The organism is Microbulbifer sp. (assembly GCF_036563125.1).
In the GTDB taxonomy this organism is placed as follows: domain Bacteria; phylum Pseudomonadota; class Gammaproteobacteria; order Pseudomonadales; family Cellvibrionaceae; genus Microbulbifer.
On the sequence record NZ_DATCMV010000091.1, the window covers coordinates 1 to 57671 of the forward strand.

Genomic DNA, 57671 nt, shown 5'->3' on the forward strand with positions numbered 1-57671 from the left:
GGTTTTGCAGCGGACATCCATTGCACAGTACCAAAGCCCATTGCCAGTACCAGTACAGGTGCTGCGGCTTTCAGGAATTTATTGTTCATGTGTCTTATTTTGCCTGTTTGCGAGTTCGCCAATGGGGACTGCCGGTTTGGAGTTTCCATGGGATCACGAAGTCCATTTGTTAGCTATCGGTCGGAAGCCGGGACGAGCGGATTTGGCGGCGAACGTCCGGGCTGTATGGTGGATGGACTGGGTGGGGAGGCTTTCTGGATGCAGCAGATCAAAAAAAATTTTGCGAAGGGAAAAATGGCGACGCACCAAACGGTTTAGCGGGGTTGACCTTCCCCTTGCGGTAACCCGGAGGCTCTACCACCATGTCCGACACGGGAGAAAAGGGAGGCGAGTTATGAATATTTCACAGGCGGCGCAGCAATCGGGGCTTTCCACCAAGGCATTGCGCTACTACGAATCCATTGACCTGCTGCAGCCCGCGCGCGGCCCCAATGGCTACCGGGAGTATTCCCGTGCTGACGTGGAAACCCTGCAGTTTATTCAGCGGGCGCGGGCCTGCGGATTTTCGGTGGACGAAGTGCGTCAGCTGCTGGCGCTGCACCGGGACCCGGCGCGGCAAAGTCACGACGCGAAACAATTGGTGGAAGAAAAGCTGCAGCAGGTAGAGCTGCAGCTCAAGGCGCTGAAAGCCATGAAAGTGACACTGCGGGAGCTGGCAGACAGCTGCGCGGGCGATGACTCACCGCAGTGCGCCATTCTCTCGCAGTTGGCCAGTAGAGGTTAGGGTACTCAGAAGCGCGGCTCCCAACCGGCGAGAATCCGCTCGCGGGTGTAGGCCGCTGCCTGTGCTTCGGTCAGCTGGCGGCGTTTGTCGTTGACCGCGGCACCTGGGCCGTGGCTTTCGAATTCAAAAAAACGCGCGCCTTCCGGTGCGAACACCGTGGACTTGGTACCGTCGCGACTGGTGCCGCGCATGGAATCCCAGCCGTCGCTGGTGATGTGGTCGTCCATAAATGCGTTGATATACACCGTAGCGCCAATCGCATTCGGGTCCGCATAGCGGCCGTCGGGGAAGTTGGTGGTGGGGTGCCAGGGGCGGCCCAGCGGCGTTGAATTGGCCGGTACGCCCTCCGCCTTCAGCAGGCGGCAGTTGAGAAATACCAGCCCGAACTCGTTGTCGATATCCGTGCTGGGTGCGGTGACATAGCCCACCGTCTCGCGCTCGGCGCCGCGGGGGCGGGTGACGATATCGGAGTTTTCAAACAGCGCCTGACCGGCGCCGAAAATAAAGTCCACGTTGCCCTCGATCACGCTGTCCACAAAATAGCTTCGGCCGGCCTGTACGAACAGGGTGTCCTGGTAACCCAGAAGACGAACATTGCGAAATGCGGCGCGGTCGCTGCTAAGCCCTGTTTCCAGTGCCACCGCCTGGGTGCCGTTGATTTTGTCGGTGTGGTCGCTGGGCAGGGCATCGGTGGCGAGGAAATCAAAACTGTTTTCGATGGTGAGGTTCTCCGCGCGGAAGTCATTCGCCTCAACCGTCAGGGTCGCGGTATCGAAGGTGCCCATTTTGGCCCCGGAGCCTGGCTCCGCGCCCACCGCGGGCATCCCTGCATAATCCCCATAGCTGATGATGGACTTGTCACGCCCGGCGCCGATCAGGTGGATATTGGGTTTACTGACCAGCAGCTTCTCACGGTAGGTACCTTCCGGCAGGTAGATCACGAAGGGCGTTGCACTGTTCTCCGGCGCAGCCGCCAGTGCTTCGGCAATGGTGGGAAAGGCCGGGGCATTGCCGAACCCGGCGGAAGCGGTGCCGACTAAGGCGTCATATTTGCGCTGATCGCCGGTCTGGGCGCAGGAAGTGACCGCAAGCAGGGTCAGCAGCCACAGGCCAGTCTTTATTGAGCGCGCAGTGCGCAGCCCCGCTCCCTTTGCGCGCATCGCCGTGAATATCGCCATGTGTACAGCTCCGTCTAGATATTGGTCAGATCGTGATTTTTATTGGTCAGGCCATTCTAGCGCCCGCTCCACAAGGGGCTCAACCCGCTGCACGCGTGTCTTCACTCCTGAAAAGGTGCCCAAATCCGCCCGCGGGGATCCCCGAGGCCCTTATTTTGCTGGGCTTCCTGAGGTAGAATGCGCGCCCGCTTTAACCGACCAAAGCCGACAGCTCTATGGAAATCAACCCGCTTCTCAACCAGATGAAAGACCTCGCAGAGCGCACCGACGTTCTCAGGGGGTATCTTTGACTACGCTGGCAAGAAAGAACGCCTGACCGAAGTCGAACTCGAACTGGCCGAACCCAGCGTCTGGGATGACCCCGACCGCGCCCAGGAACTGGGCCGCGAGCGTTCTTCCCTGGAAGCCGTAGTAAAAACCATCGAAGACCTCGACAGCGGACTGAGTGACTGCCGCGAACTGCTGGATATGGCAGTGGAAGAGGGCGATGAAGACTCCGTAGCCGAAGTGGCCAGCGAACTCGGAAACCTCGAGCAACAGCTCGAGACCCTCGAATTCCGCCGCATGTTCTCCGGCGAAACCGACCCCAATAACGCCTATCTGGACATCCAGGCCGGCTCCGGCGGTACCGAAGCCCAGGACTGGGCCGAAATCCTGCTGCGCATGTACCTGCGCTGGGGCGAAGCCCACGGCTTCAAAACCACCCTGGAAGAAGCTTCCGCGGGAGACGTCGCCGGGATCAAAAGTGCCACCATCCATTTCCAGGGCGAATACGCCTACGGTTGGCTGCGCACCGAAACCGGCGTGCACCGCCTGGTTCGGAAATCCCCGTTCGACTCCGGCAACCGCCGCCACACATCCTTCTCCTCCGTCTTCGTCTCCCCTGAGATCGATGACAACATCGAGATCGAAGTGGACAAGTCCCAGGTGCGTGAAGACACCTACCGCGCCTCCGGCGCCGGTGGTCAGCACGTGAACAAGACAGACTCCGCGGTGCGCTTGACCCACATTGCCACCGGCATCGTGGTGGCGTGCCAGAGCGAGCGCTCCCAGCACCAGAACCGCGACAAGGCCTGGAAAATGCTCCGGGCGCGACTCTACGAGCAGGAAATGCAGAAGCGCAATGCGGAAAAGCAGGCGCTGGAAGAAAGCAAATCCGACATCGGCTGGGGCAGCCAGATCCGCTCCTACGTACTGGACGACCAGCGCATCAAAGACCTGCGCACCGGCGTACAGACCAGCAACTGCCAGTCAGTGCTGGATGGAGACCTGGATCAGTTTATTGAGGCGAGCCTGAAGGCCGGCCTGTAAATCGGGTTGGCCATACCGAAACTGGTTTTGCCCGCGCTTACGAAGTGAATGACTTCAAATTGAAGGTGGAGTGCTGAGGATTCGGTTTCGAAAGCGTCGGCAACAGGGATGTTGCCGACGCAGCGTACAGGGACGTATTCACAGCGGTTTCGAAACCGAATACTCAGTGCTCCTCCGCCACGGAATTCAGATCAGAGCTTTACAGAAAGGCTACGAAGTCCGAAACACACCCTTAATGACACGTGATAGATCATGAGCAATACACCAACTCAGCAAGACGAAAACAAACTGATCGCCGAGCGCCGCGCCAAACTCAGCGCTATGCGCGAGAAGGGCAATGCGTTCCCGAACAGCTTTCGCCGCGAACATCTCGCCGCCGACCTGCAAAAAGAGTTTGGTGAAAAGAGCAAGGAAGAACTGGAAGCCGAAGGCAACAGCGCCTGCGTAGCCGGCCGTGTAGTCGCCAAGCGCGGCCCGTTCCTCGTGATCCAGGACGCTTCCGACCGCATCCAACTGTACGCCGACAAAGAAGCCCAGGCCGACATCAAAGAGCGCTGGGGTACTTGGGACATCGGCGACATCGTCGGCGTCAAAGGCGCACTGCACAAATCCGGTAAAGGCGACCTCTACGTCAACTGCGAAGAGTACAGCCTGCTTACCAAAGCCCTGCGCCCGCTGCCGGAAAAATTCCACGGCATCGCCGACCAGGAAATGCGCTATCGCCAGCGCTATGTCGACCTGATCGCCACCCCGGAATCCCGCAAGGTATTCCAGCTGCGCGTCCAGATCATTAATTACATCCGCCAGTACCTGAACAACAACCACTTCATGGAAGTGGAAACCCCCATGCTGCAGGTCATCCCCGGCGGTGCCGCCGCGCGCCCGTTCGTTACCCACCACAATGCACTCGACATCGATATGTACCTGCGTATCGCGCCGGAACTCTACCTCAAGCGTCTTGTGGTAGGTGGCTTTGAGCGCGTGTACGAAATCAACCGCAACTTCCGCAACGAAGGTCTGTCCACCCGCCACAACCCCGAGTTCACCATGCTCGAGTTCTACCAGGCGTATGCGGACTACCGCGACATGATGGATCACACCGAAGCCATGCTGCGCGGAATCTGCACCGACGTACTCGGCAGCACCACCGTCGAGTACCAGGGCAAGAGCTACGACTTCGCCCAGCCATTTGCGCGCATCAGCGTGTTCGACTCCATCCTGAAGTACAACCCGGAACTGAGCGCGTCCGACATCGACAACATGGAAGGTGCGCGCAAGGTTGCGGAAAAACTGAATATTCAGGTCAAGGAAACCTGGGGCCTCGGCAAGGTACAGATCGAAATCTTCGAGGCCACCGTCGAGCACCTGCTCGATCAGCCGACCTTCATCACCGAGTACCCGACCGAAGTGTCACCGCTGGCGCGCCGCAACGACGACAACCCGTTCGTAACCGACCGCTTCGAGTTTTTCATCGGTGGCCGCGAGATTGCCAACGGCTTCTCCGAGCTAAACGATGCCGAAGACCAGGCCGAGCGCTTCATGGCGCAGGTTGCCGAGAAAGACGCCGGTGACGATGAGGCCATGCACTACGACGCCGACTACGTGCGCGCGCTGGAATACGGCCTGCCGCCCACCGCTGGTGAAGGTATCGGTATCGACCGTCTGGTAATGCTGTTTACCAACTCGCCGTCTATCCGCGACGTACTGCTGTTCCCGCATATGCGTCCGGAAGCATCCGTCGAGTAATTCTCAGCGGATAAGAAAGGGCGATGGCTTTGCGGCTATCGCCCTTTTTTTTGGCTTGCTAGTAGTTGGCGTTGCTGCCGGGTGTCAGTGACGAATTCCCAAGGGACCCGCCGGCAAATAAATGGTTTCCGTGGATGAGCTGCCCTGGCGTTGTATTTCAACCGGCACCGAGGTGCCCGGTGGCACCTGGTAGACCTGGGTGCGTAGGTCGCCCATATGGAATACCCGCTGGTTGTTGTAGCGGATGATCTTGTCTCCGCTGCGCAGGCCGGCTTCATATGCCGGCGCGGATTCCAGCAGGCCGCCTATCTGGAATTCGGTGCGACCGCCGGTGGCGTCGAGGTACTGTTCGTATTCATCGCGGTTCAGTTCCTGCTCGAATACCCGGTGTGGATTGCTGTAGGTCTGCAGCTTCTCCTGCAATTCCTTGGCGCGCTTGGAACGTTTGTCTTGCAGATGCTGGTATTCGTAGCTGAACTGCATCTGCTCATACGGAATCCGCTCCTGCCTGTCGACGATATACGCTGCCCGCTCGTAGCTGAGGCCCGAATCGGTGAAGCGCCTGATCTGGTTTTCCCGTATGCGTTCAAAACGGTTGCCATTTTCGTGGTCGCGCGAACGTCGGCGGCGGGTGGTTTGCTCCTGCTCTACCGGGGATTCCAGCGAGGCCTGGCGGACATCGCCGAACGTGGATGCCGGGTCGAGGCGCTCGCTGAGATCGTTTACCAGTTCCAGCAACTGGCCCTGGATTTTAAGGGTCTGTTCCAGGGTGTCTTCCAGCTGTTGCACCCTTGTGGCGAGATCACCAGTGGGGGCTGCAGAAGTGGCGTTACCGGAAACCAGGGAATGGCGATTGCCAGATGGGATAGAATTCTCTGCGCTGGTCCAGTAGGCGACAGCGGCGCTTACCAGAAGCAGGGAAACCGCCAGTGGAATGGCGCGTCTGTGCAGTTTCATGGAGTCACCAGTTCACTTCAATAGGCGGCATCCGCCAATTATAGAAGTATCAGGTGATTGGGTAGTTCGTTCTTGACCACGCTGGCAGGTGCCGCTTCTTCCAGCAATTCGCCACATTTTTCCACGCAGTGCACAAAGGCCGCGCCGGTTCTCCCTTTCTTCACCTCGCGGATAAAATTCTCCACGATTTCCTGCCAGCGCTCGTTGGTAATGTGTTCCGCGAGACCGCGGTCGGCAAGTATTTCCACATAGTGCTCCGCCTGGGAGACAAAGATCAGCAGACCCAGACGGTCCTTGGTGTGGTGCAGTTCCTGCTCCAGAAACTGGCGGCGGGCGAGATTGGATGCACGCCAGTATTTTACCGACTTGGGGATCAGCAACATGGTCAGTGGACGCCAGCGGAACAGTACCGCGAGGACGATAAACAGGATCCACTGCAGGGTGAATGCCTGCTGGTATTCAATCCACCAGGGCAGGAATTGCATCAGCGGGGCCAACAGCAGGGCGAGAAACGCTGCCCACAGGGTGGAGATGTAAAGGTAGTTGTCAGAGCGGTGTGCCAGTACGGTCACCAGTTCGGCGTCGGTACGGGATTCCACCGCCTTGATGGTTTCGGCGACCTTGCGTCTTTCGCTCGCGTTCAGCATGTTGTTTTCCATAATTGCCGCCTGACTACCTGTCGCCCCTTTACCAGCCACCAGAGGCGCCACCACCCCCGAAGCCGCCGCCCCCACCACCGAAGCCACCGCCAAAGCCGCCGCCGCCGAATCCGCCACCACCGAAGCCTCCGCCGCCGTAGTAGCCGCCGTAGCGACCGCGGCGATAGTTGCCGTTGTTGGCAGGCGAGCCGAACACCGAGGAGCCGAAGATCTGCAGCATGATAAACAGCAGGAAAATACCTACCAGCAGCGCCAGCTGGCGGTCACCCTTGGACTCCGTCGGCTCGGGCACATACTCGTTTTTGATCACGGCAATGATGGACTCCACGCCGGACATGACGCCGGCATCGAAGTTGCCCGCGCGAAAGTACGGCAGGATTTTGGTGTGGATGATGTTGGAGGAGAGCGCATCGGTCATGGCGCCTTCGAGGCCGTAACCCACCTCGATACGCACTTCGCGTTCATTGGGGGCGACAATCAGCAATATGCCGTTGTCCTTGCCTTTCTGGCCGATTTTCCAATGTCTGCCCAGCTGGTAGCCGTATTCCTCGATGGTAAGCCCCTGCAGGTCCGGCAGAGTGACCACCACGATCTGGTTGCTGCTTTCCTTCTCGTGGCGTTGCAAAATTTCCGTGAGCTGATAGCGGGTGGCCTGGTTCAACAGGTTGGCGTTATCCACCACCCGGCCACTGAGGGTCGGGAATTTCACCTCAGCGGCGGCGAGCCCGGCCCACAACAGGGCTGGGCACAGGAGAAGCAGTAGCGCGACCCTCCGGATCGTCATTCAGGGCTCCGCTGACACATGTAGTGAGAGTTGCCGCTACTGGAAGTCGACTTCAGGTGCCTTGTCGGCATTTTCCGAGGTGGCCTCAAAGGTGTCGCGAATGGGCATGTCGCTGTACATGATGGTGTGCCAGATACGACCGGGGAAGGTGCGAATCTCGCGGTTGTAGCGTTCGACCGCAGCGATATAATCCCGCCGGGCCACGCTGATGCGGTTTTCGGTGCCCTCGAGCTGGGATTGCAGGGCGAGGAAATTCTGGTTGGCCTTCAGATCCGGGTAGCGCTCTACCACCACCATCAGGCGGGAGAGGGCGCTGCTGAGCTGGGCCTGGGCCGCTTCGAACTGCTTCAGCTTTTCGGGATCGTTGATGATGCCGGAGTCCACTTGCATGGAATTGACCTTGGCGCGCGCCTCGGTAACAGCCTGCAGGGTTTCCTGCTCGTGGGCGGCGTAGGCCTTGACGGTTTTTACCAGATTGGGGATCAGATCCGCGCGGCGCTGGTACTGGTTCTGTACCTGGGCCCAGGTGGCCTTCACATTCTCGTCGTAGGAGGGGATGTTGTTGATGCCGCAGCCAGTCAGGCCAAACGCCAGCAGTGAAAGCAACAGGGTTTGCCAGAAACGGCGTTGCGGGAAATTCAGTTCGCCTGTGAGTGCTGTGTTCATTCCGTTCATCCATGTTGGTTCCGAACAAGACAATAATAGACTCCCAAAGGCCTATATCCGGCAAGTTCCGGTAGGCTACCGTTTCAGAGAGCAGTAATGGCATTAAAAGCGACGATATTCAAAGCCCGCGTACAGATCGCGGATATGGACCGGGATTATTACGCGGAGCATCTGCTGACGCTGGCGCGCCATCCGTCGGAGACCGATGAGCGCATGATGATCCGGTTGTTGGCGTTTGCCCACAATGCCAGTGAGCAGCTGGAGTTTACCCGCGGCCTCTCCAGTGACGAGGAGGCCGATCTTTGGCAGCACAGCCTTAGCGGCGAGATTGAAACCTGGATCGAAGTGGGCTTGCCCGCAGAAGACCGTATCCGCAAGGCCTGCGGACGCGCGCGCAAGGTGCTGGTATATGCCTACGGTCAGCGCTCCGCTTCCGTGTGGTGGCAGAAAATGGAATCCGCCAGTGCGCGATTCGACAACCTGGAAATTTTTTATCTGCCCGCCGACAGTTGCGTGCAACTGGCAGCGATGGCGGAGCGCACCATGGATCTGTCCGTCACCATCCAGGATGGGCACCTGTGGTTCGCAAGTAGCGATAACAACATTGAAGTCCTGCCAGAGCGCTGGAAATAAAATTTTCACGGCCCGCCGTAGGCGCGGGCGAGATTAAAGGAGTCTTACTATGCCGTCGTTTGATATTGTTTCCGAAGTGGATAAGCACCAGCTGACCAACGCGGTGGATCAGGTCAATCGCACCATCACTACCCGCTACGACTTCAAGGGTGTGGATGCGGAAGTGGAGCGCAGCGAGTTTGTGCTGACGCTGCGCGCCGATTCCGATATGCAGATCAGCCAGATGGAAGATCTGGTGCGCCAGGCCCTGATCAAGTGCAGCATCGACCCGCTGGTGATGGATGTGGGCGAAGCGGTACAGTCCGGCAAGCAGGTAAAGCAGGAGATCAAACTGAAAAATGGCCTCGACAAAGAGCTGTCAAAAAAGATCGTTAAGATCATCAAGGATGAAAAACTCAAGGTGCAGGCGGCGATTCAGGGCGATGCCGTGCGCGTTACCGGTAAGAAACGCGACGACCTGCAGCAGGTGATCGCCATGTTGCGGAGCAAGGAGCTGGAGCAGCCGCTGCAGTTCGAGAACTTCCGCGATTGAGGTGATCCCTTTATTACGGGACAGACCTTTGAAGCATTTACCCAAGCCGATATTGCGCATTGCCGCGGCGGTGCTGTTGAGCCTTTCTGGGTTGGCCGCACCGGTCGCGGGCGCGCCGGCGCCGGTGCTGCCCGCAAAACTGATTGATGCCTGGTGGATTGACGGCAGCGAGGGGCTGGATATTTCCGGCCTGAGTTTTTGCGCTGGAGAGTTACTGGCGGTGGCCGACAAGGTTTCGGAGCATATATACCGCTTGTCTCCCGAGCCCGGCCGCGATTCCGTCGCGCTTGCCGCCAAGGCGGATTTTGCCCGCCCGCCGTTGCCGGACGATCAGCCGGTGCTGTTGAAGGCCCGTGCGCTGCACTACGCCAGCGTGCCACTCAGCATGGATTTTGAGGGCATTACCTGTGATGAAAGCGGAATTTATTTGCTGAGCGAGCGACACAATCGCATTGCCAGACTCAACGCGCAGCACCAACGGGCCGAGTGGTTACCGGTACGCTGGTCGGAAGCGGCCAAAGCGCGCGGCTTTCTGCGGCGTTTCAATGGGGAAAGCGAGGGTGTGGTTCGGGTCGGTGACGATTTCTGGGTGGCGCTGGAGCGGGACCCAAGGGGGCTGCTTAAACTGAGCGCCGGCGATCAGGTCGGGCGGGATTTTCGAATGTTGCCGGCAGTCAGCGGTCTCGATTTTCACGGTCGCTCGGAAGATCTGGCGGGGCTCGCGGTATACGGCGGTGCGCTGTTTACCCTGGAGCGCAATGCCTTTGCGGTTTGTCGCCGCAATTTCGACAACCTGCAGGCCGAGTGGTGTATTCACTACCGGGATATCGAAGAGGGGCCCAGTTATGTCTACCGGGAGACCCGATTTGGCAAGGGCGAGGGGCTCGCGGTGAGTGAGCAGGGAATATTTGTGGTGCTGGACAACAACGGTGTCGGGCGCGCCGCGGTCCCCGGTGATTCGCGCGGGCTGCTGTTGCACCTGGCATTTCCCGAAGTGCCCCGGGAAAAGCGGTAAGCGGTTTTGGCTGCGACCAAGCTGGATTTACTGCTAAAAGAAGTGCGAGCCTGCCGCTTGTGCGAGCCCCATCTGCCGCTGGGGCCGCATCCGGTTCTGAGCGCGGCGCGCACCGCGCGATTGTTGATCGTCGGTCAGGCGCCCGGTACCAAGGTGCATGCAACCGGAATCCCCTGGAATGACCCCTCCGGCGATCGCCTGCGCGAATGGCTGCAGGTTGATCGCGACACCTTCTACGATACGTCCCGAATTGCCATTGTGCCGATGGGCTTCTGTTACCCGGGACGCGGCAAGGGGGGCGACCTGCCGCCCAGGCCGGAATGCGCACCGACCTGGCATGCGCGCCTGCTGACGGAACTGCCGAATATCCAGCTCACGCTGCTGATTGGCCAGTACGCCCAGCGCTACTATCTGCCCCACTGGTATGGCAGCATTAGCAAAAATGTTCACCACTACATCGATGCGCTTCCCCATGGGTTTTTCCCGTTGCCGCACCCCAGCCCCAGAAACACGTTGTGGCTGAAACGTCGTCCCTGGTTTGACGAGGAAGTGGTGCCGGCGCTCAGGGCGCAGGTGAGAAAAATTCTATAGATTCCGACAAGAAAGAGACGATGCAGGTTTCCGACAAGGTAAAAATCCATCCCAGTTGGCTCTCGGTACTCGAACCCGAATTCAGCAAACACTACATGGGCGAGTTGCGGCAGTTTCTGCAGCAGGAAAAGCAGGCCGGGAAAAAAATCTTTCCCCCCGGTGGCCAGATTTTCAACGCGTTCAATTCCACCCCGTTTGACCAGGTCAAGGTGGTTATCCTTGGGCAGGATCCCTATCACGGTGCAGGGCAGGCCCACGGTTTGTGTTTTTCTGTGATGCCGGGTGTGCGGATTCCCCCATCACTGCAGAATATTTACAAGGAGCTGCAATCCGACCTCGGCATTACACCACCCAATCACGGCTGCCTGCAGCCCTGGGCGGAGCAGGGAGTATTACTGCTGAATGCGACGCTCACGGTTGAGGAAAGCAAGGCCGGGGCCCATCAGGGGCGCGGCTGGGAGCAATTCACCGACGCTGCAGTGCATGCGCTGGCAGAGCAGCGGGAAGGGCTGGTGTTTGTGCTGTGGGGCAGCTACGCGCAGAAGAAAGGAAATTTTATCGACCGCCGCAAGCACCTGGTGCTGGCCGGTCCACACCCGTCGCCGCTTTCGGCACACCGGGGATTTTTCGGCACCCGGCCGTTTTCACAGGCGAATGCCTATCTGCAGCAGCGCGGCGAGACGCCCATCAACTGGGCGCTGCCCGCCGCGGATGCCTTGCGCAGGGTCGCGGTAGAAATCTGAGCGGTTGAAATCTGCAGCGCAGAAATGCCAATCAGGCGAGCGGGTCGGCGTCGGCGTCGTAGGGGAGTTCCAGCAATTCCAGCACGCGACCGTCGGCTAGCTGCAGGCTCTCGCCATCGGCCACCTTGCTCTTGGTGAGTACTGCCAGCAACTCGATTTCATCGCCCACGGGGCAAGCCTGCACGGTATTGCCGACGCTAGAACCACCATTCGGGGTAAATATTTCTGCGCCGGCTTGCGGCAGCTCGCCGCCGTCGATGCGCGCGCGGTACATGCGGCGCTTGGCGGCACCCAGGTACTGCATACGCGCGACGACTTCCTGGCCCGTGTAGCAGCCTTTCTTGAAGCTCACACCGCCCAACAGGTGCAGGTTCACCATCTGCGGGATAAACATTTCGCTGCTGCTCTGGTGAACCTGCGGCAATCCCGCTTCGATAAGCTGCCGTTGCCACTGGCAGTAGCCACTGGCAACAGTGCCACTGCCGGCGAGCTTCTGCCACAGGTCCGCGGCCTGCTCCAGTGGCAACTGAATCACCACATTGCGCTCGCTCAGGCATGCGGCCAGCGCGCGGTGACCGTTATGGTCGAAACTGCGGAGCTGGCCTGCCACCAGATCGGAACTGCTGCCGTGGGACAGGCTCAGGAGATGGCTGGCGGCAGCGCCGGCATCGCGCCCGCAGAGGCCGAACCAATGTTGGCTGTCGCTGGCATCTTCCAACTGGGTTTTGAAAAACACCGCATACTTCTTCAATGCGGCGAGTGCGGTGGCCACCAGATCCCGCGGCAGCAGCAGGATGAATTCCGTCTGCGCGATTTTGAGCGCAAAAAATGCGCTGATCATGCGGCCCTTCGGGTTGCAGTGGCTGCCAAGGGTGAGGTGTTCATCCGGCAGCTTCACCAGATCGCAGGTGAGCTGGCCCTGCAGGAATTTCTGGCTGTCGGGTCCGCTAATGGAAATGGCGCCCATGGGGCTCAGGTCGATCAGCTGCAGTTCAGCGCCTGGGTCGCTGTTCTTCCCCGCGGGAAAGTCCGCTGAGCCTTCATTCCATCGGGCGCCCTGGCTACAGAGAAATTCCTGCCACTGCTGTTGATCCATGCTGAATTCGCCTTCTTCGACCGCTAATTGAAGTGGTGCAGTATCTGGGGTTTTGCGGCGGGATTTCAACTACCGCTATACTGCGCGCACTTTGCAACCCGGCTATTGAGAAAAGAAGTATGGATCGCAACCGCCTGTTTTGGGCCAGCCGTCGCGGCATGTTGGAGCTGGACCTGGTGCTGCTGCCGTTTCTGGACAATGTCTACGAAACACTTTCCGAGGAAGACAAGCAGCGCTATATCCGCCTGCTGGATGAGCAGGATCAGGATCTGTTCGCGTGGTTCCTGCGCCGCGAAGACCCGGAAGATCCGGAGCTGCTGAAAATTGTGCAGGTCATCCGTGAAAACACCGGCCTGCAGGACTGACACTCCCGCTCGCGAAGCTCACGCCCGGCCGGGCAGGGCCTTCGCCGGCCACACGGGCACTAGTACCGAGCGCAGTGCCCGGCTCGCCTGTGAGTTCTCCCCCTCTCGCCGGCTACAGTGCCTGCTGTGGCTGCTGGCTGCCCAATCCCTTTTGCTGTTCGCTTTTTCCCGCCTGCCATGGATAGCGGTGGGGGTAGCTTCGTTCCTTGTCTTTGCCATTGTGTGGCTGGAGTGGCGCCGCCTTGAGCAGTCGGTGGGGCGCCTGTCGACGGCGGAGAAACGCTGGTACTGGCAGGTGCAGGGTGGCGCGAAGCGGGAGTTTCGCTTTTGCGGTGAACTTACGCTGTGGCGCTGGCTGATTGTGATCAACGGTCGCGACCTGGAAGGGCGCAGGCTGCGGCTGGTGCTCAGCAGCGACGCCACCGCCGCCGACGACTGGCGCCGGTTGCTGGTGGCATTGCGTTTTTCTCGATAAGACAGCGCTAAAATCCGACAGAGGATCGGTGATTTCACGCTGCACTGATTGGCTCGCGGATTTCGCCTGATTCAGCTCGCGCTGATAAAGTGCTGCTGATTGGCGTAGTTTTCCGGCACCAGAATGGTATCCATCGCCAGCTCCCGCAGCCCCGGGTAGTCGAGGGAGTAATGCAGGCCGCGGCTCTCACGGCGGTCCAGTGCGGAGCGGATAATCAGTTCCGAAACCACCGCCAGGTTGCGCAGCTCAATCAGGTCGCTGGTGATCTTGTAGTTGGCGTAGAACTCCAGAATCTCCTGCTGCAGCAGCCCCACCCGGTGTTCCGCCCGCAGCAGGCGCTTGCGGGTGCGCACGATGCCCACATAGTCCCACATAAAGCGGCGCAGCTCGTCCCAGTTGTGCGAGATCACCACATCTTCATCGGAATCCGTCACCCTTGATGCGTCCCATGCCAGTGCCGGGCGCGGCGGCGCGATCTTTTCCAGGGTACTGTCGATATGCTTGGCGGCGGAGCGGGCGTAAACCACGCACTCCAGCAGGGAGTTGCTGGCCAGGCGGTTGGCACCGTGCAGGCCGGTGAACGTGGTTTCGCCAATGGCGTACAGCTGGTCCAGGTCGGTGCAGCCGTTCTGGTCCACCATCACGCCGCCACAGGTGTAGTGGGCGGCGGGAACCACAGGGATGGGCTCCTTGGTGATGTCGATACCGTATTGCAAGCAGTTCTTGTACACGGTGGGGAAGTGTTCGCGCACAAACTGCGGGTCTTTGTGGGAGATGTCCAGGTAGACACAGTCCGCACCCAGGCGCTTCATTTCGTGGTCGATGGCGCGGGCGACAATGTCCCGCGGCGCCAGCTCGCCGCGCTTGTCGAAACGCTGCATAAAGCGCTCGCCGTTCGGCAGTTTGAGCTGTGCGCCTTCGCCGCGCAGTGCCTCGGTGATCAGCATGGACTTGGCTTTGGGGTGGTAGAGGCAGGTGGGGTGGAACTGGTTGAATTCCATGTTGGCCACCCGGCAGCCGGCGCGCCACGCCATGGCGATGCCGTCGCCGCTGGCGCCGTCCGGATTACTGGTATAGAGGTAAGCCTTGGCGGCACCGCCGGTGGCCAATACCACCGCGCGCCCCTGGAAGACCTCCACCTCTTCGGTGTCCTTGTTGTAGACGTAACAGCCGGCGCAGCGGAAACGGCCAGTGGCGGCATCTGGCTGGCGGATCAGGTCGAGGGCGATATGCTGCTCAAAGCAGTCGATATTCGGGGTGTTTCTAACCCGCTCGATCAGGGTGCTGTGCACCGCCCGGCCGGTGGCATCGGCGCTGTGAATGATGCGGCGATGACTGTGTCCGCCCTCTTTGGTGAGGTGGTAGTCACCGTCCTGTTCGCGGGTGAAGTCCACCCCCTGATTGATCAGCCACTGAATGGCATCGCGGCTGTTCTCCACAGTGAAACGCACGGCGTCGGGGTGGCAGAGTCCGGCCCCGGCATCTAAGGTATCGGCTATGTGCGCCTCCACCGAGTCGGTCTCGTCCAGTACGCCGGCAATGCCGCCCTGGGCAAACCAGGTGGAGCCATCCTGCAGGCGCTGCTTGGACAGCAGCGCCACGCGGTGGCGGGCGGCAAGGTGCAGGGCCAGGGTGAGACCTGCGGCGCCACTGCCGATAACGAGAACGTCGTAGTTGTTCAAGGGTAGCTTTGCCTCTTTACTGGTAGAGTTTTATTCGTGTCGGAGGGCGCGTAGTATACGCCATCTTCAAAAATTACCGATTTGTCAGGAACTTATGACCGAATCCGGTTGTCTTCGACACAACAGAATAATCCTGTGCTCCGGGCAGTCGTGCGCCGGGGCCGCGGTTGGGAGTAGGGGATGACAGGTCATCAGGCTTCGCCGAGTGATCAACAGCTGGTGGAGCGGGTTCAGAAAGGCGACAAGCGCGCCTTCGATCTGCTCGTGCTCAAATACCAGCACAAGATCGCAGCGGTAGTCAGCCGCTATATCAATGACCACGCCGAAGTGAATGACGTGGTACAGGAGGCCTTTATCAAGGCCTACCGGGCACTGGCCAATTTCCGCGGCGAGAGTGCCTTCTACACTTGGATGTACCGCATCGCCATCAATACCGCGAAGAACTATCTGGTTTCCCGCAGCCGCCGTCCGCCATCCTACGATGTGGATCTCGAAGACGCCGAATTCTACTCCGGCGCAGAGATGCTGCGGGATATCGACACCCCGGAAAATCAGCTGTTCCGCGACCAGCTTGAGGCCACCGTGCACCGCGCCATCCGCGAGCTGCCGGAAGATTTGCGCTCTGCGGTTACCCTGCGCGAGCTGGAGGGGCTGAGTTACGAAGAGATTGCCGAGGTGATGGGCTGTCCGGTGGGTACTGTGCGTTCGCGCATCTTTCGCGCGCGCGAGTCCATCGACCGTGCGGTTCAGGCGGCCATGGCGGGCGAGCCGGAACCTGTGGGTGGTCGTGGGTAAGTCCGCACCGGCTTCTTGATTAGTATTTGGCCGGGCAATTAGTCAGATTTGTTTTATCCGGGGCTCGGACCGGAGGTTCTCGGTCTAAACGACAGCGATGACCGGAACGACAGGCAAATTTTTTGATGAATTCACACAAAATTTGCCTGCGAGTAAAACTTTTCCGGTAGACGCCGGTCTCAGATACCAACAGACAGGGTGCGGTTACAGCACCTATTGAAATTGGATTGCACTGAAAGAGGGTTGCCCCGTATGTCTCACGGGAATCATCAGCAGCGTTTGAATGAATCGCTATCCGCGTTGATGGACGGTGAAGCCAGTGAACTGGAAATTCAGCGTCTGCTCAAGGAGAGCGATATCGCCGGCGGCGATCTCAGCCAGCGCTGGTCCCGTTACCAGCTGGCCGCTAGTGTGATACGTGGTGAAAAGGTCGCGCCGGTTGATCTTGGCCTGGCGGCCAGTATCTCCGCGGCCATTGCCGATGAGCCTTCGCTGGTTGCCAGCGCGGAGCCACAGGCTGCCAATGATTCCGCCGGGACGCGCAGTCGCTGGTGGCGCCCGCTGTCGCGTGGCGCGGTGGCGGCCACGGTAGCGTTTGCCGCGGTGCTGGGTGTGCAGCAGATGCAGGCGCCGCAGACCGGTGGTGAGCTGGTGGCCGAGGTAGAGCGCCCGGCACAACAGCCGGTGCAGTCCGTACCCCAGCCCAGTGGTTTCCTGGTGCCGACGTTGAATACCCGTTCGGTGAGCACTAATCCGCAACTGGTTCCCGAGCAGCGGATTGGCATGGGTTCCTCCCCGCAAGTGCAGGTGGTTCCGTCTCCCGAGCTGATGCGTCACCTCAACCGGGTGATGATGGAGCACTCCGAGCAGGCGGCCCGTATGAGCAGTCAGGGAATGGTTCCCTTCGCTCGTGCTACTTACGGCGAGCGCCCGCCGGAATAGCGGTGATGTGATAACGGTGGATGCGGGCGGTTGCCGCCCGCCCCGTGGGCCGGTTGTGTTGCCAGCGTACGTCTACTTTGAATAAAGAATGATCATGGCAAAAATTTTTCCTTTCCCTGCCCTGAAAGCCAACAGCCCACTGTTGGCTTTTTTGCTGTTTGCAGGTCCCGTGTTGCCTGTGGCGAATGCCCAGGAAGTGGATGCTCCACGCCCCGAAATTCCGGCCCCGCCGGTTACTGACAGTGAGCCCGATTCGCAAAATTCCGCGCAAACGCTTCCGACAGAACCGGCTATCACTCCGCAGGCCGACGATGTCGAAATCCAGAAACTGCTGAGCAAGCTCGCGAATGCGGTGACCAGTTTGGAATACCGCGGGTTCGCCACCTTCGAGCATGCGGGTGTTATGGAGAGCGTCGAAGTGGTGCACGGCATTCGCAGTGGCGAGCCGGTGGAGCGTATCCGCTTTCTGACCGGCGCGCCCCGGGAGATGGTGAGCCGTGGGCAGGACGCCCAGTGCCGCCGCGACGGCAGTCCGCTGTCCCGCGCCGGCCTGTGGAGCAGTGTGGGGCTGCAGAACGTGCAGGGGAATTATCAATTCGTGCTGCGCGGCGAAGAGCGTATCGCCGATCGCGATGCGGTCGTGCTGGAAGCGCGTCCACGGGATGTGCACCGCTTCGGTATGGTGGTCAGCGTCGATCGCGAGACCGGCCTGCCGCTGAAGTCCCTGCTGGTGGCCCCCTCGGGTAGGCTGCTGGAGCGTTTCCAATTCGTTGAGCTGGATCTGGCCCCCATTGCCGATAGCGATCTGCAACCGCATTCGGACTCCGCGCGCGAAAGTGAGGGCGTCGGGCACTGCGGGAGCCTGGTGAGTCGCTGGCAGCTGAACTGGGTGCCGAACGGATTCAAGGCGGTAGCGGCGCGGGAGCTGGTGGACGGGGAAATGCAGGTTTTCAGCGATGGTTTGAGCGCGTTTACCGTGTTCGTGCAGAAGCTTGGGCCGAATATGAATTACCGGGGGCGTGCGGTGCGTGGTGCCACCGTGGCCTACATGGACCAGTTCGAAATCAACAACGAGCATTACACGGTGACCGTGGTGGGGGAGATCCCCGACAACACGGCGCTGTTGGTAGCCAAGTCGGTTAAGACTCGGCAGTGAGTGGCTGCCAGTGAAGGTTTTCGGACGATGATTGAAGAGCGCGGCAGGGTAGTAGCCCTGGACGATTCCGGTATCTGGGTGGAAACGGTACAGCGCAGCAGTTGCAACGGCTGTGCTGCCAAATCCGGCTGTGGCACCGGTTTGCTCGGTGATTTCTGGAGCCGCGCGTCCCAAGTGCGAGTGGCTGTTGCTCCACCGGCGCTCGACACTATTCGTTTACACGATACGGTCGTGATCGGGATTGCCGAAAACACGCTGGCCAGCAGCGCGCTTGTCGTCTATTTACTGCCGTTACTAACCCTGGTACTGGGGGCTCTTGTCGGGCAGTCCGCAGGCGCTGAAGTCTGGGCCATTCTTGGTGCTGTGGGTGGGTTTGTGCTGGGTGCTCTGGCGATCCGCCTCTACAGCCATCTCAATCGCGCGAATCCCGCGCTCACGCCACAGTTTTTGCGCCTGGAGCGCGAATACGCCTGTACCACCATCCCCGCTACCGAAACCCGCTGAACACTTCTCCTTTTCTTCCGTTTGCCACGGAATATCTTCCTACACTAAATGCTGGGTTGTGCTGCCGTTCACCTGTGCTGTAGGCAGATTTCAAATTTTGGAGAGCTCGAATGTCCGAAGCGCGTCCCAGTTTCGAGGCGCATGCCAATTTCGAAGCGCGCTGCTATGCGGAGAGCTGGCCACTGCGGACTGCCTTTGTGATTTCCCGTGGGGCGCGCACCGAGGCCCGCGTGGTCGTAGTGGAGGCCGCCGCAGCGGGATTCACCGGCATCGGTGAGTGCACCCCTTACCCGCGCTATGGAGAAAGTGTGGAGTCGGTACTCGCGCAGATCTCATCGGTTTTGCCGGCGCTACGCCAGGGACTGACACGCGCACAACTGCAGCAGGCTCTTCCCGCCGGTGCCGCCCGCAATGCGGTGGACTGCGCCCTGGCGGACTGGGAACGGCGCAAGTCCGGCATTGCCGATTCCGGGCCGAAATGGCTGCCGACGGTGCAGACCCTGGTGATTGCCGACCCCGATGCCATGGGGGAGGCGGCGCGCGCTGCCGCTGACCGCGGGGTAACGGTGCTCAAACTGAAACTGGATCGCCAGCAGGTGCTGGAGCGTGTGATGGCGGTGCGCGCCGCAGCACCCGAGTGCCAGTTGGTGATCGACGCCAACGAGGCGTGGGCATGGGAGGGGCTTCCGGCCCTGTGTGAAGCGCTGGCAGAGCAGGGGGTGGCCATGCTGGAGCAGCCGCTACCTGCCGGCGAGGATGCGCCGCTGGCGAGTTTCTCCCACCCGCTGCCGATATGTGCGGATGAGAGCTGCCATACCCGCGCCGACCTGCCGCGTCTTGCCGGGCGGTACGAGATGCTGAATATCAAGTTGGATAAGACCGGCGGCATTCTGGAGGCGCTGGCGCTGGCGGAAACCGCAAGGGCGCAGGGGTTTGAGCTGATGCTGGGCTGCATGCTGTGCACCTCGCGCGCGATTCGGGCGGCCTGGCCGCTGGGGCAATTCGCGCGTTTTGTGGACCTGGATGGGCCGACATGGCTGGCAAAAGATGCCAATCCATTGCGCTTTGAAGGTGGCCGTGTCTACTGGACCTGAGACGGATCTGGAGTGGCAGCCTGCTGGCCGCGGCTTGTGGGCACTTCAGGGCGTATAGCAGAGAAGCTCGATCATCGCCTCCAGATATTCCTCGCTCGCCACATCGGCGGAGATGGGCGGGTACTCAAGAGTGATGCAGGGGTATCCCTGCTCTGCACACCAGGTGCCGAAAGAGCCCGGTGTGGTGTAACCGGGGTCGGCGACCAGTGGCAGTTCGATGCGCTCCGCCAGCCAGTGACCCAGCGGGCTCTGTAGTGGGTCGTCGACACAGGCCAGAGGCTCGTGAATGGAGACCAGCCACGCAGGGCGTAATTCGCCGATCAAATGGCACAGGGCCGCGGATTCCGGCTCCGAGCCCGCGGAGTCACCGGTAGACAGGTAGACATCGCGCTCTTCGGCGGCGCTGTTCCAGCGGTAGACAGTGCCATCGGCCTTCCAGTTACTGGTGGCGAAGTTCCGGTTCAGGTCCACCCCGCGCGCGTTGGAGCGGGTGCCGAGCTGGCAGCCATCGGGATTCACCGCCAGAACTACGTGGTGGCGAAGCTGTCCGGCTTCCAGCGAGCGCAGCGCACAGGAGAGGGTAACCACCGCAGCCACTTCGTCGCCATGGGTACCGGCTAGAACCATACCGGTGTGCTCGTCGCGGACCTCCGCCGGAAAATAGAGCAGCGGTGCCCCCAGCGCAGACTGACCATATTGCCGCCGCTGATGCTGAAACAGGCCCCGTGCGGCGCGAGGGCGCAGTTGTGTGGTGGGCTTACTGTTGGGGGTGGGTTGCTGGGGCTGGCTCATGGAGTCCTTAACACTGTTTTACATTGGGTTTTGAGAACTTTTCGGCAAATTTTTCGACTAACCCTGTGTCGCTGACCGACCGGGACTGCCCGGCAAGCTGGCTCAGCGCAGAAAATTTTTGGTCGGGAGGGCGCCCGCCAACAATGACAATACTCATTGATAATTGCGCCAATCCGATTTCCGAACATACTTTTTTGCATATTAGTAGAAAGGCTTATCAGGGGTAGCAAACATGTTTGCACGTAGTACGCAGTTTTTGCTGGCACTTTGTCTTCTTTTCTCCGCCGCAGTCAGTGCGCGCGGACTTCCGGAGCTGACTGACCTTATCGAACAGAATTCTCCGGCCGTGGTGAAAATCAACACGATGGAAAATACGCGGGTGACGCGTAATTCCGTGCCTCCGCAGTATCAGCAGGAGATCCCGGATATTTTTCGCCACCTGCTCGAACCGCGTGAGCGCCAGCAGCGCCCGGTGGCCAGCATGGGTTCCGGGTTCATCATTACCAATGATGGCTACATAGTCACCAATAATCACGTGGTTGACGGCGCCGACGAGGTCCGGGTTACCCTGACCGACCGCCGGGAATATGAGGCCAAGGTAATTGGCACTGACCCGCGCTCGGACCTGGCTCTGCTCAAGGTAGAGGCCAATGACCTGCCCACGGTTCGCTGGGGCGATTCCGACAAGATGAAAGTAGGTGAGTGGGTGGTGGCCATCGGCTCCCCGTTCGGTCTCGACTACTCAGCCAGCGCCGGTATCGTGAGTGCCATGGGGCGCAGTATTCCCAATGAGAGCCGCGAGAACTATGTGCCGTTTATCCAGACCGACGTGGCCATTAATCCCGGTAACTCTGGTGGCCCGCTGTTCAACCTGAACGGTGAGGTGGTGGGTATCAACTCCCAGATTTATACCCGCAGTGGTGGCTCCATCGGTCTTTCCTTCGCCATTCCCGCGAGCCTTGCGCAGGATGTCGTGGCGCAGCTGCGAGAGAAAGGGCGCGTAGATCGCGGCTGGCTCGGTGTGGGTATCCAGGACGTTGACCGCAAACTGGCGATTGCCATGGGCCTCAACAAGCCTGCCGGCGCGCTGGTTGGCCAGCTCGAAGCGGACTCTCCGGCGGCCCAGGCTGGCATCCAGGTTGGTGACATCATCATGCACTTCGATGGCCAGAAGATCCTGATGCCCGGCGATCTGCCCCATGTGGTTGGTCAGACACGCCCGGGCGCCGAGGTGCCGGTGGTGCTCATGCGTGAAGGCAAGGAGCGCAAGCTCAAGGTGCGCGTTGGCGCGCTGCCGGGGGATGACGATGCAGAAGTGCAGGCCGGCAATGTTCCCGCTACCACCGATGTGGGCGGACGCCTGGGGCTGGCAGTGGACGATATCCCCGACAGCCTCAAGCAGCGCCTGGGTGTGGAATCCGGCGTACTGGTGAAGCAGGTAGTGCCCGGCAAGCCGGGTGCCAATGCGGGCCTGCGCAGTGGCGATATCATTGCCCAGCTCGGATTCGATCAGGTTGAGTCGCTGGTTGACTACCAGAAAATCGTCAAAAAACTGCCGAAGGGCGAGCTATTGCCGATCCGCTTCTTCCGCGGCGGCCAGCCCACCTTCCGCACCATCCAGATCGACGAGGATTGAGAGTGAGTTGAATCCCGGTAGAGTCCGGCGGTCGCCACGCCGCCGGGGCCTGCCGGCGGCCCGGAGCCCCGAGAGCCGGTGGCTCCGCGCTGACTGGATGCACTTTTCCTGCAACCTGTTAGACTTGCGCCCACAGCGCGGCCTGGTCCGCCCATTAACTCACTGATTTTTAAAAGGTTTTGTCCTCGCAGTGGCCACTGATCTCTCCCATATCCGCAATTTCTCCATCATCGCTCACATCGACCACGGGAAATCCACCCTGGCAGACCGTTTTATCCAGGTATGTGGTGGCCTGAGCGACCGCGAGATGGCCGCCCAGGTACTCGACAGCATGGATATCGAGCGCGAGCGCGGTATTACCATCAAGGCCCAGAGCGTGACTCTGGACTACACCGCCCGCGACGGCAAAACCTACCAGCTTAACTTCATCGATACTCCCGGGCACGTGGACTTCTCGTATGAAGTGTCCCGCTCACTGGCGGCCTGTGAAGGTGCGCTGCTGGTGGTGGATGCGGCACAGGGCGTAGAGGCCCAGTCCGTGGCCAACTGCTACACCGCTATCGAACAGGGCCTGGAAGTGATCCCGGTACTGAACAAGATGGACCTGCCGCAGGCAGAGCCCGAGCGTGTAGCTACCGAGATCGAAGACATCATCGGCATCGACGCTACCAATGCGACCCGCTGCAGTGCCAAATCCGGCCTCGGCATCGAGGATGTGCTGGAAGACCTGGTGCGCCTGGTGCCACCGCCGGAGGGCGATGTGGATGCGCCGCTGCAGGCGCTGATCATCGACTCCTGGTTTGACTCCTACCTCGGCGTGGTGTCTTTGGTGCGGGTCAAGCAGGGCACTCTCAAGGCCAAAGACAAGATCGTGGCGAAATCCATCGGTCGCCAGCACGTGGTGGACAACGTCGGTGTGTTCACACCCAAGCGCAAGGAAACCGGTGTGCTTCGCGCCGGCGAGGTGGGCTTTGTGGTGGCCGGTATCAAGGACATTCACGGCGCGCCCGTGGGCGATACCCTGACCCATGCCAAGGGTATGGAAGATGTGGCGATGCTGCCGGGGTTCAAAAAGGTAAAACCGCAGGTTTACGCCGGCCTGTTCCCGGTCAGCTCCGACGACTACGAGGGCTTCCGCGATGCACTGGACAAACTGTCCCTGAACGACGCCTCCCTGTTCTATGAGCCCGAGTCCTCCGATGCCCTCGGTTTTGGTTTCCGCTGCGGTTTCCTCGGTATGCTGCACATGGAGATCATTCAGGAACGCCTGGAGCGGGAATACGATCTCGACCTGATCACCACCGCGCCCACCGTAGTCTACGAAGTGTTGATGAACGATGGCTCCACAGTCTATGTGGACAACCCCTCGCGCCTGCCGGATCTGGGCTCCATCGAGGAAATGCGTGAACCCATCGCCGAAGCGAATATCCTGGTGCCGCAGGATTACCTGGGCAACGTCATTACCCTGTGTATCGAAAAGCGCGGCATCCAAAAAGATATGCAATATGTGGGTGGCCAGGTATCCCTGCGCTACGAGCTGCCGATGAGCGAAGTGGTGATGGACTTCTTCGACCGCCTCAAATCCGTGAGCCGCGGCTTCGCGTCGCTGGACTACAGCTTTGTGCGCTTCGACGCGGCAAAACTCGTGCGCCTTGATATCCTCATCAACGGCGATCGGGTGGACGCACTGGCGGTCATTCTGCATCGCGACAATGCGCAGAGCCGCGGTCGCGCCATTGCGGAAAAGATGAAAGACCTGATTCCGCGGCAGATGTTCGACGTAGCCATTCAGGCGGCCATCGGCGGTTCTGTTGTCGCCCGTACCACGGTGAAGGCGCTGCGCAAGAATGTAACCGCCAAGTGCTATGGTGGTGACGTGACCCGTAAGAAGAAACTGCTCGAGAAGCAGAAGGCCGGTAAACGCCGCATGAAGCAGCTCGGTCGGGTAGAAGTGCCCCAGGACGCGTTCCTCGCGGTACTGAAGGTCGACAGCTGACGTGAGCCCGGCGGTGGCCGGGCATCACTAAAAACAAAAACCAGTCAGAAAGAGACGTTTGAATGGATATCAATTTCCCCCTTATTTTGCTGTTGCTTGTGGTAGCGACAGGGGCAATCTGGCTGTTTGATGCACTGTTTCTGGCGCGCGGGCGCAAGGCGCTGGCGGCCAAAGGCCAGAGCCAGCCCGAGCCGGTACTGGTGGAGTACTCCAAGTCGTTCTTCCCGGTGCTGGCCATCGTGTTTGTGCTGCGCTCTTTCCTGGTGGAGCCGTTCCAGATCCCGTCCGCGTCCATGGACCCCACCCTGGAAGTGGGTGACTTCATTCTGGTGAACAAGTTTTCCTACGGCCTGCGCCTGCCGGTATCCCGCACCAAGGTGGTGGACATCGGTGAGCCCAAGCGCGGCGATGTAATGGTATTTTTCCCCCCGCACATGAACGATACCTACTACATCAAGCGGGTGATCGGTCTGCCGGGTGATGAAATTCGGGTGGTGAATAACCAGCTGTATATCAACGGCGAGCCGGTACCGCAGGAGTTTATCCGTTCCGACGTACGAATTCCGGGACGGGAACTGTTGTGGGAAACCCTGGACGGCCAGCGCCACCTGATGGCGAAGCATTCCGCCCCCACCCGCTACAGTAATACCCGTGCCATCACCGTGCCGGAAGGGCACTATTTCATGATGGGCGACAACCGTGACAACAGTCTCGACAGCCGTGAGTGGGGCTTCGTGCCGGAGAAAGACATTGTCGGCAAGGCCTTTGCAATCTGGATGCATTGGGACAAACTATTGAGCCTGCCCAGTTTTAACCGGGTAGGCGGCATCGAATAGGACTCGATGCGCACAGCCAAGCGCTGAAACCAGGGATGACCGCCAAATTAGAACGATAAAACGGTAACAGAAGATGGCATTACGACACCTTTCGGGGGCGCGTCTGTTGCGGGCGCAACGGGGTATGAGTTACTGGGGTTGGCTGTTTGTGATCGCGGTGTTCGGCTTTGGCCTCACCGTCGTGTCCAAACTGGGGCCTGGCTATATCGATGCGCATTTCGTGGAAGAGGGGCTGCAGTCCCTGTCGGAGAACGGCAACATTCGCGAAATGAGCAATAGCGAAATCAAGCGCGAGTTGGACAGGTACTTCACCATCAACAATGTGCGCGGTGAGCCCACCAAGGCGGTGAAAATTATTCGCGGTGCCGACAGTACCCTGGTCAGCATCAACTACGAACTGCGTCAGCCACTGTTCCACAATGTGGATGTGGTGATGAAGTTCGACAAGCAGCTCAATACCGCAAAGCCGGAACTGTGCTGTGAACCATTGGTAGATATCGAGCAGTTCCGCCGCCGCGAAGACTGAGCGCCCCAGGCGCTCTCAGCGAACGGCGGGCGCTCACAGCGAAAGACGACAGACTTACGGTGACAGACCTTTTACTTCAACGACTCTGCAGCCGCCTGGGCCATCAATTTGCCCGGGCGGAGCTGCTCTCCCTCGCACTTACCCATCGCTCCCACGGCAGCCACAATAACGAGCGGCTGGAATTCCTCGGCGACTCCATTCTGGGATTCACCATCAGTGCGGCGCTATTTGAAAAGTTCCCCGACGGCCGCGAAGGGCAGATGAGCCGTCTGCGCGCGCAGCTGGTCAGCGGGGAAACCCTGGCCAAGCTGGCCCAGGAACTGGAACTCGGCCAGTGCCTGCGCCTGGGAGAGGGGGAGATGAAGAGTGGCGGTCACCGCCGCGCCTCGATTCTCGCCGATGCCGTGGAAGCCATTATCGGTGCGATTTACCTGGACGCCGGGCTCGAGGCGGCGCGTGCGCGCGTACTGGCCTGGTTTGCCCCACGGCTGCAGAACCTGTCCCTGGAAACCGTCAAGGACCCGAAGACCCGCCTGCAGGAGTGGCTGCAGGCGCGCCAGAAGCCGCTGCCGGAATACACGGTGGTGGAAGTCGGGGGTGAAGAGCACTCGCAGGAATTTGTGGTGGAATGCCGGGTGGCCGGGCTCAACGCGCCGGTGCGCGGCACTGCCAGCAACCGGCGCGCGGCAGAAAAGGTCGCCGCCACCGAAGCCTACGCTCGACTGACCGGGCAGGACTGACTCTATAATCTGCCCCAATCGCCAACGCCAAATTTTATTGCCTTGCCGGCGCCATGGTATGTGCGCCTGCAGCCCCGGAGACCATCCTTGAGCGAAACAACCATCCCGCCAACTAATTCGCCTGCGACCCGCTGTGGTTACGTGGCTATCGTGGGTCGCCCCAACGTGGGCAAGTCCACCCTGCTGAACCATATTCTGGGGCAGAAGATCTGCATTACTTCTCGCAAGCCGCAGACTACCCGCCACAATATGCTCGGAATCAAGACCGAGGGTCCGAACCAGATCATCTTCGTGGATACCCCCGGTCTGCATGCGGGGGAGGATAAGGCCATCAACCGCTATATGAACCGCGCGGCCATCAGCTCCACCCGCGATGTGGATGTGGTGGTGTTCGTGGTGGAGCGGGCGCGCTGGACCGAGGGCGATGAACTGGTGGCGCAGAAGCTGCAGGGGCTCAAATGCCCGCTGATTATTGCAGTCAACAAAGTGGATCAGCTGGAAGACAAGGGCGACCTGCTACCCCAGTTGCAGGCGTTGTCGGACCGTTTCCCCCACGCGGAGATTGTGCCGCTGTCGGCGCTGCGCTCAACCAACCTGGAATCTCTGGAGAAGGTCATCGTCGAGCGTCTGCCCGAGGGAATGCACTTCTTCGAGGAGGATCAGATCACCGACCGCAGTTCGCGTTTCCTAGCCGCGGAAATCGTGCGCGAAAAAGTGATGCGTCAATTGGGCGCGGAGATTCCCTACGCAGTGACCGTGGAAGTGGAAGAGTTCGATCAGCAGGACAAAGTTCTGCATATCAGCGCCGCCATCCTGGTGGAGCGCGACGGCCAGAAGCGCATCCTCATCGGCACCAAGGGCGAGCGCATCAAGCAGATCGGACAGGCCGCGCGGCTGGATATGGAAAAGCTGTTCGACAGCAAGGTGATGCTGAATCTGTGGGTGAAGGTGAAGTCCGGCTGGTCCGATGACGAGCGCGCGCTGCGCAGTCTCGGCTATATCGACAAACAGTAATTCCCCTTTTCACCGTGCAGCAGCTGCCCCCGCAACCGGCCTATATCCTGCACTCGCGGCCATTCCGGGATACCAGCCTGATCCTGGAGCTGCTGACACCGGACTACGGGCGCATCGCCTGTATCGCCAAGGGCGCGCGCCGCGACAAGCAGCGGCGCCAGCGCGCGCTGCAGCCTTTTGCCCCATTACTGGTGACCCTGATGGGGCGCCACGACCTGAAAACCCTAGGTCCTGTTGAAAGTGCCGGGCAGTCGCTGTGGCTCAAGGGGCGTGCAGTGTATGCGGGCCTCTATGCCAACGAGCTGCTGGTTCGCTTGTTGCCGGAAGGGGAGGCGCAACTGTCGGTGTTTGCGGCCTACCAGCAGCTGCTGGCGCAGCTGGCGGCACTGACCGGGGAAGAGCAGGGTATCGAGGGCGCGGTACTGGAACTGCCCCTGCGCCGTTTCGAGTTGCAGCTGTTGCAGGCGCTGGGCTGTTGCCCCGAGCTGGATTTCAGTCCGCTAGGCAACGAACCGATTCGCGCGGAAGCGTTTTATCGCCTGACCGCGGAAGAGGGGTTTATGCCGGTACATCTGCCAGCAGGCGCAGCGCTGCGCGCCGGCGACTTTTCCGGTGCGCATTTGCTGGCGGTAAGGTCGTTGACCCTGGCTGGTGAGGAAGGTTTTGTCGAGGATGCCAGTCCGGAGGGCTGTAGAGCCGAAGTGCTCGCGGCGGCCAAGCGCCTGTGCCGTCAGATTCTGTCCCCATTGCTGGGCAACCGCCCGCTCAAGAGTCGCGAGCTGTTCCGTCAGGTGTACGGCACCCAATAGCCCTTTTCCCCCGCATATTAGTGGCTGCCTTCCTCTTCGCTAATGTCTATGCCGCTGGCGCCCACTTTCCCGATCTGTTCCAGTCCGAACAATGCATCCAGGTCCTGTTCCACGGACCAGTCCCACAGTGTGCGGATTTCCTTGCGCACTTGCTCATAGGCCTCTGCATACTTACCCGGGTCCACCTGCGCCTGGTCCTGTAGCGGGCGCAGCAGTTCCTGTAGTTGCCCAGTGGCCGAGCGCAGTCGCAACACGCCGCAATAGCAGCAACCCCCGTGAAGACGGTGTACCCGCTCAAACAGGCCCTTGTGGTCTTTGTCTGCAAACAGGCGGGCCAGTACCTGCTCGTCTTCATGCAGCCCCTTCAGCAGCATTCGCAGCAGGTCGCGGGCGAGCCCCGCATCCTGATTGGCCAGATTCAGGCTCTCGCTAATGTCTACCAGACGCGGCGCGACCACCGCGGATAAAGTGGTTTCCTCTTCGGTCCCGTTCACATTCATCCAGCGCTTCACCGTGTGGGTCAGCTGGATTTCGCTCACCGGTTTGCTGAGATAGTCGTCGAGGCCCGCGCTCAGCAGTCGCGACTTTTCCTCGGTGCCTACATGGGCGGTTAGGGCAATGACCGGTGTGCGGCGACCGGATTCCTCCTCGCGAATCTTGCGTGTGGTGGCAATGCCGTCCATATCCGGCATCTGGATATCCATAAAAATCATGTCGAAGTATTGATCCCGCCATAGATCCAGCGCCTCGGCGCCGCTGGCCGCCACCACCGCCTCGATATTCTGTGCGCGCAGCAGCTCGTTCATCAGCAGGCGATTGGCTTCGTGGTCGTCCACTACCAGTACCCGTGGCTTTGCCGGCCACGGCAGTACCGGGAAGGTCCCCGTCTGGGGGCGCGACTGGGCCTGTTGCGGTACCACCCGCTTGAGAGCCCGCAGAAGGCCCTCACGGCTGACAGGTTTGCCGAGGAACGCGAGAACCCGGGTGCGCAGTGCGTCGTAACAGCGGCGCAGGTCCACCGGCGAGCCCTGAACCACCACACGGCACTGGTAGGTATCCACCAGTTGTTGCACGGTAGCGACGAAGGTATCGAAGTTGCCGTCGGCGATGGCGGTGTCGATGATCAGGGCATCGGGCATGGCGTCGTGCCGCCACATCTGTTCGATCGCGGGCACCAGGTTCTTGCTGTCACAGTGCTCCAGCGCTTCCACCTGCCAGTGACTGAGCTGTTGGAATATCTGCTGGCGGGTCATGGGATTTGGGTCCACCAGCAGCACCCTGCATCCGGGGAACTGCTCGCGGGTGATCGCTGTGCGATTGCGATCAATGGTCAGTGGCAGCTGTATCCAGTAGCTGGAGCCGCCCTGCTCGTTGCTCTCCATTCCCAGCTCGCCGCCCATGGATTGCACCAGGCTGCGGGCGATGCTGAGCCCCATACCGTTGCTGTTCGATTGCTGTTGCTGTGGGCTTCTGTTGAGCAGTTGTCGCAGCTCGCGGCGCCCCTGTTCATCGCAGCGGGCCCCGTTGTCGACGATGCTGATATGCACCATCAGCTCGGATTCCTTGCCGCTCTGCACGGCAATACGCACGGGAATACTGCCATTTTCCGAGCAGCGAATGGCGGTGCTGACCAGGTTGGTGAGAATCTGCTTGATGCGCAGCGGGTCGCCAATCTGTGACGGTGGCAGCTGCGGGTCAACAAATGGCACCAGTTCCAGATTGTGCTCGTATCCGTAGGGGGCAAGGATCTGCAGGGTCTCCTCCAAAACCTGTCCCAGATTCATGGGGCTGTGATCCAGCACCAGGTTGCCGGATTCGATGCGGGAGAAATCCAGTATGTCGTTGATGGTGGTCAGCAGGCTCTCGGAGGAGCGCAGAATCGTCTGTAAATAGTCCTGCTGAAGCTGGTCGACTTCTGTTTTCAGCAACAGGTTGGTAAAACCGATGATGCCGTTCAGCGGGGTGCGGATTTCGTGACTGGTATTTGCCAGGAAGTTGGATTTCCCCCGGCTGTTTTCCACGGCTTTCTTGCGCGCGAGTTCGAGCTCGATGTTCTGTTCTTCCATGGCGTCCAGCGACTGGCGCAGGTCTTCCATGGACTGATGCAGCCCCTCCTGGTAATCCCGCTGGTATTCCGCCAGGTTGCCCGCCATCAGGTTGATCTCTTCTGCCAGCTGCGCCAGTTCCAGATTGCGCGAGCTGACCGCGCGGGCGGCGAACTTGCCCTGACCAACAGCGCGCAGCGCCTCCTTGATGCGCTCGAGGCTTCTGGCCGCGCGCTCCGACAGCACTACAGCCCACACCAGGGCAATCAGGGTGCATACGATCAATCCGATAAGGCCAACCAGCGCCACCTGATAAGTGCCGACCAGAAAGTAGGGGCGGTGCAGCTCAATGGTCAGCCAGCAGTTGGTGCCCCCACCGATCAGCGGGTGCAGCACCTGCAGGCTGTCCAGATCCTCGTATACATGGGCCGGCTTGCCGCGCAGATCTTCTGCGCTAAAGGTGGTGCGGGGGCGTGGGCCCACACTTGAAATCAGTTTGAACTCTTCCTCACCCGCCTCGTTGCGATCGGCGCGGTAAAGCTGCACCGAGCGGATCATGTCGCGCTCCAGCATCAGAGCCATCAGGCTTTTGTCGAGCCAGTGGATGCGTTCCTCAAAAGAATGGCCCTCGCTCAGGTGAATCAGTTCCACCAGCTGTTCGGCACTGGCGCGACCGTGGCTCAACAGCAGGTCACGGCGGTCGTGCATCTGCTGCAGAGTAAACAGCAGGGCCAGTAGCAGCGACAGGATCAGCGCCGGTGCCATGGTGTAACGGAACAGGATGGCGCGCAGGGAGTAACGCCGGCCGTAGGTGCGATAGGGGCGGGTGCGGTTGTGCTTGCGCCTGGAGTGCGGGCTCTGTTCCTGCGTCTTTTCGGAACCGGAGGCTGGCGCTGGCATAGGCTGTGGCTGGGTGGCTTGGGCCATGGCAAGAAACTGCTGTGTTATTTTTGTCCGATTCTACCCCTGCTGGCCGCAGAAGCCACCCCAATTTCACCGGCTCGCGTGGCGATTGTGCTGGTGCCCGGCAAGGCGCATTCGCAGCGGCGCCGGCTCGGGGGTAGAATGTGCGCCCGCACATGCCGATGGATCAGGAGTTGACTATGGAATATCCGACGATTGCCGATTGCGTAGGCAATACGCCCCTGGTGCGGTTGCAGCGACTGCAGGGAGATACCTCGAACACCATTCTGCTGAAGCTGGAGGGCAACAATCCGGCGGGTTCGGTAAAGGACCGCCCCGCACTGTCGATGATCAGTCGCGCGGAGGCCCGCGGTCAGATCCGCCCGGGAGACACCCTGATTGAAGCCACCAGCGGCAACACCGGCATTGCGCTGGCCATGGCGGCGGCGATCAAGGGGTACCGCCTGATCCTGATCATGCCCGCGAGTGCCACCGAGGAGCGCAAGGCCTCGATGACTGCCTACGGCGCCGAGCTGATTCTGGTCACCGCGGAGCAGGGGATGGAGGGTGCGCGGGATTTGGCATTGCAAATGCAGGCAGAAGGCAAGGGCCTGGTGCTGGACCAGTTTTCCAATATCGACAACCCCACCGCCCACATAGAAACGACGGGGCCGGAAATCTGGCGGCAGACCGGAGGGGAGATCACCCATTTCGTCTCGTCCATGGGCACCACCGGCACCATCATGGGCTGCGGCCGCTACCTGAAACAGCAGAAGCCGGAAATCCAGATTATCGGCCTGCAGCCCACCGAGGGTTCGGCCATCCCCGGCATCCGCCGCTGGCCACAGGCCTACCTGCCGAAAATCTTCGTGCCGGAAGAAGTGGACCGGGTGATGGATATCAGTCAGCAGGAGGCCGAGAACATGACCCGGCGGCTGGCGCGGGAGGAAGGAATATTCTGCGGTGTTTCATCCGGCGGCGCCGTTGCCGGTGCACTGAGGGTTTCCGCCGAGGTGGAAAATGCCATCATTGTCGCCATCATCTGCGATCGCGGCGACCGCTACCTGTCCTCGGGGTTGTTCAGTGCGGATAACTGCTGACGTACCCCGACAAGATAACAACAAAATTTTTCTTTTATTCTGACCGCGAGTTAAGACATTGGTACAAGTCAGAAAAAATTATCCCCGATTGGCCGATGGCACCCTGGATCGGGAGACATGGCTGCGTCATATTCAGGCCATGGCAAAACTGGACGGCGGCAGCCTGGTCACACTCCGCAAAGCGCTGGAAATGAGTGAGCAGGCGGAGCAGAGAGCCATTGAGGCGGAAAATATCTGGACCGAAGGCGCCAGCAGTTTTCTCACCGGCCTGGAAATGGTGGAAATCCTCGCGGACCTGCAGATTGATGGCGAAGCGCTGTGCGCCGCCATGCTGTACCGCGCGGTGCGCGAAAAGCGCCTGCCGCTCAAGTCCGTTGAAGAGGAGATGGGGGAGACCATCGCCAAACTGATTCGCGGCGTGTTGCAGATGGCGGTGATCCGCAATCGCAGCGCTGACACCGGCGTGGAAAATCAGAGTGGTGCGGTAGAGGAGCACTCGGAAAATATCCGCCGCATGCTGGTGGCGCTGGTGGACGATGTGCGCGTGGCCCTGATCAAGCTGGCGGAACGCACCTGCGCCATTCGCGCTTCCAAAAATGCGCCCGAAGCCAAGCGCCGCCGGGTGGCCAGGGAGGTGGCCGACGTCTACGCGCCGCTGGCGCACCGCCTGGGTATCGGACATATCAAATGGGAACTCGAGGACCTTTCCTTTCGCTACCTTGAACCCGATGACTATATGCAGATCGCCCGCCTGCTGGACGAAAAACGTCTGGCGCGGCAGGACTATATCGACAACGTGCTGCAGCTGTTGCGCAGCGAACTTGCGAAAGCGGATATCGAAGGGGAAGTGTTCGGCCGGGCCAAACACATCTACAGCATCTGGCGAAAGATGCGGCGCAAGAATATCGGCTTCTCGCAGGTGTATGACATCCGCGCGGTGCGTATTCTGGTACCGACGGTGCGGGATTGTTATGCGGTACTGGGTATCGTACACAACCTGTGGCGCAACATTCCGAACGAGTTCGACGATTACATCGCCTCACCCAAGGACAACGGCTACCGTTCGCTACACACGGCGGTGATCGGCCCCGACCGCAAAGTGCTCGAAGTGCAGATCCGCACCTTCGCCATGCACGAAGAGGCCGAATACGGTGTGTGCGCCCACTGGCGCTACAAGGGCACCGACAAAAAATCCGGCCAGCTCGAAGGGCAGGACGGTTACGAACAGAAAATTGCCTGGCTGCGCCAGGTGCTCGACTGGCACGAAGAGGTGGGCGGCAACCCGCTGCAGGAAGACCTGCAGGCCAGCGATGTGGATACCCGTATCTACGTATTCACGCCCGATGGCCATGTGGTGGACCTGCCAAAGGGCGCGACGCCGCTGGACTTCGCCTACAAGATCCACACGGAAATCGGCCACCGCTGCCGTGGCGCCAAGGTGGACGGCCGCATCGTGCCGTTAAACCATGAGCTGCAGACCGCGAACCAGGTGGAAATCCTCACCGGAAAACGGGAAGCACCGAGCCGCGACTGGATTTCCCGCAGCATGGGATACATCAATACCTCGCGCGCGCGCGCCAAAGTCATCCACTGGTTTAAGATGCAGGCGCGCGACCAGAATGTGGCCGAGGGTCGCACCATTCTCGACAGCGAATTCAAACAGCTGGCGCTGGCGGATTTTGATTTCGAAAAACTGGCGAAAAAACTCAATATGCATTCGCTGGACGACCTCTATGCGGCGGTCGGTGCTGGCGATATCGGTGTTGGGCAGGTACTGAATACGGCCCAGCGTATGGTGAAAGTAGGGCCGACCGAGCCGGTACTGTCCCTCACTGCGCCGGTGGCCCGGGAAGGACAGACGGATGTGTACATCGATGGGGTGGGTAACCTGCTGACCCATATCGCCCGCTGCTGCAACCCGGTACCGGGTGACGATATCATGGGCTACATAACCCTCGGGCGCGGGGTATCGATCCACCGCAAGGACTGCGCGAATATGCTGCGGATGCAGTCGGAAGAGCCCGAGCGTATCCTCCAGGTCGGCTGGTCGGAAAAACCCACCGAAGTCTACTCGGTGGAAATCATGGTGGAGGCCTACGATCGTCACGGCCTGTTGCGGGATATCACCACCATGCTGGACAGCCAGCGCATCAATATCACCGCCATGCAGACCCATTCGAACAAGCACAAGCACACGGTGGATATGGTGATCACCGCGGAAATCCATAATTTCGAGGAGCTGAGCCAGGTACTGCATCGCATCAATCAGTTGCCTAACGTGGCCTCCGCGAAACGCCGGATTCTGCATTGATCCCGGAAATGCAGGGGAAGCTGGTGAAAGCAAAGCGCCCAGTGACAGTGAATAGGTGAGATCGATGAAACAGCACTTCAACGTAGAAGACCTGCAATACTTGATGTCGCGGCTGCGCGATCCCGATAGCGGTTGTCCCTGGGACCTGAAGCAGACCTTCGCGACTATCGTGCCTTCTACCATTGAAGAGGCCTACGAGGTGGCGGAAGCGATCGAGCGGGAAGATTTTGTCCACCTGCGGGAGGAGCTCGGGGACCTGCTGTTCCAGGTCATCTTTTATGCGCAGCTGGGGCGCGAGCAGCAGCATTTCGACTTTTCCGGTATCGTCGATACGCTGGTGCGGAAACTGGTGCGCCGCCATCCCCATGTATTTCCCTCCGGTGAGCTATACGGCGATAACCAGAGCGTCGATATCGACGAAGAACAGATCAAAGCCAACTGGGAAGCGACCAAAGCGGCTGAGCGTGAATCCAAGGGAGAGCTTGGTACCTTGGGCGGGGTGGCCGCGGGCCTGCCGGCATTGACCCGCGCGGCCAAACTGCAAAAGCGTGCGGCCCAGGTGGGGTTTGACTGGCCGGCTATCGACGGTGTGCTGGAAAAGGTGGAAGAGGAGTTGCGGGAGCTTCGTGAAGCCATTGCCTCCGGGGATAGCGCACACGCCCGTGAGGAGCTGGGTGATCTGCTGTTTTCCTGCGTCAACGTGGGGCGGCACTTGAAAGTTGATCCGGAAACCGCATTGCGCCAGTGCAACCGCAAGTTCGAACAGCGGTTTGGTGCGGTAGAGGCCGCGCTCGGCGCGCGCAATTTGCAGCCCTCTGACGTCTCCCTGGAAGAGCTGGACCGGCTCTGGGAAGCGGCTAAAAGCTCCACCGTTTCCTGATGTCAACTGCGATATGTGCATTTCGGGTGGGCGAGGCCCAGCAAGGATTGGCTAAAAATAACTGGGTTTTTGTAGAAAAATTACCGAATTCGGCCTGACCACTTACGGACTTGTTCTGCCTTGGGGCAAAGTGTAAGGTAGCGCTCTTTTTATCGCTGGGGCAAAGTCGCCCCGGGTATGATCTGGAGATTATCTGATTATGCGAATCATACTTCTGGGCGCGCCGGGCGCCGGAAAGGGTACACAGGCCCAGTTCATTACCGAGAAGTTTGGTATTCCTCAGATTTCTACCGGAGACATGCTGCGCGCTGCGGTCAAGGCGGGTACCCCGCTGGGCCTGCAGGCCAAGGATGTGATGGCCGCTGGCAAGCTGGTGAGTGACGATCTGATCATCGCCCTGGTAAAAGAGCGCATCGCCCAGGCAGACTGCGCCAATGGCTTCCTGTTTGACGGTTTCCCCCGCACCATTCCCCAGGCGCAGGCTTTGCTGGATGCGGATGTAGCCATCGATCACGTGCTGGAAATTGCTGTGGATGACGAGGAAATCGTCAAGCGCCTTTCCGGTCGTCGGGTGCACGAGGGCTCCGGCCGTGTCTATCACCTGGTGTACAACCCGCCGAAAACCGAAGGCGTGGATGATGTAACGGGTGAAGCGCTGGTGCAGCGCACCGATGATAGTGAAGACACCGTACGCAACCGTCTGTCGGTTTACCACGAGCAAACCGAGCCGCTGGTGGGCTTCTACCGCGAGCTGGCCCAGCGCGCACCGGAAACGGCCCCCAAATACAGCAAGGTTGAGGGTGTTGGCTCCATGGATCAGATCCGTGAAAAAGTGATCTCTTCGCTGAGCTGACATCGTCGCCTGTAAAATAAAAAAGGCTCCCGCGGGAGCCTTTTTTAGTTGCCCTGTATGTCCCGTCACTGCCTCTGTCTATTCTTATTGGCCTCGCCTATGAGGCCGTTTGCAATGCCACTAAATACTTTTGCGCCGGACTCTGGAATACTGCCGCCCCATATCGACGCAGATTCCCGATCAGGGGGCAGCTTGTCGCCCTGACAGTGCTGGAATCGTCTCCTGAACCCAATGGAGTGCAAACGACCATGGCTCACGCGATTATTCTGATGAACCTCGGCACCCCGGCCGAGCCCACACCCGCTGCGGTGCGGCAGTTCCTGCGGGAATTCCTGTCCGATCCCCGGGTGGTGGAAATTCCTCGTCCAGTGTGGCAGTTGATTCTCAACTTGTTTGTTCTACCCCTGAGGCCTGCGCGAATTGCGCCTGCCTACGAAGAAATCTGGAATCACGGTCTCGATGGCGAGGCGGTGACGGGTTCCCCTATCACCTTTTACACACAGCGTCAGGTGGCTCTGTTGCAGCAGCGTTTCAATGGCGCCGAAGCGCGGACAAGTGTGAGCGGGGATACACGGGATAACGATATCCCGGCAATTATCGTGGCCCACGCCATGACCTACGGTGCCCCGAGCCTGGCTGACACAGTTGCCCGGTTGCAGAAAGAGGGTGCTAGCGGGTTCACCGTCCTGCCGCTGTATCCGCAATATTCCGCCACCACGACTGGCGCGATTTACGATCAGGTAGCGAAAATCATCCGCGCTTCGCGCAATGTGCCCGATATTTCCGTAGTGCACGATTACTGGCAGCACCCGCTCTATATTGAAGCCCTGGCAAATTCCGTGCGTGAGCACAGGGAAAAGCACGGCGCCGCAGAAAAACTGCTGATGTCGTTCCACGGTATTCCCAAGGCCAATATCCGCAAGGGCGACCCCTATTACCAGCAGTGCTTGGGCACTGCGGAATGTCTGGCGGCGGCACTGGATCTGCCGCGGGACAAATGGGAAATCACGTTCCAGTCCCGCTTCGGCAAGGCCGAATGGCTGCAACCCTACACGGATAAAACCCTGGTGGAGTGGGGGCAGTCGGGCGTCGGCAGTGTGGATGTGATCTGCCCGGCATTTGCTGCGGACTGCCTGGAAACCCTGGAAGAAATCGCGGTGGAGAATCGCGCTAATTTTATTGATGCCGGCGGCCGCGAATACCGCTATATCCCCGCTTTGAATGCGCGCGATGACCACCTCGCGGCCATTGAGGCGATTGTCCGGGAGAGAATGCCTGCAGGAATATTCGGGTAATATTTTTTGGATTTTTATCTTTTACCCGGTGAAATTCACCCGTGTAACGTCACCGGGGATTAAAAAGCTGAATATTTTTTAATATTTTGGGTTGTTTTTTTACTTTATTTCTTGCAAACGCCCCTTTTTTTATTAACTTTGATACAGCCGTGTCATTTTTCTGTGGCTGGCCGGTACATATCTGTGTTCAAGGTGACTTCTTTTACAGAGGAAGAGGAGACAAGGGATGGCACGAGTCGCAAAGAAAACTGCCAAGGCAAAGCGCGTTGCGAAAGCAAAGCCGGCTGCCAAGGCCAAGGTAACCACTTCAACGGCAACCACCACTCCAATAGTAACCAAGGCCCAAAAGGCGGTAGATGCTGCAGCCAAGGCGTTGGATGCGCAGTTGGATCGAGTGGGCAAGGCCCGTGCGCGTGCGCAAAAAAGCAATTCTGCTGCCGCCAAGCAGTCGCTGACCGCGGCCAATGCCAAGTTGAGAGAGCAGCGGGCAAAACTCGCAGAAGCCAAGCTGGGGCTGGCAAAGGCCAGTGCCATGGACGCAGTGCGCCAGGCTGAAGAGTCGGTCAAGAAAAAAGTCACAGACATGGCCGACAAGCTCTCCGCGAAGGCGGATAAAGAACTTGAAAAGGCGGTGAAAGCCTTTGCCAGTCGCTGGAAAAAGGCCCGGGCCAAGGTCGATGCCAAGAAAGTAAAGATGGCGGAGAAAAAAGCCACCGCCAAAGTGAAGTCGGCAGCGAAGAAGGCGGCGGCGAAAGCCAAGGTGTTGGAGAAAAAGGCGGCGGTCAAGGCCAAAGCGGAAGCCAAAAAGGCGGCCAAGGCCGCAAGCAAGAAAAAGGCAGTAAGAAAATCCGCGGCCAAGAAAACGGCCGTGAAGAAGGCTCCTGCCAAGAAGTCGGCCGCCAAAAAAGCAGCCGCCAAAACGGTGAAGGCCGCTCCGAAGAAGTCCGCCAGTCGCGGGCGCCCAGCCAAGAAGACTGCGGTCAAGAAGGCGGCCGGTCGCCGCGGTCGTCCGCCAAAGACGGCCTGATCCTGCTCCCGATCCATCAACCCCGGTCTCGCGCCGGGGTTTTGCTGTCTGCGCCGGTGCTTCGTGTCTCGGCCTTTGGCGCGATGGAATCGGGCTTCAACTCGCGTGGTTTGCGTTTGTCGCTGGTCATGCCACAATTCGTCCCCAAATTACTGGCACCCATCCCCGGGGCCAGATTGGTCTGTTTGATACCAGTACGGGGCGCTTTTCTTGAAAATCCTGGCCATTGATACCACTTCCGGTGCCTGTTCCGTCGCCCTGTACGACGATGGGCAGGTTGCGGAGCAGTTCTTCCGGGCCGAGCGGGACCACACTCGCCGTTTGTTGCCAATGGTGGAGGCGGTACTGGCGGAGGGGCAGAACAGCCTGGGGCAAGTGGATGCACTGGCCGTAAGTCAGGGACCGGGTTCCTTCACCGGTCTGCGCATTGCCATCAGCTGTGTCCAGGGGCTGGCTTTCTCCGCGGATAAGCCGGTTGTGCCAGTTTCCAGCCTGGCGGCGCTCGCGCTGGGGGCGCGGCGCTCACACCCGGAGTGGGGCGAGGCCCCGGTGCTGGCCGCGCTGGATGCGCGCATGCAGGAAGTTTACTGGGGACTCTATTCGCCCGGTGACATTACCAATGCGCTGCTCGCCGATGCCGTGTCTGCCCCGGAGCAGGTTGTTTCCGCACTGCGGGCCGCCGGCTATCTTCAGGCCGATAGCGTTAGCAGCGACTGTGCTTTCTATGGTGCCGGACCCGGCTGGGAATACCCGGAACTGGCGGCGTTGAACCCCCTGGAGGTTTCCCGCGAGTCTGCCATTCATGCACAGGACATTGCGGTACTGGCAGCGCAGCTTTGGCCGCAGGGAATTCAGGTCAGTCCTGAGGACCTGGAACCCGCCTATCTGCGCAATGAGGTGACCTGGAAAAAACGCGAGCGCATCCGTCAGCGCTAATCCTGTCACTGAGAATCTTCAATAAAAAATTATTCGACCAATAACGGGGCGTCCGTGGATCGCGGACGGATAAGTAATAGAAAATTATGGATAGTATTCATACCGTCATCCTGGCCCTGATTCAGGGCGTTACCGAATTCCTGCCTATCTCCAGCTCGGCGCACCTGATTCTTCCCAATCAGGTTTTGGGGTGGCCCGATCAGGGGCTGGCGTTCGATGTGGCCGTACACTTCGGCTCCCTTATCGCGGTGCTGCTGTATTTTCGCAAGGATGTCTGGCAATTGATTTGCGATGGCCTGGGTGGTTTTAAAACCGGGCAGTTTTCCGATGAGGGACGCCTGGCATGGCTGATCGTGTTGGCGACCATTCCCGCTGGACTGGCCGGTCTTGCGTTCAAGGAGTTCATCGAGACGCATTTGCGCTCTTCCGCGGTTATTGCTGCTACCACCATCGTGTTCGGTGTGCTGCTGTGGTGGTCGGATGTGCACGGTAAACGCAGGGATGATCTCGGCAAATTGGACTGGAAAAAGGCACTGATGATTGGCCTCGCACAGGCCGTGGCACTGATTCCCGGGACATCGCGCTCTGGAATCACCATGACCGCTGGTTTGATGTTGGGGATGAAACGTGAAGCGGCAGCACGTTTTTCCTTTTTGATGTCGATTCCGGTTATCGCGCTCAGCGCGCTGCTGCTGACTCTCGAACTGCTGGATACTGAGTCGGTGCCCTGGGACAGTATTTTTCTCGGTGTGATTCTTTCCGGTATCAGCGCTTATCTTTGTATTCATTTCTTCCTGCAATTTATCAGCCGTATAGGCATGGCTCCGTTTGCCATTTATCGCCTGTTGCTGGGCGGTGCATTGATCTGGCTGATACTCGCGCAGTGATCCGGCTACATTAAGTCATCAGTAAAAGCTGTCCCAGCATCGGTGCTGATGGACTGCATGACATCAGGTATTTCTATGACAACCAAAGTCGCTTTTATCGGACTCGGGGTTATGGGTTTTCCCATGGCCGGTTATCTCTCCCGCGCGGGTTATCAGGTTCGGGTCTTCAACCGCACCAGCAGCCGCGCCAGTGAGTGGCTCGAACGCTATCAGGGTGAAGCCTTTGCCACTCCAGCGGAAGCGGCGCGCGGCGCGGAGTTTGTATTTGCCTGTGTTGGTAATGACGAGGATCTGCGCCAGGTTACCAGTGGACCCGAGGGCGCCTTTCACGGCATGGAAAAGGGCAGCCTGTTTGTGGATCACACCACGGCGTCGGCCAATGTGGCTCGCGAGCTCGCCGACGCGGCGGCGGCCAAGGGTATCGGGTTTCTGGATGCACCGGTTTCCGGCGGTCAGGCAGGTGCGGAGAACGGCGCCCTCACTATCATGGTTGGTGGCGACGACGGCGCATACCAGCGCGCGCGACCGCTGCTGGACTGTTATGCCCGCGCAGTGAATCTGCTGGGACCGGTGGGCAGCGGCCAGCTGTGCAAGATGGTCAACCAGATCTGCATCGCGGGAGTGGTGCAGGGACTTGCCGAGGGATTGCACTTTGCCCGCGCTGCGGGGCTCGACGCCGAACAGGTGGTGGAGGTGATCTCCAAGGGCGCGGCCCAGAGCTGGCAGATGGAAAATCGCTACAAGACCATGCTCGCCGGGGAATACGAACACGGTTTCGCGGTGGACTGGATGCGCAAGGACCTTGGCATTGTGCTCGATGAGGCGAAACGCAATGGCGCACTGCTGCCGGTGACAGCACTGGTGGACCAGTTCTACAGTGAGGTGCAGGCCCTCGGCGGCAGCCGCTGGGATACCTCGAGCCTGTTTGCGCGGCTGACGAATATCCGCGATTTCAGTTAAACCTCTGGTACCTACCTGCCATTCGGGCTTGCATCGGTGAGAGTACTCCTGCTTTCCGCCTACGACGCCGACAGCCACAAGCGCTGGCGGCGCGGCCTGGTGGCCGCCATGCCCGACTGGCAGTGGACTACCTTGAGCCTGCCGCCGCGCTACTTCAGCTGGCGGGTGAGGGGCAACAGCCTCAGCTGGGGCCGGGGCGAGTCGCTGGCGCTACTGCGGCAACCCTGGGACCTGATCGTTACTACCTCGATGACAGACCTCGCCTCGTTGCGCGGGCTGGTGCCGTCCCTGGCTGGCGTGCCCACGGTCGTCTATTTCCACGAAAACCAGTTCGACTATCCGCGCAGCAAGGATGCGGTAGCGACTGTGGAACCGCAGCTTCTGAATATTTACACCGCATTGTGCGGCGACCTGCTGCTGTTCAATTCCGAATACAACCGCAGGACCCTGCTGGATGGCGCTGCGGCGCTACTTCAGAAGCTGCCGGACCATGTTCCCATAGGTATCTGCGAAGAAATCGCGGGCAAGTCTCGTGTGTTGCCGGTACCACTTGAAGGTGAGGCATTTCAGGTGCCGCGCGAGAGGCCTGAACGCCCAACCTTTGTGTGGAACCACCGCTGGGAGTACGACAAGGGCCCCGACATTCTTCTGGCGGCCGCGCGTCGCTTCGGCGCTGCGCAGATTCCTTTCACCCTGCATGTCGTCGGCCAGCAGTTTCGCCGGCAGCCGGCAGAATTCGCGGAACTTCGTCAGCTGCTGGAAGAGTTAGGTGCGCTGGGTGCCTGGGGGTATCAGGAGAGCCTGGCCGGCTACCGCCAGCTGCTCGGGCAAAGCCATGCAGTGATTTCCACGGCGCGTCACGATTTTCAGGGCCTGGCGGTACTGGAGGCGGTGGCGACCGGATGCCAGCCGCTGGTGCCGGACAACCTCGCTTACCCCGAGTGGTTTGGGAGCGGCGGCTGGCACTATTCAGAGAATGTGGCGTCGAGTGCGGCGAATCTGGCAGCGCTTATGCAGCGGTGCGCGCTGGATATTCAGCAGGGGGCGGCACGGCCTGTGCCGGATGTTTCCGCTATGAGCTGGGAAGCGTTATCGATTTCATACCGGCAGTTGCTGGAGCAGTGTGCGGGTGGTGAGTGTGGCGCGGACTGAGCGTACAACCACCGGCGTGAAACAGGTATCATGCGGCCCTGAATTGCAAAACGCAGTCATTCATCGCAGAACGGAACAGCAAGGATTTATGAGCAAGCAGCGCGTACTCACCGGTATCACGACCACCGGTACTCCCCACCTCGGCAACTATGTGGGCGCCATTCGCCCGGCCATTGCCGCCAGTCAGGATGAGAACAACCAGTCCTTCTATTTTCTGGCGGACTACCACGCGCTGATCAAATGCCAGGACCCGAAGTTGGTACATCAGTCCACCCTTGAGATCGCCGCCACCTGGCTGGCGCTGGGGCTGAACACGGATAACGCGGTGTTTTACCGCCAGTCTGATATCACCGAGATCCCGGAGCTGACCTGGTTGCTCACCTGCCAGACTGCCAAGGGGCTGATGAACCGTGCCCACGCCTACAAGGCCGCGGTGGACAGCAACCGCGACGACGGCCAGGATTCCGATTTCGGCATCACCATGGGCCTGTACAGCTACCCGATCCTGATGGCGGCAGACATCCTGATGTTCAACGCCAACAAGGTACCGGTGGGCAAGGACCAGATCCAGCATATCGAAATGGCGCGGGATATCGGTGCCCGCTTCAACCACCACTACGGTGAGCACTTCGTGCTGCCGGAAGCGGTGGTAGACGAAAACGTATCGGTGCTGCAGGGCCTGGACGGCCGCAAGATGAGCAAGAGCTACGGTAATACGATTCCGCTGTTCCTGCCGGAAAAACAGCTGAAGAAGCACATCAACAAGATCTTGACCAACCTGCTGGAGCCCGGTGAGCCGAAAGACCCGGATACCTCTACCGTATTCCAGATCTGGCAGGCGTTCGCCACACCGGAGCAGACCGCGGAAATGCGCAAGGCGTTTGAGGAGGGCATCGCCTGGGGCGAGTCCAAGAAGCAGCTGTTCGAGTTGATCAACGGCCAGATTGGTGAAGCCCGCGAACGCTACAACGAGCTGCTGGCAAACCCGGCACAGATCGAGGTGGAACTGGAAAAGGGTGCGCACAAGGCTCGCGAATATTCCCGCCCGTTCCTGGCTAAACTCCGCGAAGCGGTAGGTATTCGCAAGATCGGCTAATTCTCAGCGCAATTTATTGCGCTTCCACACGCCCGGCTGGGTCGACCCAGCCGGGATTGCGCAGCTGGATATCCAGCAAAAACTCCGCACTTTCCCCGGCGCTGGCGGCGCCTTCCAAAAGATAAATCATCAGGCGATAAGTCCCGTCCCGGGGCAGGGTGAAGGCATAGCTCGACTGCTGCCCGTGTCCGGAGTGCAGCGCGCGGGGGGCAGCTGGTGCGGTGATCCGGTAAGCGGCCTGGGCATTGCTACTGCGCAGGCCGACAGCCAGGGACTGGCCGGTTTTAGCATCGATCAGATATTCGATGGCCTGGTGGCCGCTGATGGTGCCGCGCACACTGGCGCTCTTGCTTTGCTCTCCCGATGGCGCGGCGCTGTCGTCTTCGCCGGTACTCGTGGTGGTATCCGGAAACTGGATCTTCTCCTGCTGGGTGACCGAGGCGGACACACTCAGATCCTCACTTTCTTCCAGTTCCCGCTGAAAATGGCCGTGGCGCAGATAGTGGATGACCTGTGCGATAACCCCTTCGTTTTTCATCATGAATACATGGGTCACCGGCATTACCAGGTGATCGTGCATGCCCTTGAGACGCGTGCGCGCGACGGAGACTTTACCGTCGTCCTCGCTTGGCAGCAGGGTGGAGAGAATCGGGTTGATACTTTTGGTGCCGGCAATAATTCCCACATCGAAATTCGCCGCCCCCAACTGATTGGGCACGCTCATTTTGCCGGTACCCAGCTGCAATCCCGCATCGCCAAACATAAAGTGAAAGCCGGGGAAGCTCCCGAGCTTGTCTACCACCTCACTGCCCTGATTGGGTGGCCCGAGCATGACCACACGACCGAGATTTTCCGGCTTTACCCGGCTCAGGTACTGGCGCACCAGAATGCCACCCATGGAATGGGTAACGAAATGCACCCGCGGAGCATTGGTGGTCTCTGTCGCGGCCAATTCCGCACAGCGGTCCAGTGCCGGGGCAATAGCGGGGCCAGCGAGCTTTTCAATGGGAAGGTCGGTGGACGGGTAATCCACATTCACGGTATCGAATCCAGCCTCGGATACCGCCTGCGCCAGCTTTTCCATGGAGCGGTCGGACTTGGCCAGACCGTGTAGCAGGATCACGCAGTCCTGTGTGGCAGCAGCGAAGGTGAGTCCGGGAAAACAAAACAGGCAAAATACCGCAGTGAGGAATGCGATAAGGGTGCTGTGGTGGTGTTGCGACGACTGTGAAAAGCGATCGGGCATGAGTTCACTCGCTAGCGGGTGATGGGTTTATGCAACGATTTCATCACATCAGCCGCCGTAAATCACCGCATCGGGGATCAGGTAATACTCCTGCTGTCCGGCCGCGAGCCACCAGTTGTCGCCCTGGCGCTGCCAGTTGAGGGGAGTGTCATCGTCGGTGCGGAAGCGGTCGTTGTCGAAATAGAGTACGCGCTGCCCCTGGTCTGGCAGTGGCTTGGTGGTACGAATTTCCGCGGCACCGGAGTTGCGTTTCACCTGGAATGGGCACTCGCGGCGGAAGCTGGGTTCTCCCGCGGAGCAGGGCAGGATTCCGCTGGCATCGTACGCCCAGGTCTGGTTGCGATCGCCGCTGCGCGGGCGGGGGTGGCTGGTTTGAGAAGCGTCGATATCTACGCGCAATTTAAAGTCGGCAGATTCGTTACGGCGCGCGGCACTGCGCATCATATACACCTGGATGGTGTAGGTGCCGCTGGCCGGAAGCTCGGCGGCGAAACGTTCACCGCTGGTTGAACCGATAAACATCGCCGCATCCCCGGGGCCAGTGCCCGGTGCGAACACATTGAAATAGGTGGCGGTATGATTGGTGGCAAGCTTCACCACCATTTGCTGTCCGGCCTTCGCGGTTACCTTGTAATTTACCGTTTCGTAACCGGAGATACTGCCGCTCACGGAAGTTCCCGTGGCACCCTTGGCAAACTGGAGGATTTCGGTGCGGGCCTCTTCTGCGGCGCAGACTGTGGAAGTGAGTCCCAGCAGCAGTAGTATTCCGATCGTCGTAGCAAACCTCACCGGAATTCCTCCAATATGAAATGGCGCGAATTTAATTTACCAAATCACAGTGTAGTTCAGAGATTGATAAAGTGAATCCGGCCGGGGGGTTCACCTGCTCGCTGTTTCCATGAGGCCTGACAAGGTTTCCAGAAATTGCTCTGGTTTATCCGGGGTGACCACCAGTGTTCGCGCCGGCAACTGAATGACCACGGTATGGGACATATCCGTGGCAAATGCGCGGTAGCGCCCCAGCCTCTGATTGCGAAACAGGCCACTGAACGCAAAAAAGCCGCCGTTCCCGAACAGGCGGATGGAGCCTTTGGTGGCGTCCGGTTCGAAACGGGCGGAGGTTAGCCCATTCAGCACAATGCGGGTTTTCCAGCCCGGGCGCAGCACCCACAAATTGTGCCCTTGCACACGATAGCCGCGCACCGCAAACAGCGCAGACAGCACAAGGACTCCCGGGCACATCCATATGCTTAACTGATACATAAGCGGCGGATTTTGCGGCGCTTTCAGCCAGAGAATGGTACTGATACCCAACAGGATTACGCTGGTCAGCAGCGTGATGAAGGTCAGCTGGCGGCTCCAGGGCGCGCTAAATTCAATGCTCGGAACGGCGTTTGGTTTGGTGGGCATACTGAATTGGTGTTCTGGTTATTGGTGCGGTGTTTGCTGGTGTGCTGGTTGGCATTGGGGAATTTTAATCTAACAGCAACCATTCCAGGAAATGCGGGCTCTACTGTTGTGCAAAGGCCTTGGTCGCACGGGCGATAATGGCGTCGGGAGGCAGTCCCTGGCTGAGCTGTCTTGCTCCGCCCGGTATCACCAGCGCAGATGCTGTTGCCATCGCCAGGCGTTTGCCTGCGGCGTTTACGATATCGCAGGAAGCCACTCTCAGTTGCCTGCCGCGGTGGTGTACCCGGCTGGTGAGCGTAATATCACCGTCATTGATCGCGGCAGGGCGCATGAAACGGATGTGGATATCGAGCGTTGCAAAAAGATCACCGGCGGGAAGCGTGGAGTAGACCGCGGCGCCCATGGTGAAATCCGCGGCCCAGGCCAGCATTCCTCCATAAATGACTACATTGCCGTTGGAAAACCAGGGGGAGGAAGGCAGGCGGGATTCACAATATCCGTCTTTGATAGCGCGAACACGGTAACCGGTGAAATGCCAGACCGGGTGCGTGCGCCCCTGTGCGATGGTCGCCTGTTGGCACGCGATGGGGACGACATCACCGAAACCGGCCATATCATCCAGGCTCACTTCCGGCGGTGGGCGCCGGTAGGGGTCGGGTCCATCGGATGGCCCCAGGTCAGGCTCCGGATAGTGTGCCTGTTCATCGATGGGAAAGTCGCCGACCAGGCAGCGTGAACTGCCAAACGCCAGCATCCTTCCCTGGTGATCGGTAATTTCCACGGTGGACAGTCCGACCTGGCTGCCGGAGTGCACCGTTTTCGCCCGCCCAATCAAGTTGGGGGTTTCGCGGCTCATTGGTCTCACGTAACAGAGATTCAATTCCGAAGTGGAGAGGATTTTTCCCTTTGGCAAGGTGGTCCAGATGGCGGCGGCCAGTGGGGAGTCGGCAAACAGCGCATACAATCCCCCCCAGTAGATACCGACGAAATCTTCAAGCCAGGGTGTGACCGGCATCGAGAATGTCGCCGTGCCCAGTCCAACCTCAGTAGCCTGGATACCGGTGAGGCGCCAGACCGGAGGTGCGGGGAGTTCATCGTGGGCGAACTTTCGGAAGGTATCCAGCCCGGGCTGCTGCAGGACTCGCAGGTCAGCAATAGCGCCCCGACAGGGTTCGTCGGGGATATTTGGATGCCCACTTTGACTGGACGTCATTTTACCTCCCAATTCAATACAGCGCGGCGTCTTGCGGGATACTAGCGTGGCTCCCGTGAGCTCACTAATTTGGCCTTTGTGCTCCCGGCGGCCGCCCCTGATTGCTATACTCCGCCCGCTTCAAGCTGTACCCAAATTCTGGAGAAATACATGTCGGATTCACGCTGCGATATCGGTTTTATTGGCGCGGGCGTCATGGGGAAAAACCTCATTCTCAATCTCGTCGACAACGGATACCGCGTGTGTGCGTTTGACCTGGATCACGGTCGCCTGGATGCACTGCTGGCTCAGGATGCCAAGGAACGTGGCGACCAGCCGCCGCGGGTGGAAGTGTGCAACTCCTACACCGAGTTGCTCGCGCGGGTGAAGGCGCCACATCTGGTGATTCTCTCGGTACCCGCCGGCGCGCCGGTGGACGATGTATGCAACAAACTGCTGGACGCGGGACTGCAGGCCGACGATATCGTGATCGACACCGGCAACAGCTTGTGGACCGACTCGGTCAAGCGTGCCAAGCGCTACGAGGGTAAGCTGATTTTCTTCACCACCGCGGTATCCGGCGGTGAGGTGGGCGCGCGTTTTGGGCCGTCGCTGATGCCCAGTGGCGATCGCTATGCCTGGGCGCGTATCGAGCCGGTGTGGCATGCCATTGCCGCCAAGGTGGATCCCGCCAGCGGGCAGCCCATCGAGCGCTTCGAACCCGGTAATCCGGTCACCGAAGGTGAGCCCTGTGCGGCATATATCGGCCCGATTGGTTCCGGCCATTTCGTGAAAATGGTGCACAACGGCATCGAGTACGCGGATATGCAGATGATCTGCGAAGTGTACGACGTGATGCGCAGCGCCCTGGAAATGACGCCGCAGGAAATCGCCGCCGTCTTCCGCGAGTGGAACAAGGGTGTACTCCACAGTTACCTGATCGACATCAGCGCGCAAGTCCTGGACACCCCGGACTCCATCACCGGCAAGCCGCTGGTGGATATGATTCTCGACCGCGCCGGCCAGAAAGGCACCGGCCTGTGGACCGCGGTGGATGCCCTGAAACTGGGGTGCCCGGCACCGAGTATCGCAGAGGCCGTGTTCGCCCGCGCACTTTCCACTCGCAAGGTATTGCGCACCCGCGCGGCAAAAAAACTGGCAGGCCCGGACGTGGCGCCAGTGGCGAAGGACAAGCGCGACGAAATCATTGCGCAGCTGCACGATGCCCTCTACTGCGCAAAAATCTGTGTGTACGCACAGGGCTTCGACCTGATGAAACTCGCTGCCCGCGAACAGGGATGGGAGCTGAATTTTGCGGAAATCGCGCGTATCTGGCGCGCCGGTTGTATTATCCGTGCGGTATTCCTGCAGTCCATCAGCGACGCTTATGAGCGCGACGTAAAACTTTCCAACCTGCTGCTGGACGACTTTTTTATTGAGCAGATTGCCAGCCACCAGGGTAACTGGCGTCGCGCGGTGGCGGACGCCACCATCGGTGGCATTCCGGTACCGGCGCTGTCCTCGGCACTCAGCTACTACGACGCCTTCCGTCGTGAATCCCTGCCGGCGAACCTGCTGCAGGCGCAAAGGGATTTCTTCGGCGCGCATACCTTCTCACGGGTGGATCGGCCGGAGCAGGAAAAGTATCACGTGCTCTGGGGTGAGCCCGGGCGACCAGTCAAGAAAGTCTGAGTAATCTAAAAAAAGGCCGCGATATCGCGGCCTTTTTTTAATCGTCGGAACATGCTCCCCGATTCAATCAAACTTCCTCGACTTCCGCCGCCAGCTGCTGGTCGCGCTCACTCTGCGTTGCGCGGGCGACAATTTCGTCGACGCTGGCGGTGTCGGTATTCAGTCCACCAAAGGCCTGCAACAGGTCTTTCAGCAGCGCGGAAATTTCCAGGGTCATTACCGAAAACTCGACATCAAAACGCTGCGCGGCGCTGTCCGCGTCCACGTTGTCGGCTTTCTCGGTAACGGCATCGCTGAACTTGAGGCGTTTGATCGCAAGCTGGTCGTCTACCATCAGTTCCACGCCGTCGCGCCAGATCAGCCCCAGTTTGTGCACCTGCATACCGGCAACCAGATGGTTGTGGATCTCCTCCGCGCACAGGTCCTGGTTCTTGCAGCGGATCACGCTGCCGGCTTCCTGCGGGTCGCGCAGCTCGCACTCGTTGCCGAATTCGAAATTCGCCGGCGCTTCCGGTGCGGAGAGCCAGTGGGTCATAGATTGCTGCGGAATATTCTTGGCAGTGAGCGGTACCACCGACAGGCTGCTGATAGCTTCGCGCAGGTTTTCCAGCAGCTCTTCCGCTGCCTTGGCGGAGGAGGAATTGACTACAATCCAGCCGTCTTTGGGATCGATGTAGGCAAACTGCAGGCGCGAGCGGGCGAATGCCTTGGGTCGCATTTCCAACAGTACCTCATCCTTCAGGTTCTGCCGCTCTTTGCGGCCGACACTGCGGGCTTCCTTGTCGGCAATGGCCTGTGCCATTTCCTCGACCTTCTCGTTCACCACCGCTGCGGGGATGACCTTTTCTTGCTTCTTCGCACACACCATCAGGTAGCCATTGGCGGCGTGCACCAGCTCGCTGCCGTGGCGCCCTAGTGGCGCCACCCAGCCGTAGCGGGACATATCCTGGCTGCCGCAGGGGGTGAAGGTATCGGGTTCGAGGAGCTCGTTCAGCTGCTCGGCGGAGAGGGTGAATTCACGGGTTAGGCGGTAGACGCGCAGGTTTTTAAACCACATACAGCAGGCCGTTTGTTGTCGGAGTTATCGGATTCGTCAAAGCGGCCGCGCATTATCCGATGTATGCGGAAACTGAGCCAGTCAAAATCGGGACCGGCAATTCGATTCTGCTTGGAAGCGGCCGCGAGTTTTCTGGTGGTTAAATGTTCAAATTCCCCTTCTGGCTTTGCGCATACACGGTATAGGGCAGGGCAACGGTATCTGTGGCTGCGGAGAAAATACTGTCCACCACATACACGCCAATAAGAGGAGCGAAGTAAATGGAACTACCATTCGAGTTCAGTTTGCACATATTGTAGGCAACGCCGCTATATACACGCGGAATACTTACGCAGGAAGAGTTCTGCCTCTTGAGATTGCTCGCGATCTGGCGGTCTGTATTCGTGAGTGTGGTGACAGTGCCGCAACCGGAAAGAATCATTAAACCAATAGCGCAAATCAATATAGAAAATATTTTCATTTTTTCACCTTTTTGTGGTTTTGATTTCCGAGCGTATCTGGGGCTATATGATTCAATCAATTGATGAAAGTTTCATGAGTTTGACCTGGCACCACGAAAAGGTCAGTGGGCATGACCAGCAAACCCCTGGTCTTCGCTTGGGTTCGTTAGTTCGAGCGGATCAAAGCACCAGCTCCGCAAACCGGCCACGGGTCAATTGCAACAGGTCGAGAGGCGCCAGTTCAATTTCCAGACCGCGTCGGCCGGCACTGACGAAGATGGTGGGCTGGGCTTCCGCGGAATTGTGCAGGAAGGTAGGCAGGGGCTTTTTCTGTCCCAGCGGGCTCACGCCACCGAGCACGTAGCCGGATGATCGCATTACATCGTTCTTGTCCGCCATCGCCGCCTTTTTTGCGCCCGCGGCCTTGGCGATCAGCTTCATACTCAGCTGCGTTTCCACCGGCAGTATGGCGACCGCGAGGGATTTTCCATCCAGCGACACCACAAGCGTTTTGAATACCTTCTTTGGATCCAGCCCGAGCTTTTCCGCGGCCTCAAGACCATAGGATTCCGCAGCGGGATCGTGAGTGTACTCGTGAATGTGGTAGGAAATCTTCGCTTTGCTGGCACTGTTGATCGCGGGAGTCATGATGCATTCCTTGCGGGCCTGATCACGTGATGTTGATCGCTACTGTCGCAGAAAAAATATCCGGGAAGCACAGGAATATGCTGGCTTACCGGATATTCGGGGCTCAGCCCATGCGGTGCAGTGCGCAGACTTTGTTGCCAGAGGGATCGCGCAGGTAGGCGAGGTACAGATTGCCGGCAGGGGTCTCGCGCACGCCGGGCGGATCTTCACATTCGGTGCCGCCATTGGCCAGTCCAGCGACATGCCAGGCGTCGGCTGCGGCGGGGCTGTCCGCAGCAAAGCCGATGGTGGAGCCATTGCCGTGGGACGCCGGCTCATTGTTGAGCGGCTTGGTAAGCGCAAAAACGCCGGTGGGGGTAAAGTAGAAACAGCGGCCTTTTGCGTCCATTACGCCAGGCTTATGGCCCATGGCGCCGAGAACGGCATCGTAGAAGGCCTTGGATGCTTCGACATCGTTTGCGCCAATCATGATATGACTGAACATGGAGTATCTCCTGTTTGATAATGACGATTGGAGGATTTTTGTAGCAGCTACCCCCGCCGTCGGGATTGGCGGGATAGCTGCAATTGGCCTGTTGGCCACACGGGTCGAAATTATCTGCCCGTAGGATTCTGCCGTAAATTCTGAGTGGCTTCGTGGGTATGGTGAGGGATCTTGGCCGTTTTGGCTATGTTAATTGCGGCGGCCATAGCCTGTGCAGCAGTTAAAATTGATAGCCAAAGTGCAGGCCAATAGCAACGCCATCCTTATAGTCACTTCTCACATTATCTTTGTAATAGCTTTTCCCGATATTGGCGCCTGTCAGAAATCCGGATTGGTTCGTGCCGCTGAAATAGTAAGTGTAAGTTCCAAACAGAGAGGTTTCATACCCGTCCTTTTTTTCGGTGGATTCCTCTAGCCCGAAGTAGCCTGCCGGATAATAAAGTCCTTCCCCATTTATAGTCCGGGTTCTAAATGCGAATCCAAGTGCATGATTCTCATTCATTGCACGTTCCCAGCCCAGGGTCAGGCCATAGCTTTCCGGTTCATCTTTTCGGAAAAGATCGGCGCGGCCGGCACCGATATAGAATTTGTCCAGCTCTCCGCTAAGGGAGTAATTCAAGCCTAAAATTCCACCGTATCGTGTACCGAGACCTACACCAAATTGTGAGTCGGTGGTCGCAAAAGCGCAGACTGGGAAAAGAGCAAAGATGGCAACCAGTAATTTCATAAATGCAAAACGTCCTTGAGTGATTTCGCAGTGTATGACTAATTGCCGGTGAGTTTGTTATGGCCTTTAGGAAACTTTCCTAAAAATAATTTTTTTATGGGAACTATTGTGACTTTTAAGCCTTTTGCCGGGGTTGTATCCTGGGCGGGTAGAAAAATATTGCAGCAAGAGGCCCAGTGGTGCGGTGCCGCCCTCCGACAAATAGTGCCGGAGGGCGCTCATAGCGGAAAAAATCAGGCTTTTGCAGGTATCGCTGCCACAACCCTCAGGAAGTAATCCCAGAAATTCGCCACACTCTGGATATGCACCCGCTCTTCTGGTGAGTGCGCGCGGCGGATGGTGGGGCCGAAGGAGACCATGTCCCAGTTGGGGTAGGGCTTGGCCAGCAGGCCGCATTCGAGGCCGGCGTGGATCACTTTCACTTCGGGCTCTTTGCCTTCCATTTCCAGGTAGACGTCTTTCATCAGTGCCAGCAGCGGCGACTGCATATTTGGGGTCCAGCCCGGGTAGGCATTGTCCAGGCTTGCCTGCGCACCGGCCAGCTGGAACGCGGCGGCCACATTGAGGCCGTGCTCATCGCGGGCAGTATCGGAGAGACTGCGTACCAGGCACTGGATACGCACGCGGCTGTTGCCGTTCTCGGTTTCGGTGACGACACGGGCCAGGTTGTTGGAAGTATCGGCGATGCCCTCGAGCGCGGTGCTCATGCGCTCCACGCCATTGGGGCAGCAACGGATGATGCGGATCAGTTTCAGCTGCGCGTCCGCGTCCATGACTGTCGCCGGCGCGTCAGATGGCTCCAGTGCGATATCCAGTTTGGCTTCGTTATCCAGTTCGGTTTTGATCACGGCAATCGCCTGTTGCGCGATATCCTGCAGCTGGGCGGTTTTGTCGGCGGGTACGGTGATGACACTGAACGACTCGCGCGGAATGGCGTTGCGCAGGCTGCCGCCATCGAGGCTGGCGATGCGCAATTCGGGAATCTGTTGCAGTGCGGCGTCGATGATGCGGTTGGCGATCTTGTTGGCGTTGCCGCGGCCCTTGTCGATATCGAGACCGGAGTGACCACCGCGCAGGCCGCGCACGCTCAGTTTGAATGCCTGATGCCCGGCGGGAACCGGCTCTGCGGTGTAGGGCAGGGAAGCGTTCACGTCCACGCCGCCAGCACAGCCCACATAGAGTTCTCCCTCGTCTTCGGTGTCGAGGTTCAGCAGCAGGTCGGCTTCGAAGTGGCCCGGCTGCAGGTTCTTGGCGCCGGTCATGCCAGCCTCCTCGTCGATGGTCAGCAGGGCTTCCAGGGCGGGGTGCGGGATATCGGTAGATTCCATCAGTGCGAGAATCGCGGCCACACCAATGCCGTTATCGGCGCCGAGGGTGGTGCCTTCGGCGGTCACCCAATCACCATCGATATAAGGCTTGATGGAGTCGGTGAGAAAGTCGTGCTCTGTGTCGGCATTCTTCTGCGGCACCATGTCCACGTGGCTCTGCATCGCCAGGGTCTTGCGGTCTTCCATGCCCGGGGTAGCCGGCTTCTTGATGATGACGTTGCCGATCTGGTCCAGTTTGACGTCGAGGCCGCGTTTTTTGGCAAAATCGACGATATAGGCCACTACCTGGTCTTCGTGTTTGGACGGGCGCGGGATCTCGCACAGCTTGGCAAAGTGCTTCCACAGGGGCGCGGGGGTGAGGTCAGCGATGGTCGACATGGGATTTCCTTATATTTGGGCCCGGGGGTTATCACCGCGTTCCGGGTTGGGCCGAAAAAAGCCGCGGTGCTTGTGACGCCGCGGCTGGAACTATGTGTTTGAAATTGCGCTAATGAAATTGTAGTGGCGGAATTACTCGGCAGCGTTATCAGCCTGCTCATCCGCGGCAGCGGTCTGGTTTTCGTCCGGAGTGTCGGTCACCAGCTCAAGGGCGATGCGGCGCTTTTCAATATCCACCGCACTTACTTTCACCTGAACCTCCTGGTCCAGCTGGAAGCGCTCTTCACCGCGAGTGATCCGCAGGCGCTTGCCATCAAATTCAAACGGGTTCTTTTTACCGTTGAAGCGTACAAAACCGTTGATACCGTTTTCTTCCAAACGCACACCGATGCCGGCGCCATTTACCAGCGTGATCTTGCCGGTGAACGCTTCGCCCACTTTGCCTTCCAGGTACTGGCAATACAGCCACTGCTGTAGTGCGCGGTCCGCCTGACGGCCGGTGGCCACGCTCTGATGCAGGGCTTCGCCCTGTTCGTCGTTGAGTGACGGAAGCTCGCTGCCGGCTTGGGCGGCACGCAGGGCGCGGTGGTTGTGCAGGTCATTGAACTTGCGGATAGGGGAGGTGACGGTGGCGTAGTGCGCCAGACCGAGACCAAGGTGCGGGGCCGCCTTGTTGGACAGTTCGCCCGGGCGCAGCATGCGCTTGAGCACCGCCAGCACGTTTTTCATTTCCGCGTCTGCGTGGCTTTCGAGTTCTTTCACCAGCTTCAGGTATACATCCTGCTGGTGCAGATCCTGCTCGGCGTATTCGGGCAGTGCATCTTTCAGCAGCGCGCGAATTTCCGCCATGCGCTCGTCGCGGAAACCCAGGTGAATCGAGAAGCAGCCGGCACCCAGTTCGGCGAGCTTTTCGCCGGCGCAGATGTTGGCCGCGAGCATGGCTTCTTCCACCATGCGCTGGGCCGCGGTGCGCTCCAGCTTTTCAATGCGCTCGATCTTGCGTTGGTCATTCAGGATCAGCTCATAGTCCGGGCGATCTTCCATCATTAGGGAGTGGCCGGCGCGGTAGCCGACACGGGCTTTGCTCAGGGCGTCGAGCAGACGCAGGCTCTGCTGCTGGTCCGCGGGCACCGCGCTGTCATCGCCTTCAATAAAGCGCGCCACCTGGTTGTAACTCAGTTTGTGCTGGGAGCGGATGGCGACGAATTCGTATTCGCAGCCATTGAGGGCGCCGTCGCTGCCGATGGCAATATGCAGTACCAGCGCCGGGCGCAGCTCGCCCGCCAGCAGCGAGAAGCTGTTTTCGCACAGATTCGCCGGCAGCATCGGCAGGGTTTCACCGGTCAGGTAGACGCTGTTGGCGCGCTGGCGCGCTTCCTTGTCGAGGGGCGAACCCGATTCGATCAGGCTTGAAGGGTCCGCCACGGCGATGTGCAGGGTCCAACCGTTGTCCGCAGCGGTGACGGCGAGGGCGTCGTCCATATCCCGGGTGGTCTCGGCATCGATGGTGACAAAGCCCAAATCGGACAGATCCTTGCGCTCGGCGCACAGTGCTTCCAGTTTCGCCGGAATGGCCTCCGCCTGCTCGAGGGCGGCCTGGCTGAACTGGTTCGGCAGCCGGTGCTGGGCAACGATAAACGCGTGTTCGATACCGGCCATGTCCGGCTTGCCGATGACGCATTCCACTTTCGCCTGGGACTTGCCGTCCTTGAAGGGGTGGCGATTGATGGAGCAGGCGATGAACTCACCCGGCTGCGCCTTGCCGCGCGCTTTGGGCGGCAGGAAGATCCAGCGCGACAGGCCCGGTTCACTGGGCTGGATAAAGTGGCCCTGGCCCCGCTGGATATATTGCCCCACCAGGTAGGTAAGGCTGGATTCGATCAGCTGGTCGAGCTCGGCGGTGAGCTTCCCCTGTTCCTCTTCCGTCAGGCTTATGCGCACCCGGTCGCCGGGGAAAACCCGGTCCATTTCCGTCGGTGGCAGGAATGCCTCGCGGCCATCGTCCAGCACCACAAACCCGAACTTGCCGCTGCTGCCGCGCACACGTCCCTCGGCAAACTCCTTGGAAGAGCGGATTTCGGTTTTGAGCTGGGTCAGCTGTTTGAGGGCGTCGGCATTCAGCATGGAGGCTTCTCTGGTGGTTACTCGGTTGGCTTCTCTGCATGGAGGAAGGTCTGTTTGGGCGCGGATTCTACCAGACGGAGGATTACAGGCCAGTTGGGTGGGGGATACATTGCAGTATGTTTAGTGACCGTTTGGCGGTGATCATTACCTTGGGTTGATTCATCCTAAAAAACCACGATATGTGGGATGTGGTTGATACCAATCGGTCTGTTAGAGCAAAGAACGCAATGCCTGTACGGTGCTGGAGGCTATATTCTTAGGGGCCTAGAATAAAGCGCGGTTGCGGATAAAGCTGACAAAATCGGCCGAGTCTGGCGCCGTTGTAAAACCGGCCTCCGGAGAGGATAGAAATGAGCATATTTTCCCACCCCGCATACGATAATCACGAAGAAGTGGCCTTTTACCACGACGCCAAAAGCGGCCTGAAGGCCATTATTGCCGTCCACAACACCAATCTCGGCCCCGCCCTCGGCGGCTGCCGCATGTGGCCCTATGCGGATGATTCGGAAGCCCTGAAGGACGTACTGCGTCTGTCCCGCGGCATGACCTACAAATCCGCCATGGCCGGCCTGAAGCTGGGCGGTGGCAAGTCCGTGATCATCGGCGATCCGCGCAAGCAGAAGACTCCGGAACTGCTGCGTGCCATGGGTGACTTCCTCAATACCCTGGGCGGTAAATACATCACCGCCGAAGATTCCGGCACCAGCGTGGCGGACATGAAAGTCATCGGCGAGCGCAGCCAGTTCGTTTCCGGTGTGATCCCGGGCCAGGAACACGGTGGCGACCCGTCTCCATCTACCGCCTACGGCGTATTCGTGGGTCTCAAGGCTGCGGTTGCACACCGCTGGGGCCGCACCGACCTGAACGGCCTGAAGGTATCCATTCAGGGCGTGGGCAATGTGGGCTTCCGCCTCGCCAAGCTGCTGAAAGACGCCGGTGCGGAGCTGTACGTTACCGACATTTTCCAGGACAACATCGATCGTGCGGTCAACGAGCTGGGCGCGACCGCTGTGGGTGCCGACGAAATTTTCGATCTGGATGTGGATCTGTTTGCCCCCTGTGCGCTGGGCGCAATCCTCAACGACAACACCATCAGCCGCCTGAAAGTGGGCGCCATCGCCGGCGCCGCCAACAACCAGCTGGCGGAAGAGCGCCACGCGCAGGTGCTGAAAGACAAGGGCATCCTGTATGCGCCAGACTACGTGATCAATGCCGGTGGCATCATCGACGTCTATTACCAGAAGATCGGCCAGGAACAGGGCGAATACAACGCCGAGCAAGTGAAGGCGCACATCGAAACCATCGGCACCACCATGCAGGAAGTTTTCCAGCGCGCCGATGAAACCGGTGAAACCACCGCACACGTGGCCGACCGTATTGCCGAAGAGCGCTTTGGCCACAAGGATGCACTGAACAAGGCGGATTCCGCCGCTGCTTAAGCCG

56 protein-coding genes are annotated in these 57671 nt (G+C 59.4%); 36 read left to right on the forward strand and 20 right to left on the reverse strand.

Going from position 1 to position 57671, the window contains the following annotated elements; genetic code table 11:
• Positions 1–318, forward strand: a 318-nt coding sequence (locus tag VIL80_RS07180) for a hypothetical protein (RefSeq protein ID WP_332035439.1), incomplete at its 5' end; no start/stop codon positions are given.
• 76 nt (positions 319–394) lie between these two features.
• Positions 395–784 carry a MerR family transcriptional regulator gene (locus VIL80_RS07185; RefSeq protein ID WP_332035440.1) on the forward strand — a complete coding sequence of 130 codons (390 nt, stop codon included), beginning with the start codon at positions 395–397 and terminating at the stop codon, positions 782–784.
• A gap of 5 nt (positions 785–789) precedes the next feature.
• Here the strand turns inward: VIL80_RS07185 and VIL80_RS07190 are convergent, their stop codons facing one another.
• A complete protein-coding gene (locus tag VIL80_RS07190; protein WP_332035441.1) occupies positions 790–1962 on the reverse strand; it encodes a pectinesterase family protein in 1173 nt (390 codons plus the stop codon).
• A 215-nt stretch (positions 1963–2177) separates the two neighbouring features.
• Here VIL80_RS07190 and prfB point away from each other — a divergent pair.
• A protein-coding gene (gene prfB / locus VIL80_RS07195; RefSeq protein WP_332035442.1) for a peptide chain release factor 2 occupies positions 2178–3273 on the forward strand; the annotation gives its coding sequence in 2 pieces (ribosomal slippage) (positions 2178–2249 and positions 2251–3273; 1095 coding nt in all).
• Between the two features lie 252 nt (positions 3274–3525).
• Positions 3526–5019 (forward strand): lysine--tRNA ligase, encoded by a 1494-nt coding sequence (gene lysS / locus VIL80_RS07200; protein ID WP_332035443.1) that lies wholly within the window; start codon positions 3526–3528, stop codon positions 5017–5019.
• An 84-nt stretch (positions 5020–5103) separates the two neighbouring features.
• On the opposite strand, the gene VIL80_RS07205 is transcribed toward lysS, so the two are convergent.
• Genes VIL80_RS07205 through VIL80_RS07220 form a run of 4 tightly spaced genes read right to left on the reverse strand, consistent with a single transcriptional unit; the run spans position 5104 to position 8085 of the window.
• On the reverse strand, positions 5104–5976 hold the full coding sequence (locus VIL80_RS07205; protein WP_332035444.1) for a PDZ domain-containing protein: 873 nt from the start codon (positions 5974–5976) through the stop codon (positions 5104–5106).
• Positions 5977–6014: 38 nt separating this feature from the next.
• A complete protein-coding gene (locus VIL80_RS07210) occupies positions 6015–6635 on the reverse strand; it encodes a TPM domain-containing protein (RefSeq protein ID WP_332035445.1) in 621 nt (206 codons plus the stop codon).
• Positions 6636–6663: 28 nt separating this feature from the next.
• A complete protein-coding gene (locus tag VIL80_RS07215) occupies positions 6664–7419 on the reverse strand; it encodes a TPM domain-containing protein (protein WP_332035446.1) in 756 nt (251 codons plus the stop codon).
• A 36-nt stretch (positions 7420–7455) separates the two neighbouring features.
• On the reverse strand, positions 7456–8085 hold the full coding sequence (locus VIL80_RS07220) for a LemA family protein (protein WP_332035447.1): 630 nt from the start codon (positions 8083–8085) through the stop codon (positions 7456–7458).
• Between the two features lie 96 nt (positions 8086–8181).
• On the opposite strand from VIL80_RS07220, the gene VIL80_RS07225 reads away from it, so the two are divergent.
• Genes VIL80_RS07225 through ung form a run of 5 tightly spaced genes read left to right on the forward strand, consistent with a single transcriptional unit; the run spans position 8182 to position 11599 of the window.
• Positions 8182–8718, forward strand: coding sequence for a YaeQ family protein (locus tag VIL80_RS07225; RefSeq protein WP_332035448.1), 537 nt, complete (start codon positions 8182–8184; stop codon positions 8716–8718).
• 49 nt (positions 8719–8767) lie between these two features.
• The gene (locus tag VIL80_RS07230) at positions 8768–9250 is read left to right on the forward strand and encodes a YajQ family cyclic di-GMP-binding protein (RefSeq protein ID WP_332035449.1); all 483 of its coding nucleotides are present in this window, start codon (positions 8768–8770) and stop codon (positions 9248–9250) included.
• Positions 9251–9278: 28 nt separating this feature from the next.
• Complete coding sequence (locus tag VIL80_RS07235) at positions 9279–10265, forward strand: YjiK family protein (protein WP_332035450.1); 987 nt, start codon at positions 9279–9281, stop codon at positions 10263–10265.
• A 6-nt stretch (positions 10266–10271) separates the two neighbouring features.
• Entirely contained in the window at positions 10272–10856 is a 585-nt protein-coding gene (locus VIL80_RS07240) for a uracil-DNA glycosylase family protein (RefSeq protein ID WP_332035451.1), read from the forward strand.
• 20 nt (positions 10857–10876) lie between these two features.
• Complete coding sequence (gene ung, locus VIL80_RS07245; RefSeq protein ID WP_332035452.1) at positions 10877–11599, forward strand: uracil-DNA glycosylase; 723 nt, start codon at positions 10877–10879, stop codon at positions 11597–11599.
• A 31-nt stretch (positions 11600–11630) separates the two neighbouring features.
• Here ung and ygfZ read toward each other — a convergent pair whose 3' ends face one another.
• Entirely contained in the window at positions 11631–12695 is a 1065-nt protein-coding gene (gene ygfZ, locus VIL80_RS07250; RefSeq protein ID WP_332035453.1) for a CAF17-like 4Fe-4S cluster assembly/insertion protein YgfZ, read from the reverse strand.
• A gap of 119 nt (positions 12696–12814) precedes the next feature.
• Between ygfZ and VIL80_RS07255 the strand changes: the two genes are divergently transcribed.
• Both VIL80_RS07255 and VIL80_RS07260 read left to right on the forward strand, forming a co-directional pair.
• Positions 12815–13060, forward strand: coding sequence for an FAD assembly factor SdhE (locus tag VIL80_RS07255; RefSeq protein ID WP_332035454.1), 246 nt, complete (start codon positions 12815–12817; stop codon positions 13058–13060).
• A complete protein-coding gene (locus VIL80_RS07260) occupies positions 13035–13535 on the forward strand; it encodes a protein YgfX (RefSeq protein ID WP_332035455.1) in 501 nt (166 codons plus the stop codon). Before VIL80_RS07255 ends, VIL80_RS07260 begins: the two co-directional genes overlap by 26 nt.
• A 71-nt stretch (positions 13536–13606) precedes the next feature.
• Here the strand turns inward: VIL80_RS07260 and nadB are convergent, their stop codons facing one another.
• Positions 13607–15217, reverse strand: a complete 1611-nt coding sequence (gene nadB, locus VIL80_RS07265; RefSeq protein WP_332035456.1) for an L-aspartate oxidase — start codon at positions 15215–15217, stop codon at positions 13607–13609.
• Between the two features lie 180 nt (positions 15218–15397).
• Here nadB and rpoE point away from each other — a divergent pair, with 180 nt between their 5' ends.
• The 5 genes from rpoE (at position 15398) to ycjG (ending at position 19708) form a co-directional block, all read left to right on the forward strand.
• Complete coding sequence (gene rpoE / locus VIL80_RS07270) at positions 15398–16012, forward strand: RNA polymerase sigma factor RpoE (protein WP_332035457.1); 615 nt, start codon at positions 15398–15400, stop codon at positions 16010–16012.
• 252 nt (positions 16013–16264) lie between these two features.
• Complete coding sequence (locus VIL80_RS07275; RefSeq protein WP_332035458.1) at positions 16265–16954, forward strand: sigma-E factor negative regulatory protein; 690 nt, start codon at positions 16265–16267, stop codon at positions 16952–16954.
• A gap of 94 nt (positions 16955–17048) precedes the next feature.
• Positions 17049–18110, forward strand: coding sequence for a MucB/RseB family sigma factor regulatory protein (locus VIL80_RS07280; protein WP_332035459.1), 1062 nt, complete (start codon positions 17049–17051; stop codon positions 18108–18110).
• Between the two features lie 27 nt (positions 18111–18137).
• Positions 18138–18614: a SoxR reducing system RseC family protein gene (locus VIL80_RS07285; RefSeq protein ID WP_332035460.1), complete on the forward strand. Its 477-nt coding sequence runs from the start codon at positions 18138–18140 to the stop codon at positions 18612–18614.
• Between the two features lie 110 nt (positions 18615–18724).
• Entirely contained in the window at positions 18725–19708 is a 984-nt protein-coding gene (gene ycjG, locus VIL80_RS07290) for an L-Ala-D/L-Glu epimerase (protein WP_332035461.1), read from the forward strand.
• 45 nt (positions 19709–19753) lie between these two features.
• Here ycjG and mpaA read toward each other — a convergent pair whose 3' ends face one another.
• On the reverse strand, positions 19754–20500 hold the full coding sequence (mpaA, locus tag VIL80_RS07295; RefSeq protein ID WP_332035462.1) for a murein tripeptide amidase MpaA: 747 nt from the start codon (positions 20498–20500) through the stop codon (positions 19754–19756).
• A gap of 232 nt (positions 20501–20732) precedes the next feature.
• On the opposite strand from mpaA, the gene VIL80_RS07300 reads away from it, so the two are divergent.
• From VIL80_RS07300 to recO, 7 genes are all read left to right on the forward strand, one after another.
• Positions 20733–22136 carry a DegQ family serine endoprotease gene (locus VIL80_RS07300; RefSeq protein WP_332035463.1) on the forward strand — a complete coding sequence of 468 codons (1404 nt, stop codon included), beginning with the start codon at positions 20733–20735 and terminating at the stop codon, positions 22134–22136.
• 190 nt (positions 22137–22326) lie between these two features.
• Positions 22327–24132, forward strand: coding sequence for a translation elongation factor 4 (lepA, locus tag VIL80_RS07305; protein ID WP_332035464.1), 1806 nt, complete (start codon positions 22327–22329; stop codon positions 24130–24132).
• Positions 24133–24194: 62 nt separating this feature from the next.
• Positions 24195–24968, forward strand: a complete 774-nt coding sequence (gene lepB, locus VIL80_RS07310) for a signal peptidase I (RefSeq protein ID WP_332035465.1) — start codon at positions 24195–24197, stop codon at positions 24966–24968.
• Positions 24969–25041: 73 nt separating this feature from the next.
• A complete protein-coding gene (locus VIL80_RS07315; RefSeq protein ID WP_332035466.1) occupies positions 25042–25494 on the forward strand; it encodes a DUF4845 domain-containing protein in 453 nt (150 codons plus the stop codon).
• Positions 25495–25553: 59 nt separating this feature from the next.
• A complete protein-coding gene (gene rnc / locus VIL80_RS07320) occupies positions 25554–26234 on the forward strand; it encodes a ribonuclease III (RefSeq protein WP_332035467.1) in 681 nt (226 codons plus the stop codon).
• Between the two features lie 87 nt (positions 26235–26321).
• Complete coding sequence (era, locus tag VIL80_RS07325; RefSeq protein WP_332035468.1) at positions 26322–27248, forward strand: GTPase Era; 927 nt, start codon at positions 26322–26324, stop codon at positions 27246–27248.
• Positions 27249–27262: 14 nt separating this feature from the next.
• The gene (recO, locus tag VIL80_RS07330; protein WP_332035469.1) at positions 27263–28057 is read left to right on the forward strand and encodes a DNA repair protein RecO; all 795 of its coding nucleotides are present in this window, start codon (positions 27263–27265) and stop codon (positions 28055–28057) included.
• Positions 28058–28074: 17 nt separating this feature from the next.
• Here the strand turns inward: recO and VIL80_RS07335 are convergent, their stop codons facing one another.
• Entirely contained in the window at positions 28075–31029 is a 2955-nt protein-coding gene (locus tag VIL80_RS07335) for a response regulator (RefSeq protein ID WP_332035470.1), read from the reverse strand.
• 176 nt (positions 31030–31205) lie between these two features.
• Between VIL80_RS07335 and cysM the strand changes: the two genes are divergently transcribed.
• From cysM to VIL80_RS07390, 11 genes are all read left to right on the forward strand, one after another.
• Positions 31206–32105, forward strand: coding sequence for a cysteine synthase CysM (cysM, locus tag VIL80_RS07340; RefSeq protein ID WP_527250110.1), 900 nt, complete (start codon positions 31206–31208; stop codon positions 32103–32105).
• Positions 32106–32163: 58 nt separating this feature from the next.
• Entirely contained in the window at positions 32164–34416 is a 2253-nt protein-coding gene (gene relA / locus VIL80_RS07345) for a GTP diphosphokinase (protein ID WP_332035471.1), read from the forward strand.
• 64 nt (positions 34417–34480) lie between these two features.
• Positions 34481–35296 (forward strand): nucleoside triphosphate pyrophosphohydrolase, encoded by an 816-nt coding sequence (mazG, locus tag VIL80_RS07350; protein ID WP_332035472.1) that lies wholly within the window; start codon positions 34481–34483, stop codon positions 35294–35296.
• A 199-nt stretch (positions 35297–35495) separates the two neighbouring features.
• Positions 35496–36149 carry an adenylate kinase gene (gene adk / locus VIL80_RS07355; RefSeq protein ID WP_332035473.1) on the forward strand — a complete coding sequence of 218 codons (654 nt, stop codon included), beginning with the start codon at positions 35496–35498 and terminating at the stop codon, positions 36147–36149.
• Positions 36150–36397: 248 nt separating this feature from the next.
• Positions 36398–37444, forward strand: a complete 1047-nt coding sequence (hemH, locus tag VIL80_RS07360; protein WP_332035474.1) for a ferrochelatase — start codon at positions 36398–36400, stop codon at positions 37442–37444.
• Positions 37445–37670: 226 nt separating this feature from the next.
• Positions 37671–38471, forward strand: coding sequence for a hypothetical protein (locus VIL80_RS07365; RefSeq protein ID WP_332035475.1), 801 nt, complete (start codon positions 37671–37673; stop codon positions 38469–38471).
• A gap of 210 nt (positions 38472–38681) precedes the next feature.
• A complete protein-coding gene (tsaB, locus tag VIL80_RS07370; protein ID WP_332035476.1) occupies positions 38682–39407 on the forward strand; it encodes a tRNA (adenosine(37)-N6)-threonylcarbamoyltransferase complex dimerization subunit type 1 TsaB in 726 nt (241 codons plus the stop codon).
• 86 nt (positions 39408–39493) lie between these two features.
• Complete coding sequence (locus VIL80_RS07375) at positions 39494–40294, forward strand: undecaprenyl-diphosphate phosphatase (protein ID WP_332035477.1); 801 nt, start codon at positions 39494–39496, stop codon at positions 40292–40294.
• A gap of 75 nt (positions 40295–40369) precedes the next feature.
• A complete protein-coding gene (locus tag VIL80_RS07380) occupies positions 40370–41254 on the forward strand; it encodes an NAD(P)-dependent oxidoreductase (RefSeq protein WP_332035478.1) in 885 nt (294 codons plus the stop codon).
• Positions 41255–41290: 36 nt separating this feature from the next.
• On the forward strand, positions 41291–42406 hold the full coding sequence (locus tag VIL80_RS07385) for a tRNA-queuosine alpha-mannosyltransferase domain-containing protein (protein ID WP_332035479.1): 1116 nt from the start codon (positions 41291–41293) through the stop codon (positions 42404–42406).
• An 88-nt stretch (positions 42407–42494) separates the two neighbouring features.
• Positions 42495–43502 (forward strand): tryptophan--tRNA ligase, encoded by a 1008-nt coding sequence (locus VIL80_RS07390; RefSeq protein WP_332035480.1) that lies wholly within the window; start codon positions 42495–42497, stop codon positions 43500–43502.
• A 13-nt stretch (positions 43503–43515) separates the two neighbouring features.
• Here VIL80_RS07390 and VIL80_RS07395 read toward each other — a convergent pair whose 3' ends face one another.
• From VIL80_RS07395 to VIL80_RS07410, 4 genes are all read right to left on the reverse strand, one after another.
• Positions 43516–44748 carry an esterase/lipase family protein gene (locus VIL80_RS07395; protein WP_332035481.1) on the reverse strand — a complete coding sequence of 411 codons (1233 nt, stop codon included), beginning with the start codon at positions 44746–44748 and terminating at the stop codon, positions 43516–43518.
• Between the two features lie 48 nt (positions 44749–44796).
• Entirely contained in the window at positions 44797–45537 is a 741-nt protein-coding gene (locus tag VIL80_RS07400; protein ID WP_332035482.1) for a hypothetical protein, read from the reverse strand.
• 90 nt (positions 45538–45627) lie between these two features.
• Positions 45628–46158, reverse strand: coding sequence for a PH domain-containing protein (locus tag VIL80_RS07405; protein ID WP_332035483.1), 531 nt, complete (start codon positions 46156–46158; stop codon positions 45628–45630).
• 100 nt (positions 46159–46258) lie between these two features.
• Entirely contained in the window at positions 46259–47371 is a 1113-nt protein-coding gene (locus VIL80_RS07410) for a PaaI family thioesterase (protein WP_332035484.1), read from the reverse strand.
• A gap of 150 nt (positions 47372–47521) precedes the next feature.
• Here VIL80_RS07410 and gnd point away from each other — a divergent pair, with 150 nt between their 5' ends.
• A complete protein-coding gene (gene gnd / locus VIL80_RS07415) occupies positions 47522–49042 on the forward strand; it encodes an NADP-dependent phosphogluconate dehydrogenase (protein ID WP_332035485.1) in 1521 nt (506 codons plus the stop codon).
• 67 nt (positions 49043–49109) lie between these two features.
• Here the strand turns inward: gnd and rdgC are convergent, their stop codons facing one another.
• From rdgC to VIL80_RS07450, 7 genes are all read right to left on the reverse strand, one after another.
• Positions 49110–50099: a recombination-associated protein RdgC gene (gene rdgC / locus VIL80_RS07420; protein WP_332035486.1), complete on the reverse strand. Its 990-nt coding sequence runs from the start codon at positions 50097–50099 to the stop codon at positions 49110–49112.
• Positions 50100–50238: 139 nt separating this feature from the next.
• Positions 50239–50559 (reverse strand): YceK/YidQ family lipoprotein, encoded by a 321-nt coding sequence (locus tag VIL80_RS07425; RefSeq protein ID WP_332035487.1) that lies wholly within the window; start codon positions 50557–50559, stop codon positions 50239–50241.
• 160 nt (positions 50560–50719) lie between these two features.
• Complete coding sequence (gene ybaK, locus VIL80_RS07430; protein ID WP_332035488.1) at positions 50720–51187, reverse strand: Cys-tRNA(Pro) deacylase; 468 nt, start codon at positions 51185–51187, stop codon at positions 50720–50722.
• Positions 51188–51290: 103 nt separating this feature from the next.
• Positions 51291–51671 (reverse strand): VOC family protein, encoded by a 381-nt coding sequence (locus VIL80_RS07435; RefSeq protein WP_332035489.1) that lies wholly within the window; start codon positions 51669–51671, stop codon positions 51291–51293.
• A gap of 220 nt (positions 51672–51891) precedes the next feature.
• Positions 51892–52398 carry a hypothetical protein gene (locus VIL80_RS07440; protein WP_332035490.1) on the reverse strand — a complete coding sequence of 169 codons (507 nt, stop codon included), beginning with the start codon at positions 52396–52398 and terminating at the stop codon, positions 51892–51894.
• A 233-nt stretch (positions 52399–52631) separates the two neighbouring features.
• Positions 52632–54104: an aminoacyl-histidine dipeptidase gene (locus tag VIL80_RS07445; RefSeq protein ID WP_332035491.1), complete on the reverse strand. Its 1473-nt coding sequence runs from the start codon at positions 54102–54104 to the stop codon at positions 52632–52634.
• A gap of 132 nt (positions 54105–54236) precedes the next feature.
• On the reverse strand, positions 54237–56228 hold the full coding sequence (locus VIL80_RS07450; RefSeq protein WP_332035492.1) for a VacB/RNase II family 3'-5' exoribonuclease: 1992 nt from the start codon (positions 56226–56228) through the stop codon (positions 54237–54239).
• A gap of 350 nt (positions 56229–56578) precedes the next feature.
• Here VIL80_RS07450 and VIL80_RS07455 point away from each other — a divergent pair, with 350 nt between their 5' ends.
• Complete coding sequence (locus VIL80_RS07455) at positions 56579–57667, forward strand: Glu/Leu/Phe/Val dehydrogenase dimerization domain-containing protein (RefSeq protein ID WP_332035493.1); 1089 nt, start codon at positions 56579–56581, stop codon at positions 57665–57667.
• Positions 57668–57671: the final 4 nt, after the last annotated feature.

What these genes read in the sequence shown, in the direction of transcription:
- lysS (WP_332035443.1), top strand. Translation starts at nt 3,526, where the DNA reads ATGAGCAATACACCAACTCAGCAAGACGAAAACAAACTGATCGCCGAG.
- ybaK (WP_332035488.1), bottom strand. Translation starts at nt 51,187, where the DNA reads ATGACTCCCGCGATCAACAGTGCCAGCAAAGCGAAGATTTCCTACCAC.
- VIL80_RS07220 (WP_332035447.1), bottom strand. Translation starts at nt 8,085, where the DNA reads ATGAACACAGCACTCACAGGCGAACTGAATTTCCCGCAACGCCGTTTC.
- VIL80_RS07405 (WP_332035483.1), bottom strand. Translation starts at nt 46,158, where the DNA reads ATGCCCACCAAACCAAACGCCGTTCCGAGCATTGAATTTAGCGCGCCC.
- VIL80_RS07425 (WP_332035487.1), bottom strand. Translation starts at nt 50,559, where the DNA reads ATGAAAATATTTTCTATATTGATTTGCGCTATTGGTTTAATGATTCTT.
- VIL80_RS07300 (WP_332035463.1), top strand. Translation starts at nt 20,733, where the DNA reads ATGTTTGCACGTAGTACGCAGTTTTTGCTGGCACTTTGTCTTCTTTTC.
- VIL80_RS07190 (WP_332035441.1), bottom strand. Translation starts at nt 1,962, where the DNA reads ATGGCGATATTCACGGCGATGCGCGCAAAGGGAGCGGGGCTGCGCACT.
- VIL80_RS07210 (WP_332035445.1), bottom strand. Translation starts at nt 6,635, where the DNA reads ATGGAAAACAACATGCTGAACGCGAGCGAAAGACGCAAGGTCGCCGAA.
- hemH (WP_332035474.1), top strand. Translation starts at nt 36,398, where the DNA reads ATGGCTCACGCGATTATTCTGATGAACCTCGGCACCCCGGCCGAGCCC.
- VIL80_RS07215 (WP_332035446.1), bottom strand. Translation starts at nt 7,419, where the DNA reads ATGACGATCCGGAGGGTCGCGCTACTGCTTCTCCTGTGCCCAGCCCTG.
- lepB (WP_332035465.1), top strand. Translation starts at nt 24,195, where the DNA reads ATGGATATCAATTTCCCCCTTATTTTGCTGTTGCTTGTGGTAGCGACA.
- VIL80_RS07225 (WP_332035448.1), top strand. Translation starts at nt 8,182, where the DNA reads ATGGCATTAAAAGCGACGATATTCAAAGCCCGCGTACAGATCGCGGAT.
- rpoE (WP_332035457.1), top strand. Translation starts at nt 15,398, where the DNA reads ATGACAGGTCATCAGGCTTCGCCGAGTGATCAACAGCTGGTGGAGCGG.
- ung (WP_332035452.1), top strand. Translation starts at nt 10,877, where the DNA reads ATGCAGGTTTCCGACAAGGTAAAAATCCATCCCAGTTGGCTCTCGGTA.
- VIL80_RS07445 (WP_332035491.1), bottom strand. Translation starts at nt 54,104, where the DNA reads ATGTCGACCATCGCTGACCTCACCCCCGCGCCCCTGTGGAAGCACTTT.
- cysM (WP_527250110.1), top strand. Translation starts at nt 31,206, where the DNA reads ATGGAATATCCGACGATTGCCGATTGCGTAGGCAATACGCCCCTGGTG.
- VIL80_RS07285 (WP_332035460.1), top strand. Translation starts at nt 18,138, where the DNA reads ATGATTGAAGAGCGCGGCAGGGTAGTAGCCCTGGACGATTCCGGTATC.
- VIL80_RS07315 (WP_332035466.1), top strand. Translation starts at nt 25,042, where the DNA reads ATGGCATTACGACACCTTTCGGGGGCGCGTCTGTTGCGGGCGCAACGG.
- VIL80_RS07365 (WP_332035475.1), top strand. Translation starts at nt 37,671, where the DNA reads ATGGCACGAGTCGCAAAGAAAACTGCCAAGGCAAAGCGCGTTGCGAAA.
- VIL80_RS07440 (WP_332035490.1), bottom strand. Translation starts at nt 52,398, where the DNA reads ATGAAATTACTGGTTGCCATCTTTGCTCTTTTCCCAGTCTGCGCTTTT.
- VIL80_RS07230 (WP_332035449.1), top strand. Translation starts at nt 8,768, where the DNA reads ATGCCGTCGTTTGATATTGTTTCCGAAGTGGATAAGCACCAGCTGACC.
- VIL80_RS07380 (WP_332035478.1), top strand. Translation starts at nt 40,370, where the DNA reads ATGACAACCAAAGTCGCTTTTATCGGACTCGGGGTTATGGGTTTTCCC.
- adk (WP_332035473.1), top strand. Translation starts at nt 35,496, where the DNA reads ATGCGAATCATACTTCTGGGCGCGCCGGGCGCCGGAAAGGGTACACAG.
- ygfZ (WP_332035453.1), bottom strand. Translation starts at nt 12,695, where the DNA reads ATGGATCAACAGCAGTGGCAGGAATTTCTCTGTAGCCAGGGCGCCCGA.
- VIL80_RS07335 (WP_332035470.1), bottom strand. Translation starts at nt 31,029, where the DNA reads ATGGCCCAAGCCACCCAGCCACAGCCTATGCCAGCGCCAGCCTCCGGT.
- VIL80_RS07280 (WP_332035459.1), top strand. Translation starts at nt 17,049, where the DNA reads ATGGCAAAAATTTTTCCTTTCCCTGCCCTGAAAGCCAACAGCCCACTG.
- VIL80_RS07275 (WP_332035458.1), top strand. Translation starts at nt 16,265, where the DNA reads ATGTCTCACGGGAATCATCAGCAGCGTTTGAATGAATCGCTATCCGCG.
- mpaA (WP_332035462.1), bottom strand. Translation starts at nt 20,500, where the DNA reads ATGAGCCAGCCCCAGCAACCCACCCCCAACAGTAAGCCCACCACACAA.
- VIL80_RS07455 (WP_332035493.1), top strand. Translation starts at nt 56,579, where the DNA reads ATGAGCATATTTTCCCACCCCGCATACGATAATCACGAAGAAGTGGCC.
- ycjG (WP_332035461.1), top strand. Translation starts at nt 18,725, where the DNA reads ATGTCCGAAGCGCGTCCCAGTTTCGAGGCGCATGCCAATTTCGAAGCG.
- VIL80_RS07205 (WP_332035444.1), bottom strand. Translation starts at nt 5,976, where the DNA reads ATGAAACTGCACAGACGCGCCATTCCACTGGCGGTTTCCCTGCTTCTG.
- VIL80_RS07185 (WP_332035440.1), top strand. Translation starts at nt 395, where the DNA reads ATGAATATTTCACAGGCGGCGCAGCAATCGGGGCTTTCCACCAAGGCA.
- VIL80_RS07435 (WP_332035489.1), bottom strand. Translation starts at nt 51,671, where the DNA reads ATGTTCAGTCATATCATGATTGGCGCAAACGATGTCGAAGCATCCAAG.
- VIL80_RS07255 (WP_332035454.1), top strand. Translation starts at nt 12,815, where the DNA reads ATGGATCGCAACCGCCTGTTTTGGGCCAGCCGTCGCGGCATGTTGGAG.
- VIL80_RS07375 (WP_332035477.1), top strand. Translation starts at nt 39,494, where the DNA reads ATGGATAGTATTCATACCGTCATCCTGGCCCTGATTCAGGGCGTTACC.
- VIL80_RS07390 (WP_332035480.1), top strand. Translation starts at nt 42,495, where the DNA reads ATGAGCAAGCAGCGCGTACTCACCGGTATCACGACCACCGGTACTCCC.
- VIL80_RS07410 (WP_332035484.1), bottom strand. Translation starts at nt 47,371, where the DNA reads ATGACGTCCAGTCAAAGTGGGCATCCAAATATCCCCGACGAACCCTGT.
- VIL80_RS07450 (WP_332035492.1), bottom strand. Translation starts at nt 56,228, where the DNA reads ATGCTGAATGCCGACGCCCTCAAACAGCTGACCCAGCTCAAAACCGAA.
- VIL80_RS07395 (WP_332035481.1), bottom strand. Translation starts at nt 44,748, where the DNA reads ATGCCCGATCGCTTTTCACAGTCGTCGCAACACCACCACAGCACCCTT.
- mazG (WP_332035472.1), top strand. Translation starts at nt 34,481, where the DNA reads ATGAAACAGCACTTCAACGTAGAAGACCTGCAATACTTGATGTCGCGG.
- gnd (WP_332035485.1), top strand. Translation starts at nt 47,522, where the DNA reads ATGTCGGATTCACGCTGCGATATCGGTTTTATTGGCGCGGGCGTCATG.
- rdgC (WP_332035486.1), bottom strand. Translation starts at nt 50,099, where the DNA reads ATGTGGTTTAAAAACCTGCGCGTCTACCGCCTAACCCGTGAATTCACC.